Source organism: Saccharopolyspora karakumensis, assembly GCF_004349225.1.
Lineage (GTDB): Bacteria > Actinomycetota > Actinomycetes > Mycobacteriales > Pseudonocardiaceae > Saccharopolyspora > Saccharopolyspora endophytica.
This window is the reverse complement of the sequence record NZ_SMLA01000029.1, coordinates 1-56,667: the sequence shown is the minus strand read 5'-3', so window position 1 is coordinate 56,667 and position 56,667 is coordinate 1. Positions and strand designations below refer to the sequence as shown.

Genomic DNA, 56,667 nt, shown 5'->3' with positions numbered 1-56,667 from the left:
ACATTCCGGGGAGTGCTGTGGACCGGCGTCGAACCGGCCACCGAGACCGACCGGCTGGCCCTGCGGGAGCTGGTGCGCGCGGCCGGTGGCGACCCGCGCGGGTTCCGGGCGCACCTGACCCTCGCTCGGTGGGCGTCCGGCCGCGCCGACCGGCGCTGGATGCCGGGGCTGCTCACCGGCTACACCGGTCCCTGGTGGACCGCCGGAGAACTCGCGGTGATGCGCAGTGACCAGGGCGAAGGCGGTCCGGTGTACCGAGTGGTGCACCGCGTGCCGGTGACGCGCGCTGCGTCGGGGTAACCCAGGCGAGCAGGGCTTCCCTGTTATCCTGGCCGTGGAACGGCTGCAGTCCGTGGTGGCCGATTTCCGAGGTAACCAGTCCTCACGGCGGTGGCGCCGCACGGCAGCTCGCCGCCCACAGACACGGGACATGCAGAAGGAGTATTTCGTGGCGCTGTCCACTGACGAGAAGAAGCAGATCCTGGCCGAGTACGGCCTGAAGGACAACGACACCGGTTCGCCGGAGGCCCAGGTGGCCCTGCTGACCAAGCGGATCACCGGCCTGACCGAGCACCTCAAGCAGCACAAGCACGACCACCACTCGCGTCGTGGTCTGCTGCTGATGGTGGGTCGTCGCCGTCGTCTGCTCAACTACCTGACCAAGGTGGACATCGAACGCTACCGTTCGCTGATCCAGCGACTCGGTCTGCGTCGTTGACATGACACCGGGGGGAGTGGCCACGGCCGCTCCCCCCGGTGCGTAAAACCGGGCGGTGCCTCGCAGGCGCCGCCGGCAATTCAATAGAGCGCTCACGGTGGCAAGCACTGGGTGCAGGCGTCCGCCGGTCCTCGGTAGTGGCTGCCGGGCAAGTCGTCACGAGAGACGGTCCCGGGAGCTTCGATCGATGGCCGGCCTTGTCGGATCACCGATCCGGATGCTCCTGCCGTGGGCGTTGTGACGATAGGGAGTCACCTTGACTGAAGCGATCGAAGAGGGCGTGTACGAGTCGACCGCCGTGCTGGACAACGGCGCGTTCGGAACCCGTACCGTCCGTTTCGAGACCGGCCGGCTCGCCAAGCAGGCCGCCGGGAGCGTCGTCGCCTACCTCGACGACGAAACCATGCTGCTGTCGGCCACCACGGCGTCCAAGCAGCCGAAGGAGCACTTCGACTTCTTCCCGCTGACCGTCGACGTCGAAGAGCGGATGTACGCCGCGGGTCGCATCCCCGGCTCGTTCTTCCGCCGCGAGGGCCGGCCGTCCACGGACGCGATCCTGACCTGCCGCCTGATCGACCGCCCGCTGCGCCCGTCGTTCGTCGACGGCCTGCGCAACGAGGTCCAGGTCGTGGTCACGGTCATGAGCCTGAAGCCGGGCGACCTCTACGACGTGCTGGCGATCAACGCCGCGTCGGCGTCCACCCAGGGTTCGGGTCTGCCGTTCTCCGGTCCGATCGGTGCCACCCGCATGGCGCTGATCGACGGCCAGTGGGTCGCGTTCCCGACGCACGAGCAGCTCGAGCGCGCCGTGTTCGACATGGTCGTCGCGGGCCGCATCGTCGGTGACGACGTCGCGATCATGATGGTCGAGGCAGAGGCCACCGACAAGACCATCGACCTGGTCGCCGGTGGCGCCCAGGCGCCGACCGAAGAGGTCGTGGCCGCGGGTCTGGAGGCGGCCAAGCCGTTCATCCGCACCCTGTGCGTGGCCCAGCAGCAGCTGGCCCAGGCGGTCGGCAAGGACACCCAGGACTACCCGGTGTTCCCGGCCTACCAGGACGACGCGTTCACCGCCGTCGAGCAGGCCGTGTCCTCCGAGCTGGCCGAGGCGCTGAAGATCGCCGGCAAGCAGGAGCGGGAGAACCGCCTCGACGAGATCAAGGCGTCGGTCCTGGAGAAGGTCGGCACCGGCGAGGGCGAGGCGTTCGAGGGCCGCGAGAAGGAGATCGGCGCGGCGTTCCGCTCGTTGACCAAGAAGCTGGTCCGCCAGCGCATCATCCGCGACCAGGTCCGCATCGACGGCCGCAGCCTGACCGACATCCGCAGCCTGTCCGCCGAGGTCGGCGTGATCCCGCGGACACACGGTTCGGCGCTGTTCGAGCGCGGCGAGACCCAGATCCTGGGTGTCTCCACGCTGAACATGCTGCGGCTGGAGCAGACCATCGACTCGCTCTCCCCGGAGACGACGAAGCGGTACATGCACCACTACAACTTCCCGCCGTACTCGACCGGTGAGACCGGTCGGGTGGGCAGCCCGAAGCGTCGCGAGATCGGCCACGGTGCGCTGGCCGAGCGCGCGCTGATGCCGGTGCTGCCGTCGCGCGAGGAGTTCCCGTACGCCCTGCGCCAGGTCTCCGAGGCGCTGGGCTCCAATGGTTCGACCTCGATGGGCTCGGTCTGCGCCTCGACGCTGTCCCTGCTCAACGCGGGCGTGCCGCTGAAGGCGCCGGTCGCCGGCATCGCGATGGGCCTGGTCTCCGACGAGGTCGACGGCAAGACCCACTACGTGGCGCTGACCGACATCCTCGGTGCCGAGGACGCCTTCGGCGACATGGACTTCAAGGTCGCGGGCACGAAGGAGTTCGTGACCGCGCTGCAGCTGGACACCAAGCTGGACGGCATCCCGTCCGAGGTGCTGGCGCAGGCGCTGGGCCAGGCGCGTGACGCCCGGTTCACCATCCTGGAGGTCATGGCCGAGGCGATCGGCAAGCCCGACGAGATGAGCCCGCACGCCCCGCGCGTGACCTCGGTGACCGTCCCGGTGGACAAGATCGGTGAGGTCATCGGGCCGAAGGGCAAGATGATCAACTCGATCACCGAGGAGACCGGCGCCGAGATCAGCATCGAGGACGACGGCACCATCTACGTGGGTGCGGCCGACGGCCCGTCCGCGGAGGCGGCGATCGACAAGATCAACGCCATCGCCAACCCGCAGCTGCCGAAGGTCGGCGAGCGCTTCCTGGGCACCGTGGTCAAGACCGCGGCCTTCGGCGCGTTCGTCTCGCTGCTGCCGGGCAAGGACGGCCTGGTGCACATCTCCAAGCTGGGCAACGGCAAGCGCATCGGCAAGGTCGAGGACGTCGTGAACGTCGGCGACAAGCTGCGCGTGGAGATCGCTGACATCGACAACCGCGGCAAGATCAGCCTCGTGCTGGTCAACGACGACGAGGAGAAGTCCGGCGAGGGCGAGGCCGCTCCGGCCGAAGCCTCCGCCGAATGATCCTCTGATCTGAATCGCGATGCGGCCCGTCCCGGTCACCCGGGGCGGGCCGTATTGTCGTGAGTGCGCGGGGGATCGCGCGGAGGCGACGAGAACAGGGTTATGAAGCAGCAGAAGCAGACAGCCGGGCACCTGCAACGCCCCGGGACCACCCGGGTTCTCGGCCACAACGGTTCCGCGGAAGTGCGGCGGACGGTGTTGCCGGGCGGCTTGCGCGTGGTCACCGAACCGGTTCCCGGCGTCCGTTCCGCGTCGGTGGGCATCTGGGTCGGCGTGGGTTCGCGCGACGAGACCAGGGCGCAGGCCGGCGCCGCGCACTACCTGGAGCACCTGCTGTTCAAGGGGACCGCGAAGCGGACCGCCGTGGGCATCGCGCAGGAGATCGACGCCGTCGGCGGTGAGCTCAACGCGTTCACCTCCAAGGAGCACACCTGCTACTACGCGCACGTGCTCGACGAGGACCTCCCGCTGGCCATCGACATGCTCTGCGACGTGGTCTTCGACGCGGTCAACGACGCCTCCGACGTGGACGTGGAGCGCAGCGTGGTCCTGGAGGAGATCGCGATGCGCGACGACGATCCCGAGGACCTGCTGCACGAGCTGTTCTCCACGGCCGTGCTCGGCGACAGCCCGCTGGGGCGCTCGGTGCTGGGCACCGAGGAGTCGATCGGCGCGATGACCCGCAACCGGGTGCACGGCTTCTACCGGCGCAGCTACCAGATGCCGAAGATGGTCGTGGCGGTCGCGGGAAACGTCGAGCACGCGAAGGTGGTGCGGCTGCTGCGCAAGGCGCTGGGTGATCGGCTGGCCGGTGACGAGCGCCCGGAGGCGCCCCGCGGCGGCAAGATCCGGCTGCCCAAGCAGGAGCGGTTGGTGCTCCAGCCCGACGACACCGAGCAGACCCACCTGCTGATGGGGTGCCGGGGCCTCGACCGCTACGACGAGCGGCGCTTCGCGCTGGGCGTGCTCAACGCGGCCCTCGGCGGCGGGATGAGCTCGCGGCTGTTCCAGGAGATCCGCGAGAGCCGGGGCCTGGCGTACTCGGTGTACTCGTCGAGCACGGCCTACTCCGACGCGGGCACGTTCTCGGTCTACGCGGGCTGCACGCCGGAGCGCCTGGGCGAGGTCGCCTCGGTCATCCGCTCGGTGCTGGCCGACGTCGCGGCCGAGGGGCTGTCGGCGGAGGAGGTCGACCGGGGTCGCGGTCAGCTGCGGGGCGGTCTGGTCCTGGGGTTGGAGGACAGCGCGGCCCGGATGAGCCGCATCGGCAAGACCGAGCTCAACTACGGCCGCCACTACACGGTGGAGGAGACCCTCGCCAAGATCGAGGCGGTCACGCCCGACGACGTCGCGACCCTCGCCCGGGAACTCCTCAACCGGCCCTTCACCACCGCCGTCGTGGGTCCGTACAAGACGCCGGAGGACCTCCCGGAGGGCGTGTAGCACCGATCCCGGGGGTTCTGGTCCGAACCGTCCACGATCGATGTCCTCTTCGTCCGGTCGGTTCGGACCACAACCGCCCGGGCCCTGGACGTGCGGGCCCGGGCTCGTGCTGATCGCCGGGATGGTGTCCGTCACCACGTGGGGTGGGTCGTCGGGTGGCCGCGCGCACGGTGCCTAGACTTCGGGTGAGCAGCGTCGGTGCGGAGAGGTGTTTCCACGGTGATCAAGGTTGGTGTGCTGGGCGCCCGCGGGCGGATGGGTTCCGAAGCGGCGCGAGCCGTCGGCGAGGCCGCCGACACCGAGCTGGTCGCCGAGGTCGACCAGGGCGACCCCATCGAGCGGTTGGTCGAGTCCGGCGCGCAGGTCGCCGTCGACCTGACCCACCCCGACTCGGTGCTCGACAACATCAAGTTCTGCGTCGAGAACGGCATCAACGTCGTGGTCGGCACCAGCGGTCTCGGACCGGCCGAGCTGGACTCCATCCGCACCTGGCTGGCCGCCAAGCCGGAGGTCGGCGTGATCGTGGCGCCGAACTTCGCGATCGGCGCGGTGCTGTCGATGCGGTTCGCCGAGCTGGCCGCCAAGTACTTCGAGTCCGCCGAGATCGTCGAGCTGCACCACCCGAAGAAGGCCGACGCGCCCTCGGGCACCGCGGCGCGCACCGCGCAGGTGATCGCGAAGGCGCGCGAGGAAGCCGAGCTCGGCGAGATGCCCGACGCCACCACCAAGGACCCCGACGGAGCCCGGGGCGCCGAGGTCGACGGTGTGCGCGTGCACGCGGTGCGGATGACCGGCCTGGTCGCGCACCAGGAGGTGCTCTTCGGCACCGAGGGCGAGACCCTCACCATCCGCCACGACTCCTACGACCGGCGTTCGTTCATGCCCGGCGTGCTGCTGGGCGTCCGCGAGGTTCCCAGCCGTCCGGGACTGACCGTGGGGCTCGACGCGCTGATGGGGATCTGAGGTGGCCAAGCAGCTGATGACCGCGCGCACCGCCGCGTTCGTCATCGCTCTCGTGCTGCTGGCCTACCTGGTGCTGATGGGCGGCCGCGCGATCACGATGATCTCCAGCGGTGAGCCGGTCTTCATCGCGCTCGGCCTGGCGATCCTGGTCTTCCCCGTGCTGGGCGCGGTGCTCGTCGCCGACCAGCTGCGCTTCGGCGCCGCCACCGAGCGCCTGGCCCGCAGGCTCGACGACGAGGGCGCGCTGCCCGACGTCTCGCACCTCCCGCGCCGCCCCTCGGGCCGGGTCGAGCGGGAGGCCGCCGACGCGTGGTTCGACGCCAAGCAGTCCGAACTCGAAGCGGCGCCGCAGGACTGGCGCCGCTGGTTCGCGCTCGCGCAGGCCTACGACCTCGCCGGCGACCGCAACCGGGGCCGCAAGGCCATGCGCAAGGCGATCGACCTGGAGCAGGACGACAAGGCCTGAGCCTCAGCAGCACTCAGGCCGATGCGGCGGCCTCGGCGTCGTGCTCGTGGATCCACTGCAGGGTCCGGTGGACGTCGGCGAGTCGCCTGTTGCGGTCCTCAGCGCTGGGACCGTCGGGCAGGTGCAACAGCTCCGAAGCCACCCACGAGCTGCGCTGGATCGCACGAGTGCGCGCGCGGCGCAGGTGCTCGTAGCGCGGGAGCGCCTGGTGCGGCTCGTAGCGGTGCAGCAACGACGCGAGGGTGGCGGCGTCCTCGATGGTCTGGTTCGCGCCTTGGCCGTGGTGGGGCAGCATCGCGTGCACGGCGTCGCCGAGCAGCACGATCCCGTTGCGGTGCCAGCGGTTGAGCGGTGCCTGCCCGAACAGGGCCCATCGCTTGTGCAGACCGGTGGCCGCCACCATCTCCCCCACGCCGGGGTGCCACTCGGCGAAGGGCGCGCAGAGCCGTTCGGCGGAGATCTCCTCGACCCAGCTCGGACTCGACCACTCCGACGGCTCGTCGACCACCGCCAGGAAGTTGACGAAGGACCCGTCGCCGATCGGGTAGTGCAGCACGTGGGCACCTGGGCCCATCCAGAACTGGAGGGCGCCGGGGTCGGGCAACGACGGCATCGAGCCGACCGGGATCAGGCCGCGAAAACCGCTGGTGCCGGAGTACAACGCCGGTTCGGCATCGGCGACCCACCGGCGCACCGCGGAGTGCACTCCGTCCGCGCCGACGACGAGATCCGCGCGGGCAGTGGTTCCGTTGGCGAACTCCAGCTCGTAGCCCTCGCCCTTCGCGACCAGGTCGATCAGCCGGTGGTCGAGGCGGAGGGCGTCCTGCCCGCATGCCTCGGCCAGGGCGGTCTGGAGATCCGCGCGGTGCACGCCGTAGTAGGGCGCGCCGAAACGCGCGGTGTAGTCATCGCCGACCGGGTAGGAGACGACGCGCTCGCCGCCACGCCAGCCCCGGTAGACCAACTCGGTCGGCACGGCGCTGGCGGCCGCCAGCCGGTCCCGCAGGCCGAGGCGGTGCAGCACGTGCGTCCCGTTGGCCGAAAGCGCCACCGCCGCACCGACTTCGCGCAACTCCGCGACCTGCTCGTAGACCGCCGCTTCGATGCCTCGGCGCCGCAGCGCCACGGCGAGCGTGAGGCCACCGATGCCGGCGCCGATGATCGCTACCGATGTTGACCTGGTTGGCATGGTCACCCCTGGCAGTTGTGCCCGACAGCTGTGTACCGATCGGTACGTCGTTTGCACCGTAGTTGTACCGATCGGTACGGTCAATGGGTGAGTTCACGAGGCGACAAGCGGGCCGAGCTGCTGCGCAAAGCGGTCGACCACCTGGCCGCGCACGGCATCGCCGACCTGTCCCTGGCGCCCATGGCCGAGAGGCTGGGCACCAGCAAGCGCATGCTGCTGTACTACTTCGGCAGTCGGGACATGCTCATCGCCGAGGCGATCGCCGCCAGTCGCCCCGACATCTCGGACCTGTTCCGCGACGTGCGCGATCTCGATGGGCTGGAGCGGGCGGCGTGGGCGTTGTGGGACGCCATCACCCGCGGGCGGCAGCGGCGTCCGATCCGGATCCTGTTCCAGGTGCTGAGCCTGGCGCCGACTCAACCGGAGCGCTACGCCGAGCTCGCCGCCGACACCGTCACCGCGATGGTCGAACCGCTGGTGCCCGTCTACCGCCGCCTCGGGTTCGACGAGCACGACGCGCGCGCCCGCGCGAGCCTGCTCATCTCCGGCCTGCGCGGCTTGTGCCTGGACCAGATCGTCACCGGCGACGCCGCACGGATCGAGACCGCGGCCCGCGTGCTCATCCAGGCCGCCACCGCTGGCGATGGCGAGTTGAGAGGTTCTCGTGCGTTGGGGTGCGACCAAAAGCGGCCACTCTAGTTCCGGTTCACCGAAGGGGTGTACCGCCGTTCAGGCTATCGATTCGATTTACCAGGCGATTCTCAGGAACTGATTCGTCAAGATCCCACGACGTGGTTGAACGTTGACACTTCGTGGGCGTTTCTCGATCATTGCTGGCATGTCCAGGTTCGCCTGTCTGGTGGCTCGCCTGCATGTCGATCTCCGACAGCAGGCCAGCGCGCTCTGTCACGCCTGAGGGGCCTCTTTCCCTCGCCGCTGCAAGGCGCTTTCTCTCTCTCCGAGTAGTTCACGACGGCGCGCGTTCGGAAAACCGCGCATTCCGAACGCGCGGATTCGTCGTGCCCGATTTCGGAATTCTCCACGAAAATCCGGAGCACACATGAAGAAGAGTCTTCGAAGACTGCCCATCGGGCTGGCCGCCGTAGCCCTGGCGGTCGGTTCGGTCACGTTGCCGGTGCAGGACGCCTACGCCGATGTCGACGTGTCCTCGCAGTCCGTGAAGGGTGCGGACGGCAAGGACTACACCGTCACCAACCACGTCGTGAAGAGCGCGCTGGAGAAGTCCACATCGGACGGCAAGCCCAAGGAGTGGCTGGTCGTCTGGGCGGGCGACGAGAACATCGCCGACACCGCGGTGGCCGACGTCCGCAACCTGCCGGGCTCGCTGGCCGGCGGAACCGGCAAGGTCGCCAACGCCCTGCCGGGGCCGGATTTCCTGGCGATCATCGACGCGACCAAGGGGTCACCCGGCTACGGCCAGGTGGTCAACACGGTCACCGTCGGCCCGCTGGTCGAGAACGAGCCGCACCACATGCAGTACGTGTGGCACAAGGGCGACACCATCTTCGCCGGTGCCCTCTTCGGCGCTGCGACCTACGCGTTCGACGTGACCTCGCTGCCCAACGTCAAGCTCAAGGGCATCAGCCTGCCCACGCAGACGCCCGGCGGCTCCGTCCCCGACGCGTACTGGACGCTCAAGGACGGCACCGCCTACGGCACCTACATGGGTGGCCCGGTGGCTCCGGGGCCGTACCGCTACTCGGACGGTTCGGTGCACCTGGGCAACGGCTTCGCCGGCAGCCCCGGCGAGGTCGTCCGGTTCGACGAGAACGCCAAGGTGCTCTCGGAATCCCCGGCCGCCACACCGGGCGGGGACAACGAGAAGCTGTGCGACAACCTGCCGCGGATCGGCACGCCGACCTGCGCCAACCCGCACGGCATCCAGGCCCGCGAGGACCTGAACACCCTGGTCACGGCGGACTACACCGAGCCGCGCAACATCATCCTCGACCCGGTGAAGGCCCCGTCGCCGTACCTGCGGCGGCCGACCGTGCGGACCTGGGACATCTCCGATCGCAACCACCCGAAGCTCAAGGCGGTCTCGTACCTGCCCAACGGTCCGCGCTCGGACCCGAAGGACCCGCTGCACCAGGAAAGCCGTGCCGTCATGGAGACCACGGTGACGAACCTGCCCGGTCACAAGGGCGCGTTCGCCCAGACCATGCAGGGCGGTGCGGTGTTCTACACGCCCGACATCACCGCACCGGAACCGCACTGGCGCCAGGTCTTCGACGACGGCGCCGCCGTCGTGAACTTCGACGAGGCCAACGACCGCAACGGCGGCAGCTCCAACGGCGGCTGGATCCAGACCAGCCCGGACGACCGGTTCCTGTACCGGGCGATCCAGGGGCGCGCTGCGGGCACCTTCGGCGAGGACGACCCGGGCACCACGGGTGGTGTGTACACATTGGACATCCAGAAGCTGGTCAACGCCGGTGACGATTTCCAGTGCAACATCGATACCATCGCCGAGTCCGAGCACGGCGGCGCCGAGGCCGACTGCCCGACGGTGGCCGGTACGACGCCGATCAACCCGGGCAAGGCCGCGGGCGGTCCGCACTGGGGCGGGTACGACAACTTCGTGCTCGGCCCGGACGGCAAGTACACCGAGACCCAGACGCCCGGGCGTCTCGCGGTGTCGAACTACTTCGTCGCCCGCTCCGGCAACGACGGTGACCACAAGGTCAACATGATCGACCTCGGCCCGGACGGGAAGGTCTCGCTCGACGACACCTTCCGCGACGAGGTGACCGGTGAGCCCGGAGTCAACTTCAACCGGCGGTCCTGGCCGCACGGCGAGTTCGGCAACGCCAAGCCTCACTCCGAGCTGTTCGTGGTCTCCGACAGCGACCTGAAGTAGGTCGCAGGAGTCGTCACCGGACACCTGGGCTCAGCGGCGAGGAGGGTGGTCGCCGCCCCACGGCGGCCACCCACCTCCCTTGGGCCGTGACCGCGTCGTTCCGCGCAGCGGTGCGGGGCCCACACCTCGACCTGCGGCGGCCCGCCGCGCACCTCACCAAGTCTTCCCTTCCGACGAGAGCGGGCGTAACACATGCACACCCACACCGGAGTGTCCAGTGTGGACTCCCTCGCGCTGGTGCTGCGCGTGCTGCTGCTGACCGGCACCGCGGTGGTCGCCGGCATCGGTCTGCTGCGCGCCGGAGCGGTGATGCGCCCGTGGTCCGCCTGGATCGCAGGCGTCGGCACCGCCGCGCTGGCCGGGGTGTCCGCCGTGGTCCTGCACATCAACACCGGTTTCGCCGTCGCGCACGTGGTGCTCGTCCTGGCGGTGCCCCTCGCGCTGCGCTGGCGCGGCCCCTCGACCTTCCTCGGCTTCGGCCTGGCTCTGCTGCTCATCGCCGAAGCCGCGCTCGGCCACACCTCGCTGGCCTTCTTCCTCGACACGATCTTCGTCGCGGTCGCTGTGGTCTGGTTCGGCCTGGCGCTGGCCAAGACCTGGCGCCCCGACAGCGGACTGCGCCCACGGCCCATCGCGCTGACCGGCGCCGTCGCGCTGGTCGGCGCGGGCATCGGGCAGCTGGTGCTGGCCGGCGTCTTCGACCGCAGGCTGTGGAGCACCGGCTACGGGATCACCGTGCTGGTGCTGGTCATCGGCGCCGTCTCCGTGCTGGCGGTCACCCTCGCGCTGCGCGAGGAACGGCGCGTCTACCGCGTCGGAGCGATCGGCGTGCTCGCCGCCGTCCTGGCCTGGGCCGCGCTGCCCGGCATCCCCCTCCCGCACGACCTGCCCGTCCCCGGCATCGCCCGGCTCGCCCAAGCCGCCGGGACGCCGGTGCTGGTCAGCCCGCACCGCACGGGCCGAAACCTGGTGCACTTCCCGGAGAGCGCCGGAGGAGGCATCACCGTCGAGCAGGGCGACCGGATCGCCCGAGCGGTCCCGATCCCCGGTGCCTCCGGCACGTGGGCCGAGGTCGACCTGCCGCCCGGAAGCAGCGATCTGGTCATCTCCCGGGCAGGCGAAACCGGGACGGTCGAGGTCGACGCGGGGGACCTGCCCGAGGTGCCGGGCGCGGCCGACCCGGAGTGCGCCAGCGCCGCCCTGGGCGGCATCGCCGCCGGTGCTCCCGCCCCGGTGACCTGCCCGGACACCGAACTGCTCGCCGAGGACGCCGACGCGCTGCGCAAGCAGGTCGCCTACCTGGCCGAGCTGGAGGTGCCCTCGCTGTCCGTCGTGGGCGACGACACACCGCGCGGCAAGGCGGCCACCGGCGTCGTCCTCGCCGAAGCCGCCCATCGCGGCGTTCCCATCAGCGACAACCCCGACGGGGCGCTGCTGCAGGTGTCGGGCTGGCAGCAGGCGTCCCACACTCTGGGACGTGTGAACTTCCTCTACGGAATGCACCTCGCACCTTGGCTGTTGCACGCTCCGGTGGTGAACTCGACCGCGGGTGCGGCGTTGCCGCTGCGCTTCGACCCGCGCGACCGCAACGCCCTCACCTACGGCATGACCCAGGCGAGTGCCTTCGGCGACCCGCCGTCGCTGTCCGGATACCGGGAGTGGGCGCGCGCCCGCGGCGAGAACATCGCCGGCGACGTCACCGTCTACGCACCCGCCCAGGTCGACGTCATGCAAATGGGCGGTCACGAGCATGGCGGAAACCTCGGCCAGTGGATCCCGCAGGGGACCATCGTGGCCATCTCAGGTCCGCTCACGGAGAAGTAGGAGTGCAGATGTCTGTTGTGGACGTTGAAAGACCGGCCCCGCCACCGGTGCGCACGGCACCGCCCGCGCAACGAGGAGTCGTGGCGATCGGCATCGCGATCGCCGTCGTGCTCGGGCTCGCCGTGGCCAACGCCGCCGGGTGGAAGATGACCGTGCTCTACGGCGTCGGCCTCGCCCTGGGACTGGTGCTGTTCCACTCCCGGTTCGGGTTCACCTCGGCGTGGCGCCAGCTGATCACCGTCGGGCAGGGCCGCGCCATCCGCGCCCACATGCTCATGCTGGGCGTGGCCGCCGTGCTGTTCGCGGGGATCCTCGGCAGCGGTTTCTCGCTGTCCGGCACCCCCGAACCGCAGCTCCAGACCGCCGGTCTCGGCGTCGTGTTCGGCGCGTTCCTGTTCGGCGTCGGCATGCAGGTCGGCGGCTCCTGCGCCTCCGGCACGCTCTTCGCGGTCGGCAGCGGCCAGACCGCGATCATCTTCACCCTCGGCGGGTTCATCGTCGGCTCGGTGTTCACCGCGTTCATCTCGCCGTTCATCCAGAGCGTCCAGAGCGTCGGCCCGAAGGTCTCGCTTGCCGAAACCCCGCTGGGCTACGCCGGTGGAGTGCTGATCACGCTGGTCATCATCGGTGTCGTCGTGGGGGTGTCGCTGCTGGTCGAGCGACGTCGCACGCCTCCGCCGATCGACCAGCCACCGGTCGCCAAGGGCGTGCTGCGCGCCCTGCGCGGCTCCTGGCCGCTGTGGGTCGGCGCGGTGCTGCTGGCCGTGCTCAACGCGGCGACGCTGTTCGTCTCCGGCAGCTCGTGGGGCATCACCTCCGCGTTCGGCCTGTGGGGCGCGAAGCTCCTCGGCTGGGTCGGCGTCGACGTCTTCGGAGCCCCGTTCTGGCAGGACCCGGAGAACGCCGCGAAGCTCACCGCATCGGTGCTCACCGACCGGATCTCGGTGATGGACTTCGGGATCATGGCCGGCGCGCTGATCGCCGCCGCCCTCGCCGGCTCCTTCACCCTGCACCGCAAGATCCCGTGGCGCATGGCCGTCGGCGCCGTGCTCGGCGGAATCCTGATGGGCATCGGCGCGCGCTTCGCGGGCGGCTGCAACATCGGCGCCTACTTCTCCGGCGTCGCCTCGTTCAGCCTGCACGGCTGGCTGTGGGGCGTGATGGCCATCGTCGGCACCTACGCCGGTGTCGCGCTGCGTCCGCTGTTCGGACTGGGCAACCCCAAGCCCTCGGACGCCGTCTGCTGATCTCCCACCGGCTGCGGCCGGTGGTGGGGAAAAGGAGGAACACCATGTCCAAGTCCGTCCGCCGTGCCGCCGCTTCGGTGGCCATCGCCGTGAGCGCTGTGCTGCTCACCGGCGGCGTCGCCGACGCCGAGTCGGTGTGGGTCCTTCCGGGTGTCGACCTCGGAGCCGTGCTGACCCCGACCGCGCAGCTGCCCACCCAGCTGCTGGCCCCTGTCGTCGCGCTCCTGGCCGGCTAGTTCGGACCCGCCGCGCGGCCCGCGCACCGCGCGGCAGGTCGACCGAGAGAAGGGAACCCGCATGAAGCACACCGCATCCCGCGCCATCACCGCCTCGCTCCTGGTCGGAGCGGCCCTGTGCACCGCAGCACCGGCGGCTCTGGCGGCACCGGAGGCCCCGGCTGCCGTCACGGCCCAGGACGGCCCGGCCGTCGTCGACGAACCCGACACCGGCGACCTCAACGACAAGTGGACGTTCGCCCCGGTCGGAGTCCCGGTCTTCGGCCTGATCGACTCGGTCCTGGTCGTCCCGGCACGCCTCGGCCTCCCGGCCCTACCGACCCTGCCGAGCTTCTGATGAGGCTTTCTCCTGGAAGACGACGCCCCCTCGCACCCCACTGCGAGGGGGCGTCTCCACGTTTCGACAGCCGGCGCAGCCCAAAAACCCCACCCGACCGCAGCCCGCAATCCAAACCCGATTCCAGTGGAAGTCAGGCCCCGGTTTTTCCACTGAAGTGGGCCCAGATTTCAGTGGAGATCGGGAGCCCCCGCCGGGGGCCGGGGTCGGTGGGAGGTGGGTCCCTGGTTTCAGTGGAAATCGGTGGGCGGATCTCCACTGAGATCGGGGGATGTTGGGTCAGAGCCAGGCGGCCATCGCTGATGGGGCCGCGGCCAGGGCGCCGAAGCGGGCGAACCGGCCGATGAAGCCGGTGATCAGGAACGTCGACACCGGGACCTTGGCCCAACCGGCGATGATGGCCACCGCCGCGAACGGGGGAAGGCTGGCGGCCGCGCTGATCAGCAGGACGGTGCCCGCCCAGACCGGGCGGGTCCGGCAGTTCTCGCGGAACTGCTCCAGCCACGTCTTCCAGCGGCCCTTGGTCTCCGCCTTCTCCTTCTTCTCCCTGCGCATGAACGCGGGGAGGCGGATGTTGCCCCTGGCCGCGTAGTAGTGCAGGAGCTTGCCGCCGATCTGGCCCGTGGCGATGACCAGCGCGAGAACCCACCAGGGGATGTCGGGTTCCTTGAGCACCAGGCCCACCGCGAACAGCTCGACGCTGATCAGCGGGAGGAGCGCGGAGGCCACCGACACACCGAACGTGGTGGACAGCAACCCGATGATGGTCAGCACTTTCGGCTCCCGAGGGGGCAGGCGTCAGTGGTGCTCGAACTCGAAATCCAGCGGACCGGTCAGGCGCATCTCGCGAAGCGGGCGCCCACCCGCGTCCAACGTGCGCACAGTACCGTCCGGCGACCACCCCGCAGCGCGGTAGAACGACAGCGACGCCGAGTCCGACTCCGCAACCCATGCGATGCCACGCGTCGCACCGTGCGCGGCGAACCGGCGACCCATCGTGCCGAGCAACCGTCCGGCGTGACCCCGGCGACCCCACCGCGGCTCCACCAGCAGCGAGCTGACCAGCACCGTTGTCGACGCATCATCGGGCAGGGAACCGTCGGCGGCGGCGACTTCGGACTCCGGGGCAGGGCCTGCGACGCAGAAACCCACCGTCCAGTGACCCTCGATCGCGAGCAGCACGGTGGCCGCGCCGGAGGTGACGGCTTCACGCCACTCCTGCTCGACCTCGCCGCTGTCCAGGCCGGCCAGCACGGCGGGGGAGAGGATCTCGGCGTAGGCGGTCTGCCACGTCTCGACCTGAATGCGTGCGATCTCCGCGGCGTCGGACGCCACTGCTTCGCGCACATCGGCTTCAGCCATGCGCGACAACCTAACGTGTCGGTTCCGAGCACCGGGCAGCAGTCCGCGTTGTCGGGGAGTGCTGGCACGATCGCCCGGGTGCAGACCATCAGCAACGACACGGCACGGCGAACGGCTTTGGCGGCGCAAGGCTTCGCCGACCCGCGACCGCGCGGCGCGGTGACCAGGCGGCACCTCCAGCGGGCCCTGTCTCGCACCAAGCTGCTGCAGCTGGACTCGGTCAACGTCGCGGTGCGCGCTCACTACATGCCGCTGTTCAGCAGGCTCGGCGCCTACCCGGCGGAGCTGGTCGACACCGCTGCGTGGTCGCGCACCGCCCGGCAGCCCCGGATGCTCGTCGAGTACTGGGCGCACGAAGCGTCGCTGATCCCGGTCGAGGACTGGCCGCTGCTGCGCTGGCGGATGCGCGAGTACGGCGGTGCGTGGCGCAAGCGCTCCCGCGAGCTGCTGGAGCAGAACCCCGAGCTGGTCAACGACGTGCTCAACGCCGTCAAGGAACTCGGCCCGATCGGTGCGGGCCGGCTGGAACGCGAGCTCGGCGGCGGTGAGCGGCAAGGGCGCGGCCCGTGGTGGAACCGCACCGACACCAAGCGGGTCTGCGAGCTGCTGTTCGCGATGGGGGAGCTGACCACCGGCACCCGCCGAGGTTTCGAGCGGCTCTACGACCTGCCGGAACGCGTGCTGCCCGCCGACGTCCTCGCGCACGAGCCCGAGGACTCCGAAGCCGTTCGCGCACTGGTGGAGCGCTCCGCCGAGGCCTTGGGCATCGGCACCGAGACCGATCTGCGCGACTACTACCGGCTGGCCCCCGACCAGTCGAAGCAAGCGGTCGCCGAGCTCGTCGAAGACGGCGTGCTCGAACCGGTGGTGGTGCACGGATGGCGTCAGCCCGCCTACCGCCACGCCGAGGCCCGCGCTCCCCGCAAGGTCGCCGGCCGGGCGCTGCTGTGCCCGTTCGACCCGCTGATCTGGGAACGCTCGCGCGCCGAGCGGATCTTCGGCTTCCGCTACCGGATCGAGATCTACGTTCCGGAGCCCAAGCGGCAGTACGGCTACTACGTCTTCCCCTTCCTCCTCGACGGTGAGCTCGTCGCCCGCGTGGACCTCAAGGCCGACCGGGCTGCGGGCGTGCTCCGGGTGCCCGGAGCGTTCCTGGAACCCGGCCGCGACGCCGCGCCCGTCGCGCCCGAGCTGGCCGCCACCCTGCGCGAGATGGCGACCTGGCTCGGACTCGACGACGTCGTCGTCGGCGAGCGAGGCGACCTGATCGCCCCCCTCAACGCGGAACTGGCAATCCTCTGAGGTACCGCTTTGCATGGCGGTGCGGGTAGCGGAACCTGCGCGGTTCCGCGGACTCCGCGTGCCACTCCTGAGGAATGCCAATGCACGGCGTCTCGGCGTGCTCGCCACGAAGCCGCTGGAGAGCCCGCGGCGTTGCCGGCTGAGTCCCACACCTGAGACGGCGGCATCGCCGCTCTCCTGAGCGGCTGTCCGCAGCCGCGCAGCGGTTTCAGCTCGCCGTGGTGAGCACTGCGTCTCCGCTGCCGGTTCGGCCGAAGATGCGCAGGGTTGGTTCGGTTTCCGGTCGTTGGTCGGCAACGTCCAGATCGCTGCGGGCGGCACCGGTGGACGAGGTCAGGTCGACCTCGGCGCTCGCTCCCCGGTGGATCGACACCTGCAGCTCGCCGGACCCGGTGATCAGCTCGATCTGCCCGTCGACCGCGTCGGCCAGGGTGATGTCGCCGCTGCCGGTGCGCACCAGGACGTCGTCGGAGACCTCGCCGAGCCAGATGGCACCGGACCCGTTGGCCACCGAGGACGGCGCCCCGATGACGCCGACCTCGACGTCACCGCGCCCGGAGCGCGCGTGCACGCCGCCGCGCATGGCGCCCAGCCGGAGGTGCCCGGATCCGCTGCGCACGGTGGCCCGGTCGGTCGCCTCCTCGATCGAGACGGTGCCCGTCCCGGCCTGCACGTTGACCTTCCCGGCCGCACCGGACACGGCGACCTCGGCGGACCCGCTCTGCACGCCGACCTCGGAGCCCAGCGGCGCGGTGACCCGCACCGCGAGCGGAACTCCGCGCAGCGGTGCGTTCGACGGGGCCCGCACGACCAGCCGGCCGCTGGACATGTCGATGCGCGTGCGGCGAACGGCCTCGATGATCGGCTCGCGCGGCAGGTTGCCCAGGTCGAGGCCTCCGCGGCCGCCGGGCGTGCCGAACTGCTCGGTGACCCAGCTCAGCAGCCCGGACAGCCCGTTCTGCCAGTCCTGCCCGCCCGCGCTCGGGTCGTGCCGGACCTCGACGTGGGTCATCGCCGTCTCGGTCAGCTCGACCACGACCGAGCCGCGGTTGTTGCCGATGTCGATGCGGATCGGAGCGGCGGAGTCGAAGTCCTGGCTGCGCAGCAGATCCGTCAGTTCTTCCTCGGCCTCGGACCACTCCTGGTCGAGGTCGGGTTCGTCGTTGTTGTCGGTCATCTCAACTCGCCCTTCCACCGTGTGACCGGATCAGCCCTGGACCCAGCCGCGAACGCGGGAGCCGCCACCTTCGCCACCGGGCCAGCCGCCGAAGCCCGGCCCGTCCCACGGTCCGCCGCGACCACGCCCGTGGCCGTGCCCGCCGTGCCCTTGTCCGCCGCGTCCACGACGCGGCCTGTCCCACGGCCCGCCGCGTCCGCCGCCGCGCAGCGCGCCCTGCACGGCCTGCGCGACGAAGGTGTTCAGCGACACGCCCTGGGCGGACGCGGCCTGCTCGGCCTGGGACTTGATCTCCTCCACCAGCCGCAGGGTGATGCGGCTGATGTCGCCGTTGTCGCCGCTGGGCGGCGGAGGCGGCGGTGGTTCGGCCTCGTCCTCGGTGTGCGACGGGCTGCCGCCGCCGCTGACCACGACGCGTACGTCGCGGCCGTCCAGTCGGAGGTCCACGACCTGACCGTCGAGGTTCGTCGTGACCTCGGCTGCCAGGTCGGACAGTGCGTTCATGATCGCCAGCCGTGCGGCCGGCTCGATCGCGCCGGACAGCACCGCCGCCGTCTGCCGCGTCTGGTCGTCGCCGGCGGCAGCGGCGGAGGTGAGGTCTTCGCGAAGCTGGTCGATGTACGGGTTCAAGTCCATGACACCACTATGGCGGCATCCGTGGCGTCATGCAAACACACGATGGTGTCAACTGGCGTCAGGCGATCTTGTCGGGCCAGCCGGTTAGGCTTTCGGGCAACACATGGGGAGTCGTGAGAAGCAGGAAAGGGGCACGCCCGTCGTGACCGAGATCGTGCGGCCGAAAGTGCAGCTGATCGGCAAGACCGAGTTCTTCCCGCCGGAAGACGTGGACTGGTCGACCGACGCCGACGGTGGGCAGGCGCTGGCCGAGTTCGCCGGTCGTGCGTGCTACCAGTCGTGGCGCAAGCCGAACCCGGCGACCGCCACCAACGCCGGGTACCTCAAGCACATCCTGGAGGTGGGGCACCTGTCCGTGCTGGAGCACGGAACGGTGTCGTTCTACCTGACCGGGATGTCCCGCTCGTTGACCCACGAGCTGATCCGCCACCGGCACTTCTCCTACTCGCAGCTCTCGCAGCGCTACGTCCCGGAGCGGGACGCGGCGATGGTCGAGCCCGACGTCATCGCCGAGGACCCGGAGCTGCACGAGAAGTTCGTGCAGGCCGCCGAGGCGAGCGTGCAGGCCTACAGCGACCTGCTGGCGGCGCTGGAGGAGAAGTTCGCCGACGAGCCGAAGATGACGCTGCGCCGCAAGCAGGCCCGGCAGGCGGCCCGCTCGGTGCTGCCCAACGCCACCGAGACCCGCATCGTGGTCAGCGGCAACTACCGCGCCTGGCGGCACTTCATCGCGATGCGCGCCTCCGAGCACGCCGACGTGGAGATCCGCGGCCTGGCCGTGGAGTGCCTGAAGCAGCTGCAGAAGGCGGTGCCGAACGTCTTCAGCGACTTCGAGATCACCACCCTCAAGGACGGCACGGAGGTGGCCTCCAGCCCCTTCGTGACCGAAGGCTGACGAACACCTGATCTGTGGTCGTTGTGCTTGGCGGTGCGGGTAGCGGAACCTGATACGCCTCCCGGACTCCGTGCGCCACTCCTGATGCACGTCCGATGCACGGCGTCGCGGCGTACTCGCCAGAAGACGTGTCAGAGCCCGCGGCGGTGCAGGTTGCGAGGGTGGTTTTCATACCTCGCGGCTGCGCCGCTCGCGCCCGTCGAAGTTTGAGGGACGGCACCCGCGTGACACCGCGGGTGCCGTTTTCGTCTCGATCGCGGACACGTCCGACGTTCGGGAAGATCGGCGTTTAGAGTGGGCGCCATGGGTGTCGCCAGCGAAGAACGCCAGCTGTTGTGCGAGCTGTTCGAGCAAGTCGGCCCGGACGCGCCGACGCTGTGCGAGGGGTGGACGACCAGGGACCTCGCGGTGCACCTGGTCGTGCGCGAACGCCGTCCGGACGCGCTGGCGGGCCGGCTGATCAAGGCGCTGGCCGAGCGCGGTGAGCGCGCCGAGCAGGAGCTGCGCGAGCTGGCCTGGCCGGAGCTGGTCGACCAGGTGCGGCAGGGGCCGCCCAAGTGGAACCCGATGAGCATCGGTGGGGTCGACGAGACGGTCAACGCCGCCGAGTTCTTCGTGCACCACGAGGACGTGCGCCGCGCACAGCCCGGCTGGCAGCCGCGCCCGTCCGACGAGGCCCGCGACGAGGCCCTGTGGAAGTCGCTGGGCAGGGTCGCGCGGATGTTCTACGGCCGCAGCCCGGTGGGCGTGGTGCTGCGCCGCACCGACGGCACCGAGATCCCGGCCAAGCGCGGCCCGCGCACGGTGCGCATCGTCGGCGAGCCCAGCGAACTGCTCCTGCAGGCGTTCGGCCGGCGTGAAACCAAGGTCACCTACGAGGGCAACGAGGCCGACATCATGGCCATGCAGGACCTGCGCCGCTCGTTCTGAAGAACTGCTCGTCAGAGCACCGCTGGGCCGAAAGAAACACGGCCTTTCGGGCCCGTCGGAAACGCCCTTCCGGCGGGCTCGGTTCAGCTCGGTCCGGCTGTCTTCAGCAGGTCCCTGACCAGGTAGCGTCAGGACCATGACCGACTGCCCCACCGCCATTCCGGGCCGCCCGTTCGGCCGCGTCCTGACCGCCATGGTCACGCCGTTCGACGAAGACGGAAAGGTCGACCTCAAAGTGGCGCAGGAGCTCGCCGCTTACCTGGTCGACAACGTCGGCAACGACGGGTTGGTCGTCAACGGCACCACCGGTGAGAGCCCCACCACCACCGACCAGGAGAAGGAACAGCTCCTGCGCGCGGTGGTCGAGGCCGTGGGCGACCGGGCGACCGTCGTCGCCGGTGCCGGCACGAACAACACCGAGCACTCCGTGGAGCTGGCGCGCTCCGCCGAGAAGGCCGGTGCGCACGGCCTGCTGGTCGTGACCCCCTACTACTCCCGGCCGCCGCAGGAAGGCCTCTACCAGCACTTCTGGACCGTCGCCGACGCCACCGACCTGCCGGTGATGCTCTACGACATCCCGCCGCGCAGCGTGGTGCCGATCCAGGTCGACACCCTCAAGCGGCTGGCCGAGCACCCGCAGATCGTCGCGGTCAAGGACTCCAAGCACGACCTGTGGGCGGGCAGCGAGGCGATGAACGACGCGGGTCTGGCGTACTACTCCGGCGAGGACCCGCTGAACCTGCCGTGGCTGTCGGTGGGTGCGGTCGGCTTCGTGAGCGTGATCGGCCACGTGGTCGGCGACCGGCTTCGCAAGATGCTCGACGCCTACGAATCCGGTGATGTCGCAAGCGCTCTGGAAGTCCACAAGGGACTCCTCCCGGTCTACCGGTCGATGAACTTCGTCGGTGGCGTCATCTTCGCCAAGACGGCTCTGCGGCTGTGCGGCTACGAGACGGGGCAGCCGAGGCTGCCGCTCCCGGCCGCCACCGAGGAGCAGGTGCGGTTGATCACCAGTGACCTGTGGGATGCTGGTTTGGTATTGGTCAACCCGGACGCAGCACAGAGGTGACACAGCGTTGAGCGCACAGGCGACAGCCACCGAGTACCACCCGGTGACGCCGACTTCGTCGGCACCACCACGCCCGCTGGCCGAAGGTGGTCTCAGGGTCGTCGCGCTCGGTGGCATCGGCGAGGTCGGCCGGAACATGACGGTCTTCGAGTACGAGGGCCGACTGCTGATCGTCGACTGCGGCGTGCTGTTCCCGGAGGACGACCAGCCCGGCGTGGACCTGATCCTGCCGGACTTCGGCGCGATCGAGGACCGGCTGGACGACATCGACGCCCTGGTGCTCACGCATGGCCACGAGGACCACATCGGCGCGGTGCCGTTCCTGCTGCGGCTGCGGCCGGACCTGCCCGTGGTCGGCTCGAAGTTCACGCTGGCGCTGCTGGCGGCCAAGTGCCGCGAGCACCGGCTGAGCCCGCAGCTGATCGAGGTCGCCGAGGGTCAGCGCAGCGCGCACGGCTCCTTCGACCTGGAGTTCTTCGCGGTCAACCACTCGATCCCGGACGCGCTGGCGGTGGCCATCCGCACGCCCGCCGGGGTCGTGCTGCACACCGGTGACATCAAGCTGGACCAGCTGCCGCTGGACAACCGGCTGACCGACCTGGCGGGGTTCTCCCGGCTGGGCGACGAGGGCGTCGACCTGTTCCTGGTCGACTCCACCAACGCGGAGGTGCCGGGCTTCGTCACGCCGGAGCGCGAGATCGGCCCGGTCCTGGACCGGGTGATCGGCAAGGCGACGCAGCGGGTCATCGTGGCCTGCTTCGCCAGCCACGTGCACCGCGTGCAGCAGGTGCTGGAGGTCGCCCAGTCGCACGGCCGCAAGGTCTGCTTCGTGGGCCGGTCGATGGTGCGCAACATGGGCATCGCCGCTGATCTGGGCATGCTGGACGTGCCGGAGGGCCTGCTCGTCGACCTGGACCGGGCGCTGGAGATGCCGGAGTCCGAGGTCGCGTTCGTCTCGACGGGGTCGCAGGGCGAGCCGCTGTCGGCGCTGTCGCGGATGGCGCGCGGCGAGCACCGGCAGATCAGCATCCGCGCCGGTGACACGGTGGTGCTGGCGAGCTCGCTGATCCCGGGCAACGAGACGGCCGTGTTCGGCGTGGTCAACGGACTGGTCCGGCTGGGCGCCCAGGTGGTGCACCAGGGCCACGCGAAGGTCCACGTCTCCGGTCACGCTTCCGCCGGCGAGCTGCTGTACCTGTACAACGCGGTGCGCCCGAGCAACGTGATGCCGGTGCACGGCGAGTGGCGCCACCTGCGCGCGAACGCCGAGCTGGCCCGGTTGACGGGTGTTCCCGCTGATCGCGTGGTCATCGCCGAGGACGGCGTGGTGGTCGACATGGTGGACGGCATCGCGAGCATCGCGGGCCGCGTCGAGGTCGGTCACGTCTACGTCGACGGCCTGTCGGTGGGCGACGTCGGCGAGTCGACGCTGTCGGACCGGTTGGTGCTGGGCGAGGGCGGTTTCATCGCGATCACCGTCGCGGTGGACGCGACGAACGGGCGCGCGGTCTCGTCGCCGACGATCTCCGGCCGCGGTTTCTCGGACGACCCGAAGGCGCTGGACGAAGTGGTGCCGCTGGTGGAGATGGAGCTGGCGCGCACCGAGGCCGAGGGCATCACCGACACGCACCGCATCGCGCAGTCGGTGCGGCGGGTCGTGGGCCGCTGGGTGGCCGAGAAGTACCGCCGCCGCCCGATGATCGTGCCGAACGTGCTTCCCCTCAGTTCCTGATCTCGTAGCTGGAACGGGGTGGCTCGGAAATCCTTCCGGGCCACCCCGTTCGCACATCCGCATCACCCCGGGTAACCGGCTCGGCTGGGTGGACATCATGATCGGTGCTCGTTTCCGATAGCCCGTTACCCGGTCGTGCGGGAGTCCTCTGAGGAATGCCCGATATCGCCGTGCACCCTGGGTGTTTTTGAAAACCTCACGAGTGGAGTCCGTGGCACGTTGGCGTGACCCACCGAGCTGGGTGGCAAGTCCGCTGCCAGGGTGAATCCCGCCGGTTCGAGCTCGCTTCGTTCCGCTGGAAAACCACTCGCCAAGATTGGGGTCTGAAGGTGCGTACTTCCGCTCGACTTTTCGGCGCTGCCGCCGCTGCAACTGCACTCATGGCCATCGGGGGCCCGGCATTCGCTGACAGCTCGGACAACGACGGGGTCAACCTGCTCAACGACAACAACGTGAGCGCCGTGCCAATTCAGCTGTGCGGCAACAACGCCGCGGTCCTCGGGGTGACGGCTCCGATCGCGTCTCCGCAGGACAGCGCCTGCGTCAACGCGCCGATCACCGAAGGCTGAGCCGACTCGGCACCGCCAAGAGGGGCTGATCTCCTGGGAGAGGTCAGCCCCTCTTCACGTCTCAGTGCCTGTTTCTGGACTCGTTGTGCGTGGCGGTGCGGGTAGCGGAACCTGACACGCCTTCTGGACTCCGTGCGCCACTCCTGATGTAGGCCACTACACGGCGTCGCGGCGTACTCGCCAGATGACGTGTCAGAACCCGCGGCGGTGCGAGCTGCTCATGTGGTCTTCACCCCTCGCGGCTGCGCCGCTCGCAAGCGATTCTGCAACGTTGTTCACACGCGAGCGGTGGGGCGGGTGAGGAGCCGGATCATCTCGTTAATCGTGCCGACGAGCTTCCGCGAGTCGGCCGGTGCCAGCGTGTACCACTCGCGGCCGTCGCGACCCGGCTTGCGCTGGGCCAGGTAGCAGCCGGCTTCGGTGGCGAAGAACTGCAGGTTGAACGGCAGCGAACGGGTCCGCCGGACCTTCTGGTCGTAGGCGCGCACCGTGATGAGCCCTTCCAGGCTGCGCTTCGCGGTGAAGGCGTTCGTCAGCGCTTTCGCTTGCGCACCACGCACTCCGGCGTAGCCCAGCGCCGAGGACAGGGTCCGCGCGGAGCCGCCCATCCGCGTGGTCACCTGCTCCAGGTGCGCGTAGGGGATCGACACCGACGCGTCCTCGGCGGCGGTGACCTTGCGGAGCAGGTTGATGGCGTTGCCCGCCGGACCACCGTGCTCGTGCCGCTTGATGCGGATGTCCCGCAGGTCGTCGGGGGTTTCGCCGTCGGCCTGGTACGCCTGGACAGTGCTGCGGCCGTACTCGACGAGCACGGCGTTGAAGTCCTCGCCCTCGCGCGCGTGGACCGCGACCCCGATCGCCAGCGGCGGCCGGGCCAGCAGGTGGACGGCCTCCTCGACGAACGGGTGCAGCTCGTCCCCGTCGAACAGGCTCTGCTGGATGAGCTGGCGCCGACCGAGTTCGGCCGCCTCGCGGCGGTCGTTCTCGGTGGCGTCCAGCGGCAGCCAGCCGACCCGCAGCAGGGGGTGCAGCTGCAGGTCGAACCGGGTGCAGAGGTAGTTCGCTGCGGCGGGAGGCAGGCTCAGTTCACGCCTGGCCACGAATCACCGGCCTTGGTGGGCGTCACCGAAGACGGGTGGTGCGGTGCGCTGCATGTCGTTGGTGAACACGTCGTCCTGCTCGACGAGCCAGCCGGGACGCTGGTGCTCCTGCTCCTCGGACTCGCCCTGCTTGCCGCGCCCGGCACCGGCACCCGCCCCGGGTGCACCGGCCTGGCCACCACGACCAGCGGCACCACCGGAGGCGTTCGCACCACCGGCGCCACCGAGACCGCCCATTCCGGCCCGTCCACCGGCACCGCGACCCGCGGGCGCGCCTGCGCCTTCGGCGCCGCGACGACCACCGGGGCCGCCGTTGGGGGAGGGGGCCCAGCGACCGTTGTAGGGGTTCTGCCGCTCCCACGCGCCGGTCTGCGGGTTCTGCCGGAACAGCGTCCCGTCGGGACCGCGCACGACACCCGGCGGAAGTCCGGGAGCCGTCGGGGTCGGCGTCGCCCAGGACGGGTTCGACGCGGCCGGCGCGGACGGGGCGTGCACCGCGGGCGCGGCGCTCGGAGCCGATGCCCAAGCCGACGACGTGCTGGACGGTGCGGAGTGGGTGCCACCCGAGTACGAGGAACCGCTGTCACCAGCGGAATACGTGCTCGAAGTCGGGTAGGACGACACCGGCGGAGCCGCGGGCGGCGGCTGGTCGGCGGGCTGGAACTCCGGCAGCCGCGCGATCACGCCCTCGGTCTGCTGGCTGTAGCGCTCCATGACCTGGTTGGCCTGCTGGTTGGTGTCCACGTAGGCCTGCTGCCGGTCCTCGTAGTCCGACATCCACCCGGTCACCGGGTTCGAGTCGAGACCCCAGTCCTCGACCCACCCCTTCTGCGGCGGGTCGAGAATGGCGCCCTGCCCGCTCGGCAACGGGTCATCCTTGACCGGCAGAGCCTGAAAAGCCTCACGCTGGTAGGTGTTCTGCTCCTCCAGGGCGGCTTTGACCCCGCGCGAGGTGGTCGCGGCGTTCTCAGCCAGCGGCTTGATCTCAGAGATCGAAGCATTCGCGGCGTCGGCGGCCGCACCTGTGTGAGCGGCTTCAGCAGAGCGCAGAGCTGCCTCGACGTCCAGAGCCATCTGATCGAAGGCCTTCGCGACGTCCTCCCACGCCTTCACACCCTTGTCCGAGGGTGCGGGGAGGCTGACCGCCTCAGGAGAACCGCCCATCTGCTTGCGGTACTCCTTGGCGCTACTCGCGTAGCACATGTCCAGCATTGTTGTTGTCCCCAGTACTCGTTACTTGGCTGCGGGCCAGGTCGGAACGGAGCTCTCCAGTGCCTTCTGAGTGAGGGCGCACGGATCGGTGATGTTGGTTTGGGTGGCGAACGAATGGACCACCTGACCATCCGCTGCGCCTAGGAAGATCGAGCACGCGCCGTCCTTCGCCGGGTCGCCCTCGTTAGCGCGAACTGCCGGGTGATCGGCGATCGTCAATTCCTGGAAGTCCGGGTACTGCGACTTGCTGTCGTAGTAGGTCTTGATCGACCGATCAGTGAGGACGCTCAGCCTTACCGAGTCTTTGCCATCCGGCGAACGCCACACGCATGCCTCAGCGGAGTCACCGATTTTCGGGCCGTCGTCCATCTGCCCCGCCGGGGCGACACCAAGCGACGTCGCGGCTTCAGGGGGGAGCAAGCTGCACAGATCAGCTGAGGAAAGGTCCTTCGGATTGCTGATCGGGGGCCCTGCGGGCTGGGTTTGCTGAGGTGCGGGGGTCTCAGTCCCGGTGCCGGAGCACGCTGCCAAAAGAGCGGTCAGCACGGTACCGGCAGCTACGGCGCCGCCACGCTTGAGCAAGCTCATCTTCGCTTTCACGTCCCGATCATGCCTCTTGGTGGAGCCGGTTCACATTGGCCGCAGCGGCATCGTCATTGCGCTGATATTCGTCGAGAACCGCCTGGTAGGCGCTGATCTTCTCATCCAGCTTCGTGCGGAGTTGCTGCGCGATCATCGACAGGGAACCGCTCTCGGCGGTCGCGCGATCCTGAATGGCCTTGCGCGCCTGGCCGGTGTAGGTGTCGTCTGCGGTCAGCTCGCCGGGCTTAACTTCTCGCGCCTGGGCGAGCAAGCTGTCCACATCGTTCTTGATCCTCGTGAGCTGCGAGATCGCACTCTGCAGACCCTCTGGATCGACTACGAACCCGGCCACGGCGGTGTTCCCCCTACTTCGAATGACACGTCCGGCTTGGGTCCATCTTCGGCGATCACCTGTGGTGATCACAGCGTTTTGGACCGGCGCACATTATGAACGCGATCACCCTACTGAGTGAGCCGATTCGGGGACCGCATCACCTGGATGTCGCAATCCGCAGCCGGGGTCTGGCGCTGAACTGGGCATTCGCACCGGTCACTTCGGCGATGGGAGTTGCCCGCAGGTGAGGACGTGCGAAGGGGCGCCTCGGTCGTCGAGGCGCCCCTTCGCAGTGGTGGTCTTCAGCTCTTGGGGGTCCTGAGGCGGGTTAAGAAGGTGGACCAGGTGGCGTTGTCGAAGACCAGGGTTCCGCCGTTCCGGTCCTTGGTGTCCCGGACGCCGATGGCGGTGCTGGTGATCGCGACTTCGACGCACTCGTCCTGCGTCGCGCTGTAGCTGCTCTTGAACCACGTCGCGTCCGAGAGGACACGTCCTTCGATCATGGTGCGACCTCGCGTCTACTCCGAGTACTGGTTGCGCACCGATCGTAGGACTTTCAGAGAGTCTTTCGGAGAGAGTGAAGCCGCCTGCAACTGATCCCACAGTCTGGCGTAGGCCATGACCGCGTCCTTGGCGTCCAAGTAGCGCGCGTCGTCCAGGCATTCGACGTAGACGAATTCCAGCGGAGCAGCGATCCCGTTCGACGGGATGCGAAGCATGGTGAAGCCGTACGAGGTCCCGCCTGGAGGCGCTTCCACGTCGAAGGGCAGCACCTGGACGTTGATGTTGTGCTGCAGGGCCATCTCGGCGAGGTGGTCGAGCTGGTCGCGCATGACCTCGGGGGTTCCGACCCTGCGGCGCAGGCACGATTCCGACAGCACGAACGAGGCGGTCGGCGGCTCGTCCCGCGTCAGGATCGCCTGCCGTTCCTGCCGCGCGGCCACGTTGGCGTCGATGTCCTCGCTCTCGCGCCTGGCCGAGGAGGTGTCCATCGCCCTGATGTACCCCTCGGTCTGCAGGATTCCCGGCACGATCTCGCCTTTGACCTGGCGGATCTCCTCGGCGTCGGTTTCCAGGTCGACGTACATGCGGAACCACTCGGGGAAGACCGCGCGGTAGTCGCCCCAGCGGCCTCGGCTGCTGCGGGTCTTGGCGAGCTCGAACATCCACTGCATCTCGTCGGGATCGACCTCGTAGAACTCCAGGAGGAGTTTGAGGTCTCCCTTGGAGATGCCGCCCTGGCCCAGTTCCAACCGGCTGATCTTGCCGATTCCGGCGTCCAGGGCCTCGGCGGCTTCGGCCTGCTCCCGGCCGGCTTTGATGCGCACGTGGCGCATTTCGTTGCCGAGCTGAAGTCGCCGCACGGTGGGTGTCGCCATCGATCGCCTCCGAATCCGATCTTGTTCACTCGCCAGTGTTCCGGATTCCGGTTCGCGGGAACATCACTCGATTCGGCAATTCCGTAATCCGCGATCGCAGATTTAAGTTGATCAGCACAGTCGATCTGACAGAGCGGAGTGCGCCGATGAACTTCGAGCCAGCGCGGCATTACTGGCTGCCGACCCCGAGTCCGGATTCCGGCGTCTTCGCGCGCCACGCGTTCCGGGGGCGTCGTTGGGAACGCCAGTCGGCCGACACGACCGTCTGCGGTGTCGAAGTCGCGATGGCCACTCCCACCGACCTCGACTGGGTCACGGCCCCCACCTGCGCGGACTGCAACCGGACTCTCCGAGAGCTTTCCTGAACTCGTTGTGCGTGGCGGTGCGGGTGGCGGAACCTGACACGCCGCCTGGACTCCGGGCGCCACTCCTGATGTATGTCCAGTGCACGGCGTCGCGGCGTCCTCGCCAGATGACGTGTCAGAACCCGCGGCGGTGCCGGTTGCGCAGGTGGCTCTCACGTCTCGCGGCTGCGCCGCTTGCACGCGGCGCAGAGGCACTTCTTCTGCCGGATTTCCACGCCCGCACCTGAAGCCCGTTTCGACGCCCACTTCCCCCCGACAGGCGTCGAAACCGCGAAGGTCGGCCGACACGCCCTCTCCCCACGTGTCGGCCGACCACCCCGATGGTGATTCGGTCAGGTCGCCAGGATCTGCTTCCGGATCTCGGGTTTGAGGACCTTGCCGATCTTCGACCGAGGGAGATCGGGCCAGATCTCCAGCTGCTTGGGCGCTTTCACGCTGCCCAAACGCTCCTTGACGAACGCCGCGAGCTCGTCGGGCTCGGCCCGCCCACCGGCGCGCAGCTGCACCACCGCCGTGACCCGCTCGCCCCACTTCTCGTCCGGCAGACCGAGCACGGCGCAGTCCTGCACGGCGCCGTGCTCGCGCAGGGCCTGCTCCACCTCGGCGGAGTAGACGTTGAACCCGCCGGTGATGATCATGTCCTTGGCGCGGTCGACGATGAACAGGAAGTTCTCGGCGTCGAGGTAGCCGATGTCGCCGGTGTGGTGCCAGCCGTGCGCGCTGACTTCCTCGGTGGCGGACGGGTTCTCGTGGTAACCGGCCATGACCAGCGGGCCGCGCACCACGATCTCGCCGCGCTCGCCCCTGGGCAGCAGCGCACCGGACTCGTCCATGACCGCCACCTGCGTCAGCGGACTCGGCCTTCCCGCGGACGAAAGCCGTTCCACCGCCACCGAACCGTCCTCGCGGAAGTGATCCGCCGGGGCCATCGTGGCGATCATGTTCGGCGCCTCGGTCTGCCCGAAGAGCTGGCCCAGCACCGGGCCGATCCGCTCCAGGGCCTCCCGCAACCGGGTCGGTGACATCGGTGCGGCGCCGTACCAGAGGCAGCGCAGCGAACTCAGGTCCGTCGTATCGAGGTCGGGGTGGTCGAGCAGCCCGTAGATCACCGTCGGAGGCAGGAACGCGTGCGTGATGCGGTGCCGTTCGATCAGCCGCAGGAACTCGCCCAGATCCGGCTCCGGCATGATGACGATCTCGCCGCCCAGCGACAGGATCGGCCAGGTCAGCACGCCTGCCGAGTGGGTGAGCGGAGCCAGCGCCAGGTACCTCGGGCGGTCGCCGAACGGGTAGCTCATCAGCGTCAGCGCGGTCGCCGTGGCCATGTTGGTCCCGGTCAGCCGCACGCCCTTCGGCTCGCCCGTCGTGCCACCGGTTCCGGCGAGCATGCACAGCTCGTCACCTGCGACGGCCGGGCCCTGGCGGACGGGATCGCCGAGCTCGATCCAGTCGGAGAAGGTCAGCGCGCCGTCGACCTCCCCGTCCAGGCAGACCAGGGTGAGCAGTTCCGGCAGCTCGTGGCGGATGCGCTGCACCAGCGGAGCGAACCGCTCCTGGAACAGCAGGCAGCGGCAGCCGAACATCGACAGCAGCTGCCGGTTCTCCGCCGCCTCGTTGCGCGGGTTCACCGGGCACCACACCGCGCCCGCGCGGGAGATCCCGAAAACGCTGGTCAGGGCGAGCGGATCGTTGCCCGACAACACCGCGACGCGGTCTCCGGGCCGGATTCCCGAGGCCATCAGAGCCCTGGCCATCCGCCAGGACGCGTCCTGCACCTCGGCGTAGGTCAGCGATTCCCCGTTCGTGGTCAGGCAGGGCCGGTCGTCTCCGAGCGAAGCCCCTTTGTCCAGGTATTCGGCCAGCTGCACGGCTACCTCGCTGGGTCGGGCGTGCCGGTCGCCGACGTTCGGCGACCGGCACGGCGGGTCACTGGTGGACTTCGACGATCGGGTTGAGCACGAGCCCGAAGGCGCGCAGCGTGCCCAGCAGCTCCCGGTGCCCGAAGGCCTGGCAGCCGGAGGCGAAACCCGCTCGCCGGGGGCGGTCCTGCAGCAGGTGAGCGGCCGCGTGCGCGTTGAGCAGCGCGGTCTGCTTGTAGTTGCAGTTGCCGTGGATGACGCAGTGCGAGCGCCCCAGCGGGCCCGAAGCGTGCACCGAATCGAGCGAGGTGTTGATCCGCGGGTTCTCCCTCGGCGGCATCTCGCTTCGCACCTGCGCCGACGTGGCGTCGATGATCTCGTACTTCTCCTGCTCGGACTTGCCCTCCATCTGCTGCAGGGCGGCCGTGACGATCTGCGGGACCGCCTGCATCAGCTCGCGGTTGAACACCCCGCCCGAGGCGCGGGCGTTGGCGACCCGGGGATCGTTCTTGAACCACACCGGGTGCGAGGTACCGCCCCACGGCAGCGCGAGCCCGAGCTCGTGCTGGCCCGGAACGACGACCTCGGCCAGGCCACCGTCGGCGGGCCACGCCAGGTACTGGTTCTGCTCCAGGTAGAAGGCTTCGGCGAACGCCGCGTTGGTCAGGATCGTGTTGGTCGAGGCGACGGTCGGGTAGCCCTTCCAGAACACCTGGATGTCGAGGGTGTCGAGGCCGGGCGTCTCCAGGCAGATGTTGGCCGCGATCTCGCCGATGGTGTACATCTGCGCCAGACCGGGGGACAGCAGCAGGTCCTGGGCCGCGAAATCGGCGCCGTAGCGCTGTTCCACGTCGATCATCCAGTTCTGCTCGCCGTTGGTGTCGGTGTAGTGCGCGCCGATGTCCAGGCACGCCTGCGCGACCTCGTGGCCGTAGCGGGCGAAGGGGCCGACGGTGTTGAGCACGACCTTCGCGCCGCGGAACTGCTCGGCCAGCGCCGACGCGTCGTGCTCCACCTCGACGATCTCGTGCGGGACGGTCTCCACGCCGGGAACCGCGTCGACGGCTTCCTTGACGCGCTGGTGATCGCGGCCGGCGGCCAGGAACGGGATGTTGTACTCGCGCAGGTATTCGCAGATGAGGCGTCCCGTGTAACCGGAGGCCCCGTAGACGACAACAGGCTTGTCAGTGCTCACGAATTCGTCCTTTCGCAGTGCAGAAGTGGGTCACATCCCCATGCCGCCGTCGACCGGGAGTCCTGCGCCGGTGATGTACTTGGCGGCGCCCGATGCCAGGAACACGACCGCGTCCGCCATGTCGTCGACCTGCCCGAGCCGTCCCTGCGGCGTGAGGTCCACGACCGCCTTGGCGGCTTCCTCGGGGGTGGGGAACAGGCCGATCTCCGCGCAGTCGACGGCGAGCTGGTTGCCCATCGCCGTCGGGGTCAGGCCGGGGTAGATGCAGTTGACGCGAACCCCGTAGCCGAGCTTCCCGGACTCCGCTGCCGCGACCCTGGTCAGCCGGTCGATCGCGGACTTCGTCGCGGAGTAGATCGAGATCCCGGGGAAGGCGATGGTGGCCGCGACGGACGCGACGTTGACCACGGCGCCGCCGTTTCCGGCCGGACCGTCCGGGCGCATGGCGCGGAAGGCGTGCTTGAGCCCCAGCGCCGTGCCGAGCACGTTGACGTCGAGCATCCTGCGGACGTCGGCGGGGTCGAGATCGGCGACGAGGCTGGTGATCTCGACACCGGCGTTGTTGACCAGCAGGTCGAACCCGCCGAGCGAGGCGATGACCTCCGGGACCGCCGCGGCCCAGCTGTCCTCGTCGGTGATGTCGAGCTTGACGAATTCCGCCGTCGCGCCCTTCGCGCGCAGCGACTCGGCGGTCTGCTTGCCCTCGTCGTCGAGCACGTCGCCGATGGCCACGGCGGCGCCCGCGGCGGCCAACGCCTCGGCCATGCCGGCTCCGAGGCCGCGCGCACCTCCTGTGACCAGGGCTCTTCTTCCGGACAGGTCGTAACTGGTCATGCGGAATCTCCTCCTTGAGATCACTGCTGCGCGCCGCCCTCGAACCCGGGGTGCGAGTTGGGTCACACCATAGAAGCGTCCTTTGACAGTCGTCAAGGAATTCTTTGACAACTGTCAAAGGCGAGGGTGGGAGATAGACTGGCGGACAGCCACAACGCCGGAACCAGCCAGCCGACAGGGACGAACCCGTGACCGAGGTCGCTGAAACCAAGCAGGAGCGGATCGCTCGCCGTCAGGTCGACAAGTTCGAGACGCGACGCAGGGAGCTCGCCGTCGCGACGCTGCAGACCCTCGCCGACCTGGGATACGCGCGCACGAGCCTGCGGGAGATCGCGCAGAACTCCGAGTTCTCGCACGGCGTCCTGCACTACTACTTCGCCGACAAGCGGGACCTGATCACCCAGGCGGTCCGGCAGTACGAAGAGGTCTGCGTGACCCGCTACGACGACGTCGTGGCGAACGCGGGCACGGCCGAAGAGCTCCGGAACGGCTTCGTCGACATGTTCTTCGGAACCCTCAAGGCCGACGCCCACCTGCACCGGCTCTGGTACGACCTGCGCAACCAGAGCCTGTTCGACGAGTCGTTCCGCAACGACGTGCTCGACATCGACGGTCGCAGGCAGGAGATGATCTGGCGCGTCTTGAGCCGCTACGCCGAGCTCTCCGGCACCGAACCGGCCACCTCCCAGGCGGCCGCCTACGCGACCCTCGACGGCGTCTTCCAGCTCGCCCTGCTCCACCAACTGTCCGAAATGGACGACCAGGTCGCCAGGCTCGCGGACGAGCTGGCCCGGTTGATGGACCTCCTGGTCGCGAAATAAGCCCAGTGCGGAGAAGAACGGGCCGGCCTCCTGGCGGAGGACGGCCCTTTCTCGTGGGGCGGGTCAGCGGTGGTTGGACTGCAGGGCTTCTTGCAGGACCGCCGGTTGGTCGTGGGTGGACTGGGTGCCCGCGGCTTCAGGGGTGGGTTGCGGCAGGGGTTCGCACGTGGTGTCCGGGCCGTCGCCGGGCCGGCGGGCGGGGAGCTCGCCGGTCAGCAGGTAGTCCGCGATCTGGTCGTCCTCGCAGGCGTTCCCGCTCAGCGAGCCCGAGTGGGTGGTGCCGCCGGGGAGGCTGATGAGGCTGGAGTTCGGGAAGCGCTTGCGGGCTTCTAGTGCGCCCGGGAACGGGGTGGCGGCGTCGAGCTCCTCGCTGATGAGCAGCGCGCTCTCGACCTGGCTGCCGTCGACCTCGACCGGCTTGCCCGCCTTGGCGGGCCAGTTCAGGCACGGGGCGTTGTACCAGGCGTTGCCCCAGGTCTCGAAGGGCGCCTTGGCGTGGGTCTCCCAGTTGTCCTTGCGCCACTGCTCCCAGCTGGTCGGCCACTGGACGTCCGTGCACTGCACGCCCGTGTAGATGGCGTAGCCGTTGTCGTCGCCCGGGGCGTTGGTGTCGTCGTAGAGCGCCTTGGCCGGGGCCCAGTCGCCGTTGTTGACCCACGCCGAGAACGCCTGCGCGCGCTCCGGCCAGACCGACGTCGAGTACCCGGCCTGCAGGAACAGGTCCGTCCACTCCGACGAGCCGATCACGTCACCGGCGGGCTGCCGGTCGAGCTCGGCGAGCTGGTCGTAGTACTGCTTCTCGACGTCGGCCGCGGTGGTGCCCAGGTGGTAGGTCGCGTCGTTGCGGGCGACCCAGTCGAAGAAGATCTTGATGTTGCGGTCGAAGGCCACGTCCTGGTTGAGGTTCGCCTGGTACCAGACGTCCTCGACGTCGACCACGCCGTCCATCACCACGCGCCGCATCCGCTCCGGGTGCAGCGTGCCGTAGACCTGGCCGAGGTAGGTGCCGTAGGAGAAGCCGTAGTAGTTGATCTGCTCCTGGCCCAGCGCCTCGCGGATGCTGTCCATGTCCTCGACCGAATCGGTGGTCTTGATGTGGTCGAGGAGCTTGCCCGCGTTGCCGCACGCCTTGGCGTAGCCCTCGGTGCGCTCCAACCAGGTCTTCTCCAGCTCGGGAGTCGGCACGTAGTGCGGGCGGTCGTAGCCGAAGTAGTGCGGGTCGCACGACAGCGCGGGTTCACTGCCGCCCACGCCGCGCGGGTCGAAGCCGATCCAGTCGTAGGCCGCGCCGGCGTTCTTCGGCACGTACGAGCCGAGCACGCTCAGGTTCAGCCCGGAACCGCCCGGACCGCCCGGGTTGACCAGCATGACTCCCTGGTACTGGTCCTCCGGGGCGGTGTGCTTGATGCGTGAGACCGCGAGCTTGATCTGCTCGCCCGCCGGGTCGGCGTAGTCCAGCGGAACCGAGACCTTGCCGCACTCGGCCCCGGCCTTCTGCAGCGACTCGCTCTCGCACGGACCCCACTGGATGGGTGCCGGGGTGAATTCGGGTGCCGGCGCGGCGGATGCCGAGCCGACCGTCGGCGATAAGCCGATCAGCAGCCCGAGCGCCAGCGCGGTGGTGGCGACTTTTTTCACGGATCGTCCTCGTCTGTCCGAGTTCTCGCCGGTGACGGCGATGCAGTGTGGACAGCTAACGAGATCGAATCGGTTCAGAGATCGTGATTGGCGAAAAATGGTCGAACCGCCCGAGCTTCGACTCGGTCACCTGCTCAGCCAGGGGGAGGGCTTGTCGGTGACCGGGCGGGTCGGGTCGTGGTGCAGCGGAGCTTCGGGCTCGTCGACGCGCAGCGGGATCAGGCCCTCGGTGATGGCGCGCATGATGCGGTCGCGGGCGCGCGCGGCGTCACCGACGCGATCAGCGGCCAGGTCGGAGAGGTCCACGGGGGCGCCGAAGTGGACCCGCATGGTCGGTCGCCGCACGACCGCCCGCAGCCACGACGAGAACAGAACCCACAGGTCACGGGCACTTTCCACGCGAACCATGCCGTAGCACATGGCCTCGTGCGCGCCCCACTGGCTGATCGGGATCACCGGAGTCCCGGCGGCGAGCGCCATCCGCGCCACACCGGTCTTGCCCCGCTCGGGCCACATGCTCGGCTCCAGGGTGAGCCGCCCCTCCGGGTAGACCAGAACCGGATTCGCGTCCTCGGTGAGGGCGTTGACGACCTTGCCCAGCGCCTCGCCCGCGCTCGCCTTGCCCCGGTCGGCGCGGACGTGACGTCCGGCGCGCATGATCGAACCGATCACCGGCGCGTCGAACAGGCCTCCCGTGGCCACGAAGCGCGGCGAGATCCTGCGCTCCCGGCAGGCCGCGATCAGCACCAGCGGATCCAGGTTGCCGATGTGGTTGGCCGCCATCAGCAACGGCCTCCCGCGCAGGTCATCCGGCACGTCGCCGGTGATGACCAGCCGCCCGGTCAACGCGATCACCGCGCGGTCCACGCGCATCAGCGCACGCCACAGCCTCGGCGTGGCGCGGAACAGGTTCTCGCGGTCGCTTCGGTGTGTCGGCTCCGGGCCGCTGGGCAGGGCAACCATGATGGGCAAGGATCTCATGGCTCGCGCGCCGGAAGGGCGCGAACCCCTGTGGTTGTTGTGACGGGAGAGGCGGGTGCCGATACCGTGTGGGGCATGGCGAGCCGGACAACTAACGGGGGGCGGGGCTCGTCGCGCGGCAAGGCGGCGACGCAGCGTAGCGGCTCCGCCGCGAAGCGTGGCAGCTCCTCCGCGGGGGCGAAGGGCAAGAGCACCGCCTCCAAGGGGCAGAGCAAGCCGAGCCCCAGGTCGACGCACGCGCCGCGCAAGACGCCCGCGAAGCGCACCCCCGCCAAGAACACCAAGAAGCGAGGTGGCGGACTCGGCGGCGTGGTCCGCGCGGTCGGCAAGACCCGCGAGCTCGACCCCGCCCACCGCCGCGACGGGATCGCGCTGATCTACCTCGCGCTGGCCGTCATCGTGGCCGCGGGCGTGTGGTGGAAGGCCGGCGGGCCGGTCGGTCACTGGTTCGACTGGGCGCTGCGCTCGGTCATCGGCATCGGCGCGCTCGTGCTGCCCATCGTCCTGCTGATCACCGCGGTGATCCTGATGCGCACCGAGACCAGCCCCGAAGCCCGGCCGCGCGTGGTCATCGGGTCGGTGCTGCTGCTGTTCGCGACGCTGGGAACCATCCACGTCCTGTCGGGTTCCCCGTTGGAGGCCGAAGCATGGCCCGTCGCGGGAGGTGCGCTCGGATTCGTCGCCGGTGGCGCGCTGGCCTACGGGCTGACCGGCCACGTCGCCGTTCCCGTGCTCGTCCTCGCCGGGCTGTTCGGGCTGCTCGTGCTCACCGGTTCCTCGGTCCGCGACGTGCTCGCCAAGCTGCGCGGCGAGGGCTACGACGACGAGGACGGCTTCGAACCCGCGCCCAGCAAGGCCGAGCTCGAAGGCGACCCGAAAACGGTCAAGCTGCGCCGGCCGTCCCGGCGCCGCCAGTCGGCGATGTCCGAGCAGGACGAGCAGCTCTCGCTCGACGACGTCCCGGAGGAGCCGGCCAAGCCGGCCAAGCCCAAGGCCGCCGAGGTCCCGGCCGCCAAGCCGGAGAAGCCCGAGAAGCCGAAGAAGAGCGACCAGCCGCTGATCAGCCGCGACGTCGAGGGCGACTACCAGCTGCCGCCACTGGACGTGCTCACCGACGGCGACCCGCCGAAGAGCCGCAGCAAGGCCAACGACTCGATGATCGAGGCCATCACCGCGGTCCTGGAGCAGTTCAACATCGACGCGCAGGTCACCGGCTTCACCCGCGGCCCGACCGTCACCCGCTACGAGGTGGAGCTCGGGCCCGGTGTGAAGGTCGAGAAGATCACCGCGCTGACCAAGAACATCGCCTACGCCGCCGCCACCGACAACGTGCGGCTGCTCGCCCCGATCCCGGGCAAGTCCGCGGTCGGCATCGAGGTGCCCAACAGCGACCGCGAGATGGTGCGGCTCGGCGACGTGCTGCGCTCCACCGAAGCCGCCAAGGACACGCATCCGCTGGTCATGGGCTTGGGCAAGGACATCGAAGGTCACATGGTGACCGCGAACCTGTCCAAGATGCCGCACCTGCTGTGCGCGGGTTCGACGGGTTCCGGTAAGTCGAGCTTCGTCAACTCGATGCTGGTGTCGTTGCTGGCGCGGGCCACCCCGCAGGAGGTCAGGATGATCCTGATCGACCCGAAGATGGTGGAGCTCACGCCCTACGAGGGCATTCCGCACCTGATCACGCCCATCATCACCCAGCCGAAGAAGGCCGCCGCCGCGCTGGCCTGGCTGGTGGAGGAGATGGAGCAGCGGTACCAGGACATGCAGGCCAACCGGGTCCGGCACATCGACGACTTCAACGCCAAGGTGCGCTCCGGCGAGATCACCGCGCCGCTGGGCAGCGAGCGCGAGTACAAGCCGTACCCCTACATCCTGGCGATCGTCGACGAGCTGGCCGATCTGATGATGACCGCGCCGCGCGACGTCGAGGACGCGATCGTGCGGATCACGCAGAAGGCCCGTGCCGCGGGCATCCACCTGGTGCTGGCCACCCAGCGGCCGTCGGTGGACGTGGTCACCGGTCTGATCAAGACCAACGTGCCCTCGCGGCTGGCGTTCGCGACCTCGTCGCTGACCGACTCCCGGGTCATCCTCGACCAGCCCGGCGCGGAGAAGCTGATCGGCATGGGCGACGCGCTCTACCTGCCGATGGGCGCTTCGCGGCCGGTGCGCGTGCAGGGCTCGTTCGTCGCCGACGACGAGATCCACCGCATCGTCGCCTACACCAAGGACCAAGCCGATCCGGACTACACCGACGGGGTCACCGCGGCCAAGGCGGGGGAGAAGAAGGAGGTCGACTCCGACATCGGTGACGACCTCGACGTCCTGCTGCAGGCGACCGAGTTGGTCGTGACCAGCCAGTTCGGGTCCACGTCGATGTTGCAGCGCAAGTTGCGCGTCGGGTTCGCCAAGGCCGGCCGGTTGATGGACCTGCTCGAATCGCGCGGGGTCGTCGGTCCGTCGGAGGGTTCCAAGGCGCGCGACGTGCTGGTCAAACCCGACGAGCTGGAGAACGCCCTCTACTCGATACGCGGCGGGCCACCGCCCGGCGAAGAGGAGTGAGCACGGTCCCGCGGCGAGGTTCAAGCCGCGGGACCGCTTCGTTTTCCGCGCTTTTCACGGTTGTTCATCACCGTTCGTTTCGCATTCTTTCCACTGCTCCGTTTGCGTTCTACCAATTGCTCTGAACGGAATTTCCAGAGGGCTCGATTCAGATCCTTTCTGCGATAGCCTCTCCGCCGCTGACGGTTGAACCGCCCGCGGGTTGAGGGGTATTGCGCATGGTCTTTCGAAAAGTTCGCGCTTTGTTGGTCGTGTTGTTCTCGGCAGCGTTGGTGATCGCCGGATTGCAGCACGCGGCGTTATCCGCACCCGCTCCCGGCGATGTCGGGGCCCAGGACGTGGACAAGGGCGAGCTGCTGCGCGTCGGCGGGTCCAGCTATCCGCGCCTGGTGCGGCTGGAGAACTCCGGCGAGGCCAACGGCCGCGTGCTGTCGAGCATGACGACCTACCGGGACAACGCCGGTTTCGCGGTGATCTTCGAGAGTCGCGACGACGGCAAGACCTTCCAGCCGCTCTCCGAGATCCGCGATCCCGCAGGTGAGGACACCAACGGGATGTGCTGCTCGACGCTGTACGAGCTGCCGCAGCAGGTCGGCGACATGCCTGCCGGGACACTGCTGTGGGCCGGATCGGCCGGCATCGGCTCCGACGAGGACGAGCGGCGGACCAGCATCCGCGTGTGGCGCAGCGGCGACCACGGCAAGACCTGGAGCTACCTCTCCGACGTCGTGCAGGCCCCGGTCGGGCCCGGCGTGTGGGAACCCGAGTTCACCGTTTCCGAGCAGGGCGACCTGGTCGCGTTCTATTCCGATGACAGCGATCCGAAGCACGATCAAAAACTGGTGCAGGTGCGTTCCTCGGACGGTCGCAATTGGACCGATGCCAAGGACATGCTGAAGAACGACGAGTTCACGGTGCGCCCCGGAATGTCGGGAGTTCGCAAACTGCCGGACGGCACCTACCTGATGGTCTACGAGGTCTGCAATTACGACCCGGTGCACACCTGCACGGTGTGGATCCGCACATCCTCCGACGGCTGGGACTGGGGTGACCCCTACGACCTGGGCACCGAGATCGTCTCCGACACCGGCGGACAGCCCCTCGGCACGCCGACCATCGCGCTCGCGCCCGGCCCGAACCCCAACGGACGACTGCTGCTGGGCTACCAGATGCTCGGCGGTGACAACGGCGGCTGGGCGCCCGGCAACGGCAAGACCGTGATGGTCAACGACGACCCGAAGGACCTCGACGGGCCGTGGAAGGAGATCCCCTCCCCGGTGCAGATCAGCTACAACCAGGGCAGCTCCTGCCGGAACTTCAGCCCCAGCCTGCTGGCCACCGAGGACGGCGAGTCCATGATCCACGTGACCACGGACTTCGAGCACTACATCGGCGGACCGTGCGAGGCGTTCTACGGCGTCGGCCCGATCGACGGCGGTAGCGCCGCGGCGAAGTCCGAGCCGCGTCCGATGGACACCCGAATCGGCCGCTGACGGCCTCCGCAGAACGGCCCCCACCCGGAAGAGCTGGTCCTCCCGCCGGGTGGGGGCTTTTCGAATGTCGCGCGACATTCGAGTCGGAACTTCGGGACTCGAATGTCGCGCGAAGTTCGAACAGGGCGGGTCAGCGCTGGGCGGCGCGCTCCGGGAGGTCGGCCATCTCCACGGCTTCGGCGACGGACGAGGCGGAGCCGCCGAACTGGCGAACGGCCTGGTAGTACAGGTCCGCGGTGGACTCGCAGGCGCCGTCGCCGTCGCACGCCGAGTACATGTCGTCGTGGAAGTTGTCGTCGATCTCCAGCCGGTTGTCCTCGGTGAACCGCTCCTGCGACTTGTAGTTGCGGTAACCGAAGTCGTGCCGGTCGCAGCTCTCCAGGAACTCGTAGCCGAACGGCGAATCCGGGGAGTAGGAGCAGCCGTCGGAGGACCAGTCGAGCTGGTCGGCGTGGGGCTGCTCGGAGCGGGTCTGGGAGAACTCGTCGAGCGAGTGCTCGAACAGGTAGCTGTCAGTGGTCTTCTGCAGCTCTTCCGGCGTGAGGTCGGCGGCGAGCGCCGTTCCGCCGGTCAGCAGCAGGGCACCGGTGGCGGCCACGGTGGCGATCAGGCCACGGCGACGGTTGCGTTCCAAGGCAGTCTCCTCTGGGTGGAACGAATGACCACAGGTGTTTATAACCGGTGCCAGAGGGGCTTGTGAGAAAGTTGCGAACTTACGAACGCGAACGGTTGATGAACGACGGCGGACGGAGTTCGGGGCTCACCTCGCGTGGTGGTGCGAGCCGAGTTCCTCACCTGATGCGTGGAAGAACTGCTCACCCGGGCAGTTCGAGGAGCATCCGGGTGTTGCCCAGGGTGTTGGGCTTGATGTTGGCCAGGTCCAGGAATTCGGCGACGCCGGCGTCGACCGACCGCCGCATCTCCTCGTAGACCTCGGGACTGACCGGAGCGCCGTCGATGGTGCGGAAACCGTGCCGCCCGAAGAACTCCGTCTCGAAGGTCAGCACGAACACGCGCGTCAGGCCCAGCTCGGTGGCCAGCGCGACGAGCCGCCGGACGAGGCGGTGCCCGATGCCGCGCCCCTTGACGACCGGATCGATCGCCACCGTGCGGATCTCGGCGAGGTCTTCCCACAGCACGTGCAGCGCGCCGCAACCGACCACGCGGCCGTCGTCCTCGGCCACCCAGAACTCCTGGATGTCCTCGTAGAGCGTGACGAGTTCCTTCTCCAGGAGCACTTCTCCCGCGTAGGTGTCCACCAGCGCCTTGATCGTCGGGACGTCGGCGATCCGAGCCCGTCGAATCACTATCTCCGACGGCGCATAACCATTCATGCATCCATCGTAACGCCGCGTCCTCGGCGGAGCGCGCGAATATCAGGCCAGCTGCAACAGCATCCGCGTGTTGCCCAAGGTGTTCGGCTTGACGTGCGCCAGGTCCAGGAACTGGGCGACGCCTTCGTCCGGCGAGCGGCGGATCTCCTCGTAGACCTCCGGCGGAACCGGCGTGTCGGCGATCGGCCGGAAACCGTGCCTGCCGAAGAACTCCGTCTCGAAGGTCAGCACGAAGATCCTGGACAGCCCCAGCTCCGCGGCGCGCTCGATCAGCCGGTCGACGATGAGGTGGCCGACCCCGCGCCCCTTCTCCATCGGGTCGACGGCCACGGTGCGGATCTCGGCGAGGTCTTCCCACAGCACGTGCAGCGCGCCGCAGCCGACGATGTGCCCCTCGTCCTCGGCGACCCGGAACTCCTGGATGTCCTCGTAGAGGGTGACCAGTTCTTTGCCGAGGACCACCTTTCCCGCGTAGTGGTCGATCAACGACTTGATCGCTCGCGCGTCGCGGACTCGGGCCGGTCGCACCTCGATGGCATTCACGTTAGGTAAGCCTAACCATGGCAGCGGGAGGATGGTCGTCCGGACAGTCGTAATCTTGGCCACCACTCGGAGGCGTTCTGCGGTGGCAGGCTCGTTGCCGAGGGTCGACAGCACGGACGTTAGGCTCGACCTATGTCAACCGAGCAGCAACACCACCGAGTCGCCATGGTCACGCTCGGTTGCGCCCGCAATGAGGTCGATTCCGAGGAGCTCGCCGGCAACCTGCACGGCCGGGGCTGGGACCTCGTCGAACCCGACGACGCCGAAGTCGTCGTGGTCAACACCTGCGGCTTCGTCGAGTCCGCCAAGAAGGACTCCGTGGACACGCTGCTGGCCGCCTCCGACACCGGGGCGAAGGTCGTCGCCGTCGGCTGCATGGCCGAGCGCTACGGAGCCGAGCTCGCCGAGCAGATGCCCGAAGCCGACGCGGTCCTGGGCTTCGACCACTACGACAACCTCGCCGACCGGCTCGACGACGTCCTCGCCGGTCGCGCCGTGCAGTCCCACCAGCCGCAGGACCGGCGCACGATGCTGCCGATCAGCCCGGTCTCGCGCCCGGCCGCCGCGGCCGAGGTCGCCGTCCCCGGACACGGCTGGGTCCCCGCCGCGCGCGAGGTCTCCCGCCGCAGGCTCGACGACTCGCCGGTCGCCGCGCTCAAGCTCGCCTCCGGCTGCGACCGCCGCTGCTCGTTCTGCGCCATCCCGTCGTTCCGGGGCTCCTTCCTGTCCCGCCCGCCGGAGGAGATCCTCGGCGAAGCCGCCTGGCTGGCCCGCAACGGCGCCAGGGAGCTGTTCCTGGTCAGCGAGAACTCCACCTCCTACGGCAAGGACCTCTCCGACCAGCGCGCGCTGGAGACGCTGCTGCCGCGGCTGGCCGAGCTCGACGGCGTCGAGCGGGTGCGGGTGTCCTACCTGCAGCCCGCCGAGACCCGTCCGGGCCTGGTGCGCACGATCGCCTCCGCGCCGGGCGTGGCGCGCTACTTCGACCTCTCCTTCCAGCACTCCAGCGAGTCCGTGCTGCGCCGGATGCGCCGGTTCGGCTCCACCGAGTCGTTCCTGCAGCTCATCGAGCAGATCCGGGAGCTGTCCCCGGAAGCGGGCATCCGCAGCAACTTCATCGTCGGCTTCCCCGGTGAGACCGAGGAGGACTTCGCCGAGCTGCAGGACTTCCTCACCCGGGCCCGGCTCGACGCCATCGGCGTGTTCGGCTACTCCGACGAGGACGGCACCGAGGCCGCCGGCTTCGACGACAAGCTCGACCCGGACGTGGTCGCCAAGCGCGTCGAGCAGCTGACCGCCCTGGCCGAGGAGCTGATCGCGCAGCGCGCCGAGGACCGCATCGGCACGGAGGTCAGCGTCATCGTCGAGCGCTTCGACGAGGACGACGTCATCGGCCGCGCCGACCACCAGGGCCCCGAGGTCGACGGCGAATGCCTGATCGTCGAGTGCGACGAGCTCGCCGTGGGCGAGCTGGTGCGCTGCGAGGTCATCGACAGCGAAGGCGTGGACCTCGTGGTGCGACCGCTGGAGAAGCCCGGGGAGCAGCCATGACGGCAGAAGGCCAGGCGCCGCAAGCGCCCGTCCTCAACATCGCCAACGTGCTGACCATGTCCCGGCTGCTGCTGGTGCCGGTCTTCCTCGTCGCGCTGTTCTGGGGCGACGGGCACGACGAGCTGTGGCGCTGGATCGCCACCGGCGTGTTCGCGCTGGCCTCCATCACCGACCGCATCGACGGCGAGATCGCCCGCAAGCGCGGGCTGGTCACCGACTTCGGCAAGATCGCCGACCCCATCGCCGACAAGGCCCTCACCGGTGCCGCCCTGATCGGGCTGAGCCTGCTCGGCGACCTGTGGTGGTGGGCGACCTGGGTGATCATCGTCCGCGAGCTGGGCGTGACGCTGCTGCGGTTCTGGGTGATCCGGCACGGCGTGATCGCGGCCAGCCACGGCGGCAAGATCAAGACGTTGCTGCAGGCCATCGCGATCGGGCTCTACCTGCTGCCGCTGGGCGCCTGGCTCGACGTCCCGCGCTGGATCGTGCTCGGCGCGGCGCTGATCGCCACCGTCGTGACCGGACTGGACTACGTGATCCGCGCGCTGCGGCTGCGGGCGGCCGGCGGCACGAAGGCCGGCGCATGATCCTCGAACCGCTCGGTCTGCCGGTCCCGCAGGTAGCGGGGCTGATCGATGCCCTGCGGCAGCGCGGCGAGACGGTCGCGACCGCGGAATCGCTCACCGCGGGACTGGTCACCGCCGCGCTGACCGAGGTGCCCGGCGCCAGCGCCGTGGTGCGCGGCGGGCTGGTCGTCTACGCGACCGATCTCAAGGACCGGCTCGCCGGGGTGGACGCCGACCTGCTCGCCGAGCACGGTGCGGTTCACCCGGACGTGGCGTCCCAACTCGCCGTCGGCGCGTCGCGTCGGTGCGGGTCGGATTGGGGCATCGGGCTCACCGGGGTGGCGGGTCCGGATCCGCAGGACGGAGTCGCTCCCGGCACCGTTCACCTGGGCTTCACCGGTCCGAGAGGGACGCAGGTGCGCACGGTGAACCTCGACGGTGATCGTCACGCGGTCCGCGCGGCGGCCGTTCGAGTGGCTCTGGAACACTTCGCCGGGCTGCTGCGTTGAACAAATTGCAGGAGGGGTCGTCATGTGTCCGCGTGCGCTGTGCGCTGCGTAAACATGGCCCAACGAGGACTAGGCCGATCGATCATGGACCGTTCGCCCTGGGCGGACTTCCGCTCGATCGTTCTCGTTCCGGCCCATCGATGAGTAACGTAGGGGGCGTTCACGCGTAGTGCACGCGGAAGGCGACGAAGGAAGGGAGGCGCGCGATGACCGTATTGTTGCGGGAGGCGGTCGGTGAACGGCTGCGCCGCGCCCGGACCGCACAGTCTCGGACGTTGCGGGACGTTTCGCGCGCTGCCCGGGTGAGCCTCGGATACCTGTCCGAGGTCGAACGGGGCCGCAAGGAGGCGTCCAGTGAGCTGCTGTCCTCGATCTGTGATGCCTTGGACCTGCCGCTGCCAGAGCTGTTGGTGACCGTGGCCGGTGACCTCGACGGGACGATGGTCGTGCCATCCGTCGTCGAGCAGCCGGCGACTGCGGACCTCGACGGTGGTCAGCTGGTGCCGAGCCTGCTCGGTGCCGAGCTCGCCGACGCCGAGCAGCAGTTCGCCGAAGCCGGTGACGCCCGCGCGGGGCTTCAGCCGGTGCTCAGCCAGCGCATCAGCGCTCCTGTGCGCAAGCAGGTAGTGGCCGCCTGAACTACTAGACGACACACCGACCGCCCCGCGTGCCAGCCGGCTCGCGGGGCGGTCGGGTTTTAGTTGATCACGGTTCAATGTCCGTTATGCCCCCGGAGCGGCGGCGGTCGGACGGGGCTGGTTCGATCAACGCTGAGCGCTCCGGGAAATACCCGGAGATCTGCCGTGTTTGGTGGAAGCGGACACAACTACCTGACACGATGGAACCAGCCGAGGCTCTTGATGCGTTGTATCGGCGAGAGATCGGCTGGGGGCAGCCGGCAAGCGGAGAGAAGGCAGGCGGAGGAGATGGCCAACCCGTTCGTGAAGGCCTGGAAGTACCTGATGGCGTCGTTCTCGTCGAAGGTCGACGAGCACGCCGACCCGAAGGTGCAGATCCAGCAGGCCATCGAAGAGGCCCAGCGGCAGCACCAGAGCCTCTCCCAGCAGGCCGCGTCGGTGATCGGCAACCAGCGCCAGCTGGAGATGAAGCTGAACCGCCAGCTCGGCGAGGTTGAGAAGCTGCAGGCCTCGGCCAAGCAGGCGCTGGTGATGGCCGACCAGGCTCGCACCGAAGGGGACGAGGCCAAGGCCCAGAAGTACGAGGAGACCGCGACGCAGCTGGCCAGCCAGCTGGTCACCGCCGAGCAGGGCGTCGAGGACCTCAAGACGCTGCACGACCAGTCGCTGGGTGCCGCCGAGCAGGCCAAGCAGGCCGTCGAGCGCAACGCGCAGGTCCTGCAGCAGAAGATCGCCGAGCGCACCAAGCTGCTCAGCCAGCTGGAGCAGGCCAAGATGCAGGAGCAGGTCTCGGCGTCGATGAAGTCGATGACCGAGGTCTCCGCGCCCGGCAACACGCCTTCGCTGGACGAGGTCCGGGACAAGATCGAGCGCCGCTACACCACCGCCCTCGGTGAGGCGGAGCTCGCGCAGAACAGCGTGCAGGGCCGGATGATGGAGGTCGAGCAGGCCTCCGTGGACGCGGCCGGCGCCAGCCGCCTGGCCCAGCTGCGCGCCTCCATGGGTGGCGGCGAGCAGCAGCAGGTCACCGGTGGTGCGCAGCAGCAGCTCTCCAGCAGCGGTGAGCAGACCCCTGCCGAGACGAAGAATCAGGAGAAGCCGCAGGCCGACCAGGCCTGATCGAGGCGGAGGCGCCATGTCCCGGAAACAGGAGCTCGCGCAGCTGGGCGAAGCCGCCCTGGAGACCCTGCGCGGTCCGGTGGCGACCGAGGTCCGGCGCAAGTGGGCCGACTGGCGCGATCCGCGTGCCCGGCTGGTCCGCCGGCGCAAGGCCGCCAAGCGGCTCGCGGGCACCAGCGGCGCCACCGCGGGTGTCTTCGGGCTGGGCGCCGTCGCTTCCTGGATGACGCCGATCGTGGATTCGGTCTTCTTCTGGCAGTGGGCCGGGGAGACCGCCGCGGTCGGCCTCGGCAGTGTCGCCGTGGCCGGTGGTGTGGGCGCGGTCAGCGCCGGGTTGAAGTACCGGAAGCTGAAGAACACGCCGCTGCCGGAGTCCACCGCCACGGAGCCGCTGCCCGCTGCGGGGTCGGCCGCCCGGCCGCCGATGCAGCGGTTGCGGGAGGCGGAGCAGACGCTCAACAACGCGCTGGCCGAGCTCACCTCGGCCGGTGCGGGTGCGTCGGCGGCCGATGCGCGGGCGACGGCGGACGCCGCTGCCGCGGAGCTGCGCCGGGGCGCCAAGCGGCTGGTCGCGGTGGAGTCGGCGATGCGCTACGCGCCGTCCGCCGAGCAGCAGGAGCTCCGCGCGGACGTCGACCGGTTGCGGGCTGAGCTGGACGAGGGCGTGGCGGCCTACGGCGGTGTGGTGGCCGCGGCCGGTCGCGCGGTGGCCGCGAGCGGTTCGGGCGAGCAGCGGCACCTGCTGCAGGACGCCACGGACCGGTTGGCCGGTCTCGCCGTCGGGATGCGCGAGGTCTTCGGCGAAGTGGACGGGTCCGCTCAGCACTGATCTTCACACCGCGCTGCATTCGCATCACTAGGGGTAGTCGATATTTCTCACATTCGACGGACCGGGTGCCTTGATTGCGTGATGCCGAATAGTAATCTTTCCCCAGTCATCACATGCCGTGACAGTTGTTCCACCTGAACGGTGGCTCGGGGAGGCCAATGTGGCGTTGTGGGCCGTGCACGGCAACGGTCGACGACTGCTGCGCGATTCCGTCGTGTCCTCCGAGGAGCGCCTGAGCTGGCCGCTCACCATCGGATTCGGCGTGCAGCACCTGCTCGCGATGTTCGGCACCACCACGCTGGTGCCGCTGCTGACCGGTTTCCCGGTCGCCACCACCCTGCTGCTGTCCGGTGTGGGCACGCTGCTGTTCCTGGTGATCACCCGCAACCGGGTGCCGAGCTACCTCGGTTCCTCGGTGGCGTTCGTGGTGCCGATGAGCGCCGCGGTCGGCGAGGTCGGTGCCGGTCCGGCGGCCCTGCTCGGCGGGATCATGGTGGTCGGACTGGTGGTGCTGGCCTTCGGCGTCGCCGTCAAGGCGCTCGGCGTGCGCCTGCTGGAAACCGCGATGCCGCCCGTGGTCACGGGCGCGATCGTGCTCATGATCGGGCTCAGCCTCGCCCCGCAGTCCGTCTCGTCCTTCGACCAGCAGCGCGTTCCCGCGGCTCTGACGCTGGGAACCGTCGTGCTGCTGACGGTGATCAGCCGCGGCATGGCCGGACGCGCGGCGGTGCTGATCGGCGTCCTGGTGGGCTGGCTGTACGCGGCCGGGATGGGTCAGCTGGTGCCCGAGCGGGTCGCCGAGCTGGCCGCGGCTCCGTGGATCGGGATCCCGGAGATGATCACGCCGCAGGTGCACGTCTCGGTGGTTCCGTTCGTGCTGCCGCTGGCGATAGTGCTGGTCGCCGAGCACGTCGCGCATCTGAAAGCGGTCGCGGCCGTGTCCGGCCGCGATCTCGACCCCTACGTCGGTGACGCGCTCATCGGCGGTGGACTGGCCACGATGCTGTCCGGTTCGGCCGGTGGCTCGGCGGTGAGCAGCTACGCGGCCAACATCGGCGTCATGGCCGCGACCCGCGTCTACTCCACGGCGTCCTGCTTCGTCGCGGCGCTGGCGGCGATCGTGCTGTCGTTCTCCCCGAAGCTCGCCGCGCTGATCAACACGGTGCCGATGGGCGTCCTCGGCGGTGCGACGCTCGTGCTGTTCGGGATGCTGGCGCTGGTCGGCGTCCGGATCTGGCTCGACGCCCGCGTCGACTTCGCCGACCCCGTCAACCTCGCGGTCCTCGGCACGGCCGTCATCGCCGGCGTCGGCGACCTGACGCTCAGCGTCGGGGACCTGCGCATCACCGGTCTCGTCTGGGGCTCGATCGGGATCGTCATCGTCTTCCCCCTCCTGCGGAACCTCGCAGACGTCCGCAACGTCCCCTGACCGGAACCCCCTCGGTCTCCCGGCCGTTCGGACGCAGAGGTCGCGGGGATTGGCCCCTCGCGCATCGTTGTCCCGATTTCAGTGGAGATCCGGGACCTGATCTCCACTGAGATCCGGGGACTTCGCGGAAGAGGTCAGGGTTGGCAGTGGGGGCAGTGGTAGGTGACGCGGTGGTCCGGGGGCTTGCCCTGGGACCCCCGCCGGACCTGGTTTCCGCAGCGCAGGCAGGTCCTCCTGGCGTAGACCCAGTGCTCGTCGCCGCGGCGGAGGCTCTTGGTCGTGGTCTGCTCGGGGTGCCAGGCGTTGCGGAGGAGGAGGTCGTGGCTGAGGCGAACCGCTTCGCGGGCGTCGATCTCGCCGACCGGGGTCCATGGGGAGCGGCGGAGCAGGAAGCAGACCTCGGTCTTGTAGAGGTTCCCGACACCGGCCATGACGCGCTGATCCGTCAGGGCCAGGCCGATCTCGCGGTCCGGGTCAGCGGTGAGCCTGCGCAGCGCCTGGTCCTCCTGCTCGGGGCCCCAGTCCGGTGACAGCAGGTCCGGGCCCAGGTGCCCGACGAGCTCCGACTCGCGCGAGGTGGGCAGCCAGCGCAGGTCGTGCAGCGCGAAGCCGACCGCGACCCGATCGGCCGTCGCCAGGATCGCGCGCGCCTGATGTCCGGGACGCCGCCACCGGCCGCTCGGCGGGTAGAGGTGCCACGCGCCGTCCATCCGCAGGTGGTTGTGCAGCGTGCGACCGTGCTCGAAGCGGATCAGCAGGTGCTTGCCCGCCGGGCGGACCTCGCTCACCGCCCGGCCCTTCAGCTCCACAGTGGACAGGCGGGGGTGTCGGATCTCACCGCGGATCAGCTCCCGCCCGGCCAGGGCCTCGTTCAGCCGGTGGCAGGCGAGGAAGACCGTGTCGCCCTCGGGCACCGGGTCACTCGACTTCCTCGGCGAAGTCCTCGTCCTCGGGCTCCGGACGGCGGGTCCGTCCCGCGCGCAACGTGCGGGCGAGGATGAGGTTGAACGCCAGCGCGACCTCGCGAGCGCCCGGCGTGCCCCACTGGTGGATCGGCATGCACGCGCCCTGGGCCTGCTGGACCGCGAGCCGGTCCGGCAGCGCCACCGGCATCACCAGCGGGCCGAAGATGTCCCGGAGCTCGTCGATGCGGTACTGGTGCTCGTGCGACCTCGGCCGCACCCGGTTGACCACCACGCCCAGCGGCTGGAGGTCCGGGTTGCTGGCGCGCTCGGCCTGGACCGCCTCGAAAGCGCGCTGAACGCCGGACACCGCGAAGATCGTCGGCTCGGTCACCAGCAGCGCCCGGTCGGCCGCCACCAGCGCGGACCGCGTCAGCCGGCCCAGCGACGGCGGGCAGTCCAGCAGCACCAGCTGGTAGGGGAGCTCGCCCTCGGCGATCAGGTCGTCCAATTCGGACAGAGCGTCGTCGAGCCGGGACAGGTGATCGCCGTCGGCGTGCCCGTTGAGGCTCTCGGCGTCCTCCGAACCCACCAGGACGTCGACCTCGTCGCCCCACGAACTGCCGGTGACCGCCGCCCGCAACACCTCCGGGCGGGGATCGGCGAGGACATCGGTCAGGCCCTTGGCGGTCTTCTCCGGTTCCAGGGCGGCCGTGGCGTTGCACTGCGGGTCGAGATCGACCACCAGCGTCCGAACCCCGCGCCGCATGGCGGCCGAGGCAAGCCCGAGCACCACGGTCGTCTTGCCCACGCCACCCTTGAGACTCAGCACCGCAACCGTCTGCACGCGGTCAGCCTACGGAACCGGCGTCGACATGAGCAGTGCTGGCCGTGTTTTGCCCAGGCGGTCCTGGTGCGGCACGCCGTTGCGGATCTCGGCCCACACGGCATTACGCTTTTGGCATGAGAACGGACGCCGTCCACCAGGTGCTGGAAACCGAGATCGCCGACGCGGCGCAGCGGCTCGGCCGCCGACCGCGCGTGCTCGACGTCGGCGGCGGCAGCGGCGTGTGGGCGGTGCCGCTGGCCGAAGCGGGCTGCGCGGTGACCGTCATCGACCCCAGCCCCAACGCTCTGGCCACCCTGCAACGCCGCGCCGAGGACGCCGGCGTCGCCGATCGCGTCACCCCGCTGCAAGGCGACACCGAAGCCCTCGCCGCGCTCAGCCCCGACGGTGGTGCGGACCTCGTCCTCGCGCACGGTCTGCTGGAGGTCGTCGACGACGTCGACGCCGCCATCGCGGCGCTGGCCGCCTCCACCGCCCCCGGCGGAGCGGTGTCGGTGCTGGTGGCCAACCGCTACGCGGCGGTCCTAGGCCGGGCGCTGGCGGGCCGCGTCGGCGAGGCTCTGCGGCTGCTCAACGACGCCGACGGCACCCTGGACGCCGGCTCGGAGACCCTGCAGCGCCGGTTCGACACCGACGGGCTCCATCGGTCGCTGAGCGCGGGCGGGTTCACCGTCGAGCTGGTCCAGGGTCAGGGCGCGCTCAGCGACCTCGTGCCGGGTTCGGTCACCGACGACAACCCGCGCACCGCCGACGCCGTCGCGGAGCTGGAGCAGGCCGCGGCCACCCGCTCGCCGCTGCGGGACATCGCCACCCGGCTGCACGCGATCGCCCGGAAGCCCAGCTGAGAACGGGGCGGACCGTCCGGTTTCGGAAATTTCGACGATCGGCCGTACAGGTGACAAAATGATCACTGACCGCGACTACCCAGGGTGCTTCGGTTGATTACCGCTGGTCGTTGACCTCGCCGAAGAAGTCGATCACAGCCCCGTTCCGACGATGTCCGCAATGTCGCAGGTTTCCGGTGGCCGGACCGGGTAGTCGTCGCGTCGCTGGAACCGTATCCTCAGTGGTGACGCCCCCAAGCGTTCGCCGGTCGGCAAGCCCGGCGCCACCGAGAACCTGTGCCGGAGGAGGAGTCATGCCACTCTCCGAGCACGAGCAGCGACAGCTCGAGCAGATCGAGCGCGCGCTCTACGCCGAGGACCCCAAGTTCGCCTCCACCGTGCGCGGAGGACGGCTACAACGCCCATCCCGACGTCGGCGTTTGCAGGGCATCGCCGTCTTCGTGCTGGGCCTTGCTCTGCTGGTCGTCGGCGCGGTGATCCCCGCCCTCCGACCGGCGGAGATCCCGGTGTTGAGCGTTGTCGGCTTCCTCGTGATGTTCGGCGGAGCAGTGATCGTCCTGTCCGCGTTGCGCGGTGGCGGCGATGACGCCGAGGCCACGGACAACAACAGCGGCGGCGGGGACAAGCCGAAGCGCGGTTCCGGCCGCGCCTCCGCGCGCGGCTCGCTGGCCCAACGCATGGAGGAGCGCTTCCGCAAGCGCTTCGAGCAGTAGAACCTCACATCGAAGATCGCCGCCGGGCCCCACGAGGACCCGGCGGCGATCTTCGTGCGTGCGGGCCGATCCTCAGGAGCTGCGCCACGGGGGCAAGGCGGAGCGCGGGAAGAGGCGGGAGCGCAGGTCCAGGGGAGCGTTCTGCTGGAGGCTCGCGGTGATCGCCTTCAGCGTCTCCGGCAGAGTGCCGTCCGGCTGCGAGGTGGGCGCGTACCACTCCCGCTCCACGGCCTTGACCAGCTGCTTCAGCGCGTCGGTGCCGGCGGCGTCCAGCTCGTGGTCCTCGGCCAGCCGGTCGGCGAGCTGCCGGGCCGTGTGCGTGTCGCGCGGCTGGTAGCCGCGATCCCGGAACTCGTCCAGCACCTCCCGCCACGCGGTGTCCGCCGCACCCGCGCGGCCCTCGGTGATCGCCTGGAGGCGCTGACCGCGGCGGACCTCGCGCACCGCCAGCGGCGTCGCCGCGGCGGCGCAGGCCAGCAGCACGATCAGCACCAGCGCTGCCACCGACCAGGCGCGACCGGCCGGCTCGCGGCGCTGCTCGGGCACGTCCCGGGCGTCGGGCTGGTCGGGCTGCGCCCCGGCCTCGGGCGGAACCGGTGCTCCGGGGGTGGGGGCGGGCAGCGGCTGACCGGGCAGCGGAGCGGCCGCCTGCGGCGGGTGCAGCGCGGTGTCGAGGAACTGCGGCAGCGCGGTCCGGCCGTCGCTGAGCGGCGTCGGGTCGAAGGTCTGCCAGCCCCAGCCGGGGAAGTACGCCTCCACCCAGGCGTGCGCGTCCTCGGTGGTGATGACCTGCTCGGTGCCGTCCTGGTAGCCGGCGGTGAAGCCGACCGCCACGCGCGACGGGATGCCGATCGAGCGCAGCAGCACGGCCATCGATGAGGCGTACTGCTCGCAGAACCCGCGCTTGCCCCGGAACAGGAAGTCGCTCAGCGCGTCCTGGCCGGTCGCGGGCGCCGTGGTCAGGTCGTAGCGGAAGCCGTTGGCGGGGTCGGTGAAGTACCGGTTGAGCGCCACGGCCTTGTCGAACTCGGTGGGCGCGTTCTCGGTCAGCTGACGTGCGAGATCGGCGACCTCCGGCGCGATGCCCGAGGCGTCGACGTAGGCGGGATCGATCGGCATCGGCCCGCGCGCCGAGCGCAGCTCCTCCGGCGAGGGATCCGGGACGATGACCTGCTGGGTGTAGGGCCGCGTCTCCTGGTTGGTCTGGGTGAACACGATCCCCGCGGCCGGGTCGTACCGCCAGTTCCGGCCCATGCCCGACACCTCGACCGGCGTGCCGAACACCGGCAGCCACGGGTCGCGGTAGCCGATCGGCTGGACCTCGATCCGCTCGGGCCTGCCGCGTCCGATGGTGGTGCCCTCCGGCAGCGGCAGCGGGGCGTTCGCGTCAACGCCCTGCGTCAGCCCGTCGAGCTGCCAGCCCGAGCGCGGGTCGAACTTGCGCAGCGTCATCGCGCGCAGGTAGCTGTCCTGCTGGAGCCCCCGGACGCGGAAGAGCTCGACCACCTGGTCGCGGTTGAGCTGCCCGCGCAGCGAGGTGAACGGCTGCAACCCGATCCCGTCGGTGCCGCCGAACTCCTCGGGCACCGAACCCGGCAACCGCCCCTCGGTGCCGACCCCGGTGAACACCGAACCGGCCAGCACCGCGATCACACCGGCGGTGCCCGCGACCACGGAAGTGGTCCGGCCGAACAGCGTGTAGGCGACTCGATCCGGCTCCTCGTAACGCCGCCACCTGCGGTGATGGCCTCCGGAGGCGAGCAGCAGCGCGTAGCCGGCACCACCCACCGCGAACGACCACCACGGCAGCATCAGGTCCGACAACGACGCCGGGATCGCGAACACGCACAGCAGCACCAGGCCGGTCACCGCCGGCGTGCCGATGCCCACCGCGATCAGATCCACCAGCAGCGCCACCACGCCCAGGCCGAGGCACACCAGCGCCTGCAGCGGCGGCTCCGCGGCCACCGGAGGAACGCCGGTGCTGATCAGCTCCCTGGTGCCGCCCAGCAGCCGGGCCAGCTCGCCGAACGCGGCGGGTCCCGGCAGCACCCCGAGGAACGCGCTGGACCCGGCGAACAGAACGGTCAACGCCACCAGCAGCACGGCCAGCTGACCGGCCGCGACGCCCACGTTCGGCCAGCCCAGGCGCCTGCCCACCACGCCGGTGCCCACGACCGCGGCGACGGTGATCAGCGCGGGCAGCAGCCAGCGCAGGTCGGCGAGCACCCCGGCGAACGCCGCCGAGGCGCACATGACGGCCACCGCTCCCGCCGCGGCGGCGACCAGCGAGGTGTCGAGGGAACCGGTCCTGTCGGTGCTCACTGCATCATTCCCGCGGTGTCGCCTGCCTTGGTCTGCCCGCACAGCTCGCGCCACACCTCGGTGATCGGCGTTCGCGGGCCGTCGGCCACCACGACGGTCCAGCCCGCCGCGCGCAGCCTGCGCGCGGCGTCGTCCACGTCGTTGCCCGCGCCGTCGCCGTTCCACGACCGGACCGCGAGCAGCACCGCGATGCTGCGGGTCTCCTGCGGGCGGAGCTTGGTCAGCTCCGCGACGGCCGCGGTGGTGGTCTCGCCGAGCACCGCGATGAGCTCGTGCCCGTCGCCGGGGTCGCGGCTGCACTGCAGGTCGCGCTGCGGGGACGGGCGAACGGCGGCCAGCGAGTCCAGCAGCGCTTCGTCGCGCTCGCCGTCGTCGCCGCCGATGTCGCGGGCCAGCGGATGGCCGTCCTCGGTGACCAGGCGGACCTGCTGGCCGTGCTGGGCCAGGTGCAGGCAGATGCTGGCGACCGCGGAGATCGCCCACTCGACGCTGTTGTGAGCGCCGTTGCCCCGGTGCGCGGCCGAGCGGCGGTCCAGCAGCACCGTGACGCCGCCGTGCCAGGGCCGTTCCTCCACCCGCACCATGAGCTCGTCGCGTCGCGCGGTGGATTTCCAGTGCACCCGGCGGATGTCGTCGCCCTGCCGGTACTGGCGGACCATCGCGTCGTCCTCGCCGTGCCCGGCGCGCAGCCGCGCGGTGCCGTCCTCGCCGGTGCCCAGCCCGGAACCGGCGGGCAGCCCGGCCAGTTCGACGACCTGCGGTGTCGCCACCATCCGGGAGCGCCCGGCCAGCTCGCGCTCGAACTGGGCCAGTCCGAACGGATCGCCGATCCAGGTCCGCAGCGGTCCGATGTGGTGGATGCCGCGCAGCGCCGGGATCACCGGGTAGGTCAGCACCTGGCCGCCGTGGCGGGGCACGATCGGCAGCCGGAACCGGGGGCGGCCGCCGAGCGCGTGCGGGGTGCCGTCCTCCAGGACCAGCCCGTCGGCGGGAAACCGACCGCTGCCGCTGATGTGCAGCTGCACGTCAGCCCGCGATCCGACCTCCACGCGCGGCGGATCGATCACCCTTCGGGCCGAGACGCCGAACCTGACCTGGCCGGACAGCGCCAGCGCCAGCAGCGGCAAGGCGATCACGAACGCCGAGACCCGCAGCAGGTCCCGCTCGTCGAGGACCAGCGCGCAGATCCCGGCTGCCACGCCCGCGGCCAGCAGGCAGCGGCCGCGGATGGTCAGCCCGGACAGCATGTCAGCCTCGTTCGTCGTGGGTCTCGCCGCGCGGCACCGGGATGCGCTCCAGCAGCTGCCGCACCAGGTCGGTCGCCGAGCGGCGGGCCGCGCGCGCCTCGCTGGTCAGCACCAGCCGGTGCGCCAGGACCGGGACGGCCACGGCCTGCAGGTCGTCGGGGATGACGAAGTCGCGGCCGGCCAGCGCGGCCTGCGCGCGAGCGGCCCGCACGAGCTGCAGCGTCGAGCGCGGCGAGGCGCCCAGCCGCAGCTCGGCGAGTTTGCGGGTCGCGGTGACCAGCTCGATCGCGTAGCGGCGGATGTCGGTGGAGGTGTGCACCTGGGAGACCACGTGCAGCAGCTCCTGCACCTCGGCGGCGTCGGCGGCCGGGCGCAGCTGGCTCAGCGGGTCGTGCCCGGAGTGCTCGTCGACCATCGCCAGCTCGGCCTTGGCGTCGGGGTAGCCGATCGACACCCGCGCGGTGAAGCGGTCGCGCTGGGCTTCCGGGAGGGCGTAGGTGCCCTCCATCTCGACCGGGTTCTGCGTCGCGATGACCATGAACGGCGAGCCGAGCGCGTAGGTGTCGCCGTCGACGGTGACCTGCTGCTCCTCCATGCACTCCAGGAGCGCCGACTGGGTCTTCGGCGATGCGCGGTTGATCTCGTCGCCCACCACGACGTTGGCGAACACCGGGCCCGGCCGGAACTCGAAGCTCTCGGTCTGCCGGTTGTAGATGGACACGCCGGTGATGTCGCTGGGCAACAGGTCCGGGGTGAACTGGATGCGGCTGACGGTGCAGTCGATCGAGCGCGCGAGGGCCTTGGCCAGCGAGGTCTTGCCCACCCCGGGGACGTCCTCGACCAGCAGGTGGCCCTCGGCGAGCATGGTGACCAGCGCGACCCGAACCACCTCGGGCTTGCCGACGAGGACCTGCTCGACGTTGGCGGCGATGCGCTGGATGGTCCCGTGCACGTGATCGATGCCGGGCGCGGCGGCGACGGGCCCGTCGGTCGTTGGTCCGACGGCACCGGTCAGCTGGGTTTTCGGCGTCACGCCACCTCCTGGATTGCGCCCTCCCGGTCATGTCTGGCCCGCAGACCGGGGGTGACGGGAGGACACCCGGACCGGGCCGGCGGAGCCGGAGGCGGCACTGCCCCCACTTCACCCCACCACCGATGCCCGACGGCTGCCGGACATCGAACGGACTGAGCATAACCGTCCGCCCGACTAGTTGATCTACACGCGTGCTGACCGGCGGTTTTCGCGAATTTCCCACTCATCGTGGCTGGTGGACCGGCGGTGGTGCGTGGTGGGGTGGGGTCGCAGCGGCGCCCCCGTTTTCCCCCACTTCGCCCCCACGGCGTGCTACCTGCGGAAACAGTGGCGACCTCGCTGGGGTGAAGGGGGCGTTTCGTGTTGACGGTGGAGCGGAGTGGGGTACTGTGGGGCGCGGTGG

The 56,667-nt window shown here is 69.8% G+C and carries 55 protein-coding genes (1 of these 55 only partly in view); 31 read left to right on the top strand and 24 right to left on the bottom strand.

The window, feature by feature from the left end; genetic code table 11:
- The 6 genes from thpR to E1202_RS18915 all read left to right on the top strand — a co-directional run.
- Positions 1-300: the 3' portion of an RNA 2',3'-cyclic phosphodiesterase gene (thpR, locus tag E1202_RS18940; protein WP_132684474.1), read on the top strand. Its footprint begins 261 nt before the window's first position; only the last 300 of its 561 coding nucleotides appear in the window; the start codon falls outside the window, past its left edge; it ends in the stop codon at positions 298-300.
- 130 nt (positions 301-430) lie between these two features.
- On the top strand, positions 431-718 hold the full coding sequence (gene rpsO, locus E1202_RS18935; protein WP_246537959.1) for a 30S ribosomal protein S15: 288 nt from the start codon (positions 431-433) through the stop codon (positions 716-718).
- A 256-nt stretch (positions 719-974) separates the two neighbouring features.
- Positions 975-3,218, top strand: coding sequence for a polyribonucleotide nucleotidyltransferase (locus tag E1202_RS18930; protein ID WP_132684473.1), 2,244 nt, complete (start codon positions 975-977; stop codon positions 3,216-3,218).
- Positions 3,219-3,320: 102 nt separating this feature from the next.
- A complete protein-coding gene (locus tag E1202_RS18925) occupies positions 3,321-4,661 on the top strand; it encodes a M16 family metallopeptidase (RefSeq protein ID WP_132684472.1) in 1,341 nt (446 codons plus the stop codon).
- A gap of 219 nt (positions 4,662-4,880) precedes the next feature.
- Complete coding sequence (gene dapB / locus E1202_RS18920) at positions 4,881-5,624, top strand: 4-hydroxy-tetrahydrodipicolinate reductase (RefSeq protein ID WP_268952343.1); 744 nt, start codon at positions 4,881-4,883, stop codon at positions 5,622-5,624.
- 16 nt (positions 5,625-5,640) lie between these two features.
- Entirely contained in the window at positions 5,641-6,090 is a 450-nt protein-coding gene (locus E1202_RS18915; protein ID WP_132684499.1) for a hypothetical protein, read from the top strand.
- A 13-nt stretch (positions 6,091-6,103) separates the two neighbouring features.
- On the opposite strand, the gene E1202_RS18910 is transcribed toward E1202_RS18915, so the two are convergent.
- The gene (locus tag E1202_RS18910; RefSeq protein ID WP_132684471.1) at positions 6,104-7,279 is read right to left on the bottom strand and encodes an FAD-dependent monooxygenase; all 1,176 of its coding nucleotides are present in this window, start codon (positions 7,277-7,279) and stop codon (positions 6,104-6,106) included.
- Between the two features lie 87 nt (positions 7,280-7,366).
- Here E1202_RS18910 and E1202_RS18905 point away from each other — a divergent pair, with 87 nt between their 5' ends.
- From E1202_RS18905 to E1202_RS18875, 6 genes are all read left to right on the top strand, one after another.
- Positions 7,367-7,978, top strand: a complete 612-nt coding sequence (locus tag E1202_RS18905; RefSeq protein WP_207918763.1) for a TetR/AcrR family transcriptional regulator — start codon at positions 7,367-7,369, stop codon at positions 7,976-7,978.
- A gap of 361 nt (positions 7,979-8,339) precedes the next feature.
- Entirely contained in the window at positions 8,340-10,160 is a 1,821-nt protein-coding gene (locus E1202_RS18895; protein WP_235878640.1) for a hypothetical protein, read from the top strand.
- Positions 10,161-10,370: 210 nt separating this feature from the next.
- Positions 10,371-11,984 carry a hypothetical protein gene (locus E1202_RS18890; RefSeq protein ID WP_235878638.1) on the top strand — a complete coding sequence of 538 codons (1,614 nt, stop codon included), beginning with the start codon at positions 10,371-10,373 and terminating at the stop codon, positions 11,982-11,984.
- An 8-nt stretch (positions 11,985-11,992) separates the two neighbouring features.
- Entirely contained in the window at positions 11,993-13,231 is a 1,239-nt protein-coding gene (locus tag E1202_RS18885; RefSeq protein ID WP_132684468.1) for a YeeE/YedE family protein, read from the top strand.
- A gap of 44 nt (positions 13,232-13,275) precedes the next feature.
- Positions 13,276-13,467: a hypothetical protein gene (locus tag E1202_RS18880; RefSeq protein ID WP_132684467.1), complete on the top strand. Its 192-nt coding sequence runs from the start codon at positions 13,276-13,278 to the stop codon at positions 13,465-13,467.
- Between the two features lie 61 nt (positions 13,468-13,528).
- Positions 13,529-13,804 (top strand): hypothetical protein, encoded by a 276-nt coding sequence (locus E1202_RS18875; protein WP_132684466.1) that lies wholly within the window; start codon positions 13,529-13,531, stop codon positions 13,802-13,804.
- A gap of 279 nt (positions 13,805-14,083) precedes the next feature.
- On the opposite strand, the gene E1202_RS18870 is transcribed toward E1202_RS18875, so the two are convergent.
- Complete coding sequence (locus E1202_RS18870) at positions 14,084-14,578, bottom strand: VTT domain-containing protein (protein ID WP_235878636.1); 495 nt, start codon at positions 14,576-14,578, stop codon at positions 14,084-14,086.
- Between the two features lie 24 nt (positions 14,579-14,602).
- The gene (locus tag E1202_RS18865; RefSeq protein WP_132684465.1) at positions 14,603-15,166 is read right to left on the bottom strand and encodes a GNAT family N-acetyltransferase; all 564 of its coding nucleotides are present in this window, start codon (positions 15,164-15,166) and stop codon (positions 14,603-14,605) included.
- Between the two features lie 78 nt (positions 15,167-15,244).
- Between E1202_RS18865 and E1202_RS18860 the strand changes: the two genes are divergently transcribed.
- On the top strand, positions 15,245-16,468 hold the full coding sequence (locus E1202_RS18860) for a winged helix-turn-helix domain-containing protein (RefSeq protein WP_132684464.1): 1,224 nt from the start codon (positions 15,245-15,247) through the stop codon (positions 16,466-16,468).
- Positions 16,469-16,676: 208 nt separating this feature from the next.
- On the opposite strand, the gene E1202_RS18855 is transcribed toward E1202_RS18860, so the two are convergent.
- Positions 16,677-17,645: a DUF4097 family beta strand repeat-containing protein gene (locus tag E1202_RS18855; protein ID WP_165943905.1), complete on the bottom strand. Its 969-nt coding sequence runs from the start codon at positions 17,643-17,645 to the stop codon at positions 16,677-16,679.
- 30 nt (positions 17,646-17,675) lie between these two features.
- Entirely contained in the window at positions 17,676-18,281 is a 606-nt protein-coding gene (locus E1202_RS18850; protein WP_132684463.1) for a toxin-antitoxin system HicB family antitoxin, read from the bottom strand.
- Positions 18,282-18,423: 142 nt separating this feature from the next.
- Between E1202_RS18850 and thyX the strand changes: the two genes are divergently transcribed.
- The 5 genes from thyX (at position 18,424) to E1202_RS18825 (ending at position 23,476) form a co-directional block, all read left to right on the top strand.
- On the top strand, positions 18,424-19,176 hold the full coding sequence (thyX, locus tag E1202_RS18845) for an FAD-dependent thymidylate synthase (protein WP_132674783.1): 753 nt from the start codon (positions 18,424-18,426) through the stop codon (positions 19,174-19,176).
- A gap of 303 nt (positions 19,177-19,479) precedes the next feature.
- Entirely contained in the window at positions 19,480-20,106 is a 627-nt protein-coding gene (locus E1202_RS18840; RefSeq protein ID WP_132684462.1) for a TIGR03085 family metal-binding protein, read from the top strand.
- A 136-nt stretch (positions 20,107-20,242) separates the two neighbouring features.
- A complete protein-coding gene (gene dapA, locus E1202_RS18835; RefSeq protein WP_132674787.1) occupies positions 20,243-21,175 on the top strand; it encodes a 4-hydroxy-tetrahydrodipicolinate synthase in 933 nt (310 codons plus the stop codon).
- A 43-nt stretch (positions 21,176-21,218) separates the two neighbouring features.
- Positions 21,219-22,907 carry a ribonuclease J gene (locus tag E1202_RS18830; RefSeq protein ID WP_132684494.1) on the top strand — a complete coding sequence of 563 codons (1,689 nt, stop codon included), beginning with the start codon at positions 21,219-21,221 and terminating at the stop codon, positions 22,905-22,907.
- A gap of 380 nt (positions 22,908-23,287) precedes the next feature.
- Entirely contained in the window at positions 23,288-23,476 is a 189-nt protein-coding gene (locus E1202_RS18825; RefSeq protein WP_132684461.1) for a hypothetical protein, read from the top strand.
- 275 nt (positions 23,477-23,751) lie between these two features.
- On the opposite strand, the gene E1202_RS18820 is transcribed toward E1202_RS18825, so the two are convergent.
- The 6 genes from E1202_RS18820 to E1202_RS18795 all read right to left on the bottom strand — a co-directional run bounded on the left by E1202_RS18820 (position 23,752) and on the right by E1202_RS18795 (position 28,083).
- Entirely contained in the window at positions 23,752-24,576 is an 825-nt protein-coding gene (locus tag E1202_RS18820) for an ESX secretion-associated protein EspG (RefSeq protein ID WP_132684460.1), read from the bottom strand.
- Between the two features lie 3 nt (positions 24,577-24,579).
- Positions 24,580-25,779, bottom strand: coding sequence for a hypothetical protein (locus tag E1202_RS18815; protein ID WP_207918761.1), 1,200 nt, complete (start codon positions 25,777-25,779; stop codon positions 24,580-24,582).
- A gap of 30 nt (positions 25,780-25,809) precedes the next feature.
- On the bottom strand, positions 25,810-26,388 hold the full coding sequence (locus tag E1202_RS18810; RefSeq protein WP_132684459.1) for a DUF3558 domain-containing protein: 579 nt from the start codon (positions 26,386-26,388) through the stop codon (positions 25,810-25,812).
- Between the two features lie 7 nt (positions 26,389-26,395).
- Positions 26,396-26,722 carry a hypothetical protein gene (locus tag E1202_RS18805; RefSeq protein WP_132684458.1) on the bottom strand — a complete coding sequence of 109 codons (327 nt, stop codon included), beginning with the start codon at positions 26,720-26,722 and terminating at the stop codon, positions 26,396-26,398.
- 284 nt (positions 26,723-27,006) lie between these two features.
- On the bottom strand, positions 27,007-27,207 hold the full coding sequence (locus tag E1202_RS18800; protein WP_132684457.1) for a DUF397 domain-containing protein: 201 nt from the start codon (positions 27,205-27,207) through the stop codon (positions 27,007-27,009).
- Between the two features lie 15 nt (positions 27,208-27,222).
- Positions 27,223-28,083, bottom strand: coding sequence for a helix-turn-helix domain-containing protein (locus tag E1202_RS18795; protein WP_132684456.1), 861 nt, complete (start codon positions 28,081-28,083; stop codon positions 27,223-27,225).
- A gap of 146 nt (positions 28,084-28,229) precedes the next feature.
- Between E1202_RS18795 and E1202_RS18790 the strand changes: the two genes are divergently transcribed.
- Positions 28,230-28,448, top strand: a complete 219-nt coding sequence (locus E1202_RS18790; protein ID WP_132684455.1) for a hypothetical protein — start codon at positions 28,230-28,232, stop codon at positions 28,446-28,448.
- Between the two features lie 332 nt (positions 28,449-28,780).
- On the opposite strand, the gene E1202_RS18785 is transcribed toward E1202_RS18790, so the two are convergent.
- The 3 genes from E1202_RS18785 to E1202_RS18775 are packed head-to-tail and all read right to left on the bottom strand — an operon-like array spanning position 28,781 to position 32,336.
- Entirely contained in the window at positions 28,781-30,316 is a 1,536-nt protein-coding gene (locus E1202_RS18785) for an acyl-CoA synthetase (protein ID WP_132684454.1), read from the bottom strand.
- A gap of 58 nt (positions 30,317-30,374) precedes the next feature.
- Positions 30,375-31,502, bottom strand: coding sequence for a DUF5938 domain-containing protein (locus tag E1202_RS18780; RefSeq protein WP_132684453.1), 1,128 nt, complete (start codon positions 31,500-31,502; stop codon positions 30,375-30,377).
- 30 nt (positions 31,503-31,532) lie between these two features.
- Positions 31,533-32,336: an SDR family NAD(P)-dependent oxidoreductase gene (locus tag E1202_RS18775; RefSeq protein ID WP_132684452.1), complete on the bottom strand. Its 804-nt coding sequence runs from the start codon at positions 32,334-32,336 to the stop codon at positions 31,533-31,535.
- Between the two features lie 188 nt (positions 32,337-32,524).
- Between E1202_RS18775 and E1202_RS18770 the strand changes: the two genes are divergently transcribed.
- On the top strand, positions 32,525-33,157 hold the full coding sequence (locus E1202_RS18770) for a TetR/AcrR family transcriptional regulator (RefSeq protein ID WP_132684451.1): 633 nt from the start codon (positions 32,525-32,527) through the stop codon (positions 33,155-33,157).
- A gap of 63 nt (positions 33,158-33,220) precedes the next feature.
- Here the strand turns inward: E1202_RS18770 and E1202_RS18765 are convergent, their stop codons facing one another.
- Together E1202_RS18765 and E1202_RS18760 are read right to left on the bottom strand one after the other, a co-directional pair.
- Positions 33,221-34,795: an alpha/beta hydrolase gene (locus E1202_RS18765; protein ID WP_132684450.1), complete on the bottom strand. Its 1,575-nt coding sequence runs from the start codon at positions 34,793-34,795 to the stop codon at positions 33,221-33,223.
- A 126-nt stretch (positions 34,796-34,921) separates the two neighbouring features.
- Positions 34,922-35,758 (bottom strand): lysophospholipid acyltransferase family protein, encoded by an 837-nt coding sequence (locus E1202_RS18760; protein ID WP_408006790.1) that lies wholly within the window; start codon positions 35,756-35,758, stop codon positions 34,922-34,924.
- Positions 35,759-35,851: 93 nt separating this feature from the next.
- On the opposite strand from E1202_RS18760, the gene E1202_RS18755 reads away from it, so the two are divergent.
- Entirely contained in the window at positions 35,852-38,341 is a 2,490-nt protein-coding gene (locus tag E1202_RS18755) for an FtsK/SpoIIIE family DNA translocase (protein ID WP_207918759.1), read from the top strand.
- Between the two features lie 251 nt (positions 38,342-38,592).
- Positions 38,593-39,834: a sialidase family protein gene (locus E1202_RS18750; protein ID WP_235878648.1), complete on the top strand. Its 1,242-nt coding sequence runs from the start codon at positions 38,593-38,595 to the stop codon at positions 39,832-39,834.
- Between the two features lie 130 nt (positions 39,835-39,964).
- Here the strand turns inward: E1202_RS18750 and E1202_RS18745 are convergent, their stop codons facing one another.
- The 3 genes from E1202_RS18745 to E1202_RS18735 all read right to left on the bottom strand — a co-directional run bounded on the left by E1202_RS18745 (position 39,965) and on the right by E1202_RS18735 (position 41,711).
- A complete protein-coding gene (locus E1202_RS18745; RefSeq protein WP_207918751.1) occupies positions 39,965-40,468 on the bottom strand; it encodes a phospholipase in 504 nt (167 codons plus the stop codon).
- Positions 40,469-40,649: 181 nt separating this feature from the next.
- A complete protein-coding gene (locus E1202_RS18740) occupies positions 40,650-41,168 on the bottom strand; it encodes an amino-acid N-acetyltransferase (protein WP_132684448.1) in 519 nt (172 codons plus the stop codon).
- Between the two features lie 42 nt (positions 41,169-41,210).
- A complete protein-coding gene (locus E1202_RS18735) occupies positions 41,211-41,711 on the bottom strand; it encodes an amino-acid N-acetyltransferase (protein WP_132684447.1) in 501 nt (166 codons plus the stop codon).
- A gap of 132 nt (positions 41,712-41,843) precedes the next feature.
- Between E1202_RS18735 and rimO the strand changes: the two genes are divergently transcribed.
- The 7 genes from rimO (at position 41,844) to E1202_RS18700 (ending at position 48,352) form a co-directional block, all read left to right on the top strand.
- Positions 41,844-43,262, top strand: coding sequence for a 30S ribosomal protein S12 methylthiotransferase RimO (gene rimO / locus E1202_RS18730; protein ID WP_132684446.1), 1,419 nt, complete (start codon positions 41,844-41,846; stop codon positions 43,260-43,262).
- Positions 43,259-43,849 (top strand): CDP-diacylglycerol--glycerol-3-phosphate 3-phosphatidyltransferase, encoded by a 591-nt coding sequence (pgsA, locus tag E1202_RS18725; RefSeq protein WP_132684445.1) that lies wholly within the window; start codon positions 43,259-43,261, stop codon positions 43,847-43,849. The genes rimO and pgsA overlap by 4 nt, the downstream gene beginning before the upstream one ends.
- Complete coding sequence (locus E1202_RS18720; RefSeq protein WP_132684444.1) at positions 43,846-44,337, top strand: CinA family protein; 492 nt, start codon at positions 43,846-43,848, stop codon at positions 44,335-44,337. Before pgsA ends, E1202_RS18720 begins: the two co-directional genes overlap by 4 nt.
- Positions 44,338-44,543: 206 nt before the next feature.
- Positions 44,544-44,975, top strand: a complete 432-nt coding sequence (locus E1202_RS18715; RefSeq protein WP_132684443.1) for a helix-turn-helix domain-containing protein — start codon at positions 44,544-44,546, stop codon at positions 44,973-44,975.
- A gap of 288 nt (positions 44,976-45,263) precedes the next feature.
- Positions 45,264-46,094 (top strand): PspA/IM30 family protein, encoded by an 831-nt coding sequence (locus E1202_RS18710; RefSeq protein WP_132684442.1) that lies wholly within the window; start codon positions 45,264-45,266, stop codon positions 46,092-46,094.
- A 16-nt stretch (positions 46,095-46,110) separates the two neighbouring features.
- Positions 46,111-46,923 carry a phage shock envelope stress response protein PspM gene (pspM, locus tag E1202_RS18705; RefSeq protein ID WP_132684441.1) on the top strand — a complete coding sequence of 271 codons (813 nt, stop codon included), beginning with the start codon at positions 46,111-46,113 and terminating at the stop codon, positions 46,921-46,923.
- A gap of 160 nt (positions 46,924-47,083) precedes the next feature.
- The gene (locus tag E1202_RS18700; protein WP_132684440.1) at positions 47,084-48,352 is read left to right on the top strand and encodes a uracil-xanthine permease family protein; all 1,269 of its coding nucleotides are present in this window, start codon (positions 47,084-47,086) and stop codon (positions 48,350-48,352) included.
- A gap of 134 nt (positions 48,353-48,486) precedes the next feature.
- Here the strand turns inward: E1202_RS18700 and E1202_RS18695 are convergent, their stop codons facing one another.
- Positions 48,487-49,266 (bottom strand): DNA-formamidopyrimidine glycosylase family protein, encoded by a 780-nt coding sequence (locus E1202_RS18695; protein ID WP_132684439.1) that lies wholly within the window; start codon positions 49,264-49,266, stop codon positions 48,487-48,489.
- Positions 49,267-49,270: 4 nt separating this feature from the next.
- Entirely contained in the window at positions 49,271-50,101 is an 831-nt protein-coding gene (locus E1202_RS18690) for a ParA family protein (protein WP_132684438.1), read from the bottom strand.
- Between the two features lie 116 nt (positions 50,102-50,217).
- Between E1202_RS18690 and E1202_RS18685 the strand changes: the two genes are divergently transcribed.
- Together E1202_RS18685 and E1202_RS18680 are read left to right on the top strand one after the other, a co-directional pair.
- On the top strand, positions 50,218-50,946 hold the full coding sequence (locus tag E1202_RS18685; protein ID WP_132684437.1) for a class I SAM-dependent methyltransferase: 729 nt from the start codon (positions 50,218-50,220) through the stop codon (positions 50,944-50,946).
- A 293-nt stretch (positions 50,947-51,239) separates the two neighbouring features.
- Entirely contained in the window at positions 51,240-51,659 is a 420-nt protein-coding gene (locus tag E1202_RS18680) for a DUF3040 domain-containing protein (RefSeq protein ID WP_132620667.1), read from the top strand.
- Between the two features lie 72 nt (positions 51,660-51,731).
- Here the strand turns inward: E1202_RS18680 and E1202_RS18675 are convergent, their stop codons facing one another.
- From E1202_RS18675 to E1202_RS18665, 3 genes are read right to left on the bottom strand one after another with little or no spacing between them, the layout of a single operon-like run.
- Entirely contained in the window at positions 51,732-53,984 is a 2,253-nt protein-coding gene (locus tag E1202_RS18675) for a transglutaminase TgpA family protein (protein WP_235878627.1), read from the bottom strand.
- Complete coding sequence (locus tag E1202_RS18670; RefSeq protein WP_132684436.1) at positions 53,981-55,231, bottom strand: DUF58 domain-containing protein; 1,251 nt, start codon at positions 55,229-55,231, stop codon at positions 53,981-53,983. The genes E1202_RS18675 and E1202_RS18670 overlap by 4 nt, the downstream gene beginning before the upstream one ends.
- A 1-nt stretch (position 55,232) precedes the next feature.
- On the bottom strand, positions 55,233-56,264 hold the full coding sequence (locus E1202_RS18665) for an AAA family ATPase (RefSeq protein WP_132684435.1): 1,032 nt from the start codon (positions 56,262-56,264) through the stop codon (positions 55,233-55,235).
- Between the last annotated feature and the right edge of the window lie 403 nt (positions 56,265-56,667).

Bases quoted from the DNA above. Each gene is read 5' to 3' on its own strand.
- rpsO (WP_246537959.1), top strand. From the start codon at position 431: ATGCAGAAGGAGTATTTCGTGGCGCTGTCCACTGACGAGAAGAAGCAG.
- E1202_RS18925 (WP_132684472.1), top strand. From the start codon at position 3,321: ATGAAGCAGCAGAAGCAGACAGCCGGGCACCTGCAACGCCCCGGGACC.
- E1202_RS18915 (WP_132684499.1), top strand. From the start codon at position 5,641: ATGACCGCGCGCACCGCCGCGTTCGTCATCGCTCTCGTGCTGCTGGCC.
- E1202_RS18910 (WP_132684471.1), bottom strand. From the start codon at position 7,279: ATGCCAACCAGGTCAACATCGGTAGCGATCATCGGCGCCGGCATCGGT.
- E1202_RS18895 (WP_235878640.1), top strand. From the start codon at position 8,340: ATGAAGAAGAGTCTTCGAAGACTGCCCATCGGGCTGGCCGCCGTAGCC.
- E1202_RS18885 (WP_132684468.1), top strand. From the start codon at position 11,993: ATGTCTGTTGTGGACGTTGAAAGACCGGCCCCGCCACCGGTGCGCACG.
- E1202_RS18880 (WP_132684467.1), top strand. From the start codon at position 13,276: ATGTCCAAGTCCGTCCGCCGTGCCGCCGCTTCGGTGGCCATCGCCGTG.
- E1202_RS18875 (WP_132684466.1), top strand. From the start codon at position 13,529: ATGAAGCACACCGCATCCCGCGCCATCACCGCCTCGCTCCTGGTCGGA.
- E1202_RS18865 (WP_132684465.1), bottom strand. From the start codon at position 15,166: ATGGCTGAAGCCGATGTGCGCGAAGCAGTGGCGTCCGACGCCGCGGAG.
- E1202_RS18855 (WP_165943905.1), bottom strand. From the start codon at position 17,645: ATGACCGACAACAACGACGAACCCGACCTCGACCAGGAGTGGTCCGAG.
- E1202_RS18850 (WP_132684463.1), bottom strand. From the start codon at position 18,281: ATGGACTTGAACCCGTACATCGACCAGCTTCGCGAAGACCTCACCTCC.
- E1202_RS18840 (WP_132684462.1), top strand. From the start codon at position 19,480: ATGGGTGTCGCCAGCGAAGAACGCCAGCTGTTGTGCGAGCTGTTCGAG.
- dapA (WP_132674787.1), top strand. From the start codon at position 20,243: ATGACCGACTGCCCCACCGCCATTCCGGGCCGCCCGTTCGGCCGCGTC.
- E1202_RS18825 (WP_132684461.1), top strand. From the start codon at position 23,288: ATGGCCATCGGGGGCCCGGCATTCGCTGACAGCTCGGACAACGACGGG.
- E1202_RS18815 (WP_207918761.1), bottom strand. From the start codon at position 25,779: ATGTGCTACGCGAGTAGCGCCAAGGAGTACCGCAAGCAGATGGGCGGT.
- E1202_RS18800 (WP_132684457.1), bottom strand. From the start codon at position 27,207: ATGATCGAAGGACGTGTCCTCTCGGACGCGACGTGGTTCAAGAGCAGC.
- E1202_RS18795 (WP_132684456.1), bottom strand. From the start codon at position 28,083: ATGGCGACACCCACCGTGCGGCGACTTCAGCTCGGCAACGAAATGCGC.
- E1202_RS18790 (WP_132684455.1), top strand. From the start codon at position 28,230: ATGAACTTCGAGCCAGCGCGGCATTACTGGCTGCCGACCCCGAGTCCG.
- E1202_RS18775 (WP_132684452.1), bottom strand. From the start codon at position 32,336: ATGACCAGTTACGACCTGTCCGGAAGAAGAGCCCTGGTCACAGGAGGT.
- E1202_RS18760 (WP_408006790.1), bottom strand. From the start codon at position 35,758: ATGGTTGCCCTGCCCAGCGGCCCGGAGCCGACACACCGAAGCGACCGC.
- E1202_RS18755 (WP_207918759.1), top strand. From the start codon at position 35,852: ATGGCGAGCCGGACAACTAACGGGGGGCGGGGCTCGTCGCGCGGCAAG.
- E1202_RS18740 (WP_132684448.1), bottom strand. From the start codon at position 41,168: ATGAATGGTTATGCGCCGTCGGAGATAGTGATTCGACGGGCTCGGATC.
- rimO (WP_132684446.1), top strand. From the start codon at position 41,844: ATGTCAACCGAGCAGCAACACCACCGAGTCGCCATGGTCACGCTCGGT.
- pgsA (WP_132684445.1), top strand. From the start codon at position 43,259: ATGACGGCAGAAGGCCAGGCGCCGCAAGCGCCCGTCCTCAACATCGCC.
- E1202_RS18720 (WP_132684444.1), top strand. From the start codon at position 43,846: ATGATCCTCGAACCGCTCGGTCTGCCGGTCCCGCAGGTAGCGGGGCTG.
- E1202_RS18715 (WP_132684443.1), top strand. From the start codon at position 44,544: ATGACCGTATTGTTGCGGGAGGCGGTCGGTGAACGGCTGCGCCGCGCC.
- E1202_RS18710 (WP_132684442.1), top strand. From the start codon at position 45,264: ATGGCCAACCCGTTCGTGAAGGCCTGGAAGTACCTGATGGCGTCGTTC.
- pspM (WP_132684441.1), top strand. From the start codon at position 46,111: ATGTCCCGGAAACAGGAGCTCGCGCAGCTGGGCGAAGCCGCCCTGGAG.
- E1202_RS18685 (WP_132684437.1), top strand. From the start codon at position 50,218: ATGAGAACGGACGCCGTCCACCAGGTGCTGGAAACCGAGATCGCCGAC.
- E1202_RS18680 (WP_132620667.1), top strand. From the start codon at position 51,240: ATGCCACTCTCCGAGCACGAGCAGCGACAGCTCGAGCAGATCGAGCGC.
- E1202_RS18670 (WP_132684436.1), bottom strand. From the start codon at position 55,231: ATGCTGTCCGGGCTGACCATCCGCGGCCGCTGCCTGCTGGCCGCGGGC.